Annotated in this window: 56 protein-coding genes and 2 pseudogenes (1 of these 58 running past the window's edge); 3 read left to right on the forward strand and 55 right to left on the reverse strand. The window is 48.3% G+C overall.

Going from position 1 to position 57,671, the window contains the following annotated elements; genetic code table 11:
• Positions 1–205 precede the first annotated feature (205 nt).
• The 20 genes and pseudogenes from FD01_RS00825 to FD01_RS00910 all read right to left on the reverse strand — a co-directional run bounded on the left by FD01_RS00825 (position 206) and on the right by FD01_RS00910 (position 17,935).
• Complete coding sequence (locus tag FD01_RS00825; protein WP_056962287.1) at positions 206–949, reverse strand: amino acid ABC transporter ATP-binding protein; 744 nt, start codon at positions 947–949, stop codon at positions 206–208.
• Positions 942–2,399 (reverse strand): ABC transporter substrate-binding protein/permease, encoded by a 1,458-nt coding sequence (locus tag FD01_RS00830; protein WP_152164716.1) that lies wholly within the window; start codon positions 2,397–2,399, stop codon positions 942–944. Before FD01_RS00830 ends, FD01_RS00825 begins: the two co-directional genes overlap by 8 nt.
• 118 nt (positions 2,400–2,517) lie before the next feature.
• Positions 2,518–2,934, reverse strand: a complete 417-nt coding sequence (locus FD01_RS00835; protein WP_054713722.1) for a DUF805 domain-containing protein — start codon at positions 2,932–2,934, stop codon at positions 2,518–2,520.
• A gap of 97 nt (positions 2,935–3,031) precedes the next feature.
• Positions 3,032–4,815, reverse strand: a pseudogene (locus FD01_RS00840) (ABC transporter ATP-binding protein).
• Positions 4,808–6,562: an ABC transporter ATP-binding protein gene (locus FD01_RS00845; RefSeq protein ID WP_056962288.1), complete on the reverse strand. Its 1,755-nt coding sequence runs from the start codon at positions 6,560–6,562 to the stop codon at positions 4,808–4,810. Before FD01_RS00845 ends, FD01_RS00840 begins: the two are co-directional and overlap by 8 nt.
• A 402-nt stretch (positions 6,563–6,964) precedes the next feature.
• Positions 6,965–7,183, reverse strand: coding sequence for a YneF family protein (locus FD01_RS00850; RefSeq protein WP_054713724.1), 219 nt, complete (start codon positions 7,181–7,183; stop codon positions 6,965–6,967).
• Positions 7,184–7,267: 84 nt separating this feature from the next.
• The gene (locus tag FD01_RS00855) at positions 7,268–7,510 is read right to left on the reverse strand and encodes a DUF896 domain-containing protein (protein ID WP_054713727.1); all 243 of its coding nucleotides are present in this window, start codon (positions 7,508–7,510) and stop codon (positions 7,268–7,270) included.
• Between the two features lie 11 nt (positions 7,511–7,521).
• Positions 7,522–7,695 (reverse strand): hypothetical protein, encoded by a 174-nt coding sequence (locus FD01_RS16355; protein ID WP_164480459.1) that lies wholly within the window; start codon positions 7,693–7,695, stop codon positions 7,522–7,524.
• Between the two features lie 53 nt (positions 7,696–7,748).
• Positions 7,749–8,105, reverse strand: coding sequence for a 50S ribosomal protein L19 (gene rplS / locus FD01_RS00860; RefSeq protein WP_054713729.1), 357 nt, complete (start codon positions 8,103–8,105; stop codon positions 7,749–7,751).
• Positions 8,106–8,252: 147 nt separating this feature from the next.
• Positions 8,253–8,660 carry a hypothetical protein gene (locus FD01_RS00865; protein ID WP_056962289.1) on the reverse strand — a complete coding sequence of 136 codons (408 nt, stop codon included), beginning with the start codon at positions 8,658–8,660 and terminating at the stop codon, positions 8,253–8,255.
• 32 nt (positions 8,661–8,692) lie between these two features.
• Entirely contained in the window at positions 8,693–10,036 is a 1,344-nt protein-coding gene (locus FD01_RS00870; protein ID WP_225436243.1) for an ABC transporter permease, read from the reverse strand.
• A 6-nt stretch (positions 10,037–10,042) separates the two neighbouring features.
• Positions 10,043–10,546: a hypothetical protein gene (locus FD01_RS16470; protein WP_225436242.1), complete on the reverse strand. Its 504-nt coding sequence runs from the start codon at positions 10,544–10,546 to the stop codon at positions 10,043–10,045.
• A 4-nt stretch (positions 10,547–10,550) separates the two neighbouring features.
• Entirely contained in the window at positions 10,551–12,542 is a 1,992-nt protein-coding gene (locus FD01_RS00875; RefSeq protein WP_225436241.1) for a glycosyltransferase family 2 protein, read from the reverse strand.
• Positions 12,526–13,587, reverse strand: coding sequence for a bifunctional glycosyltransferase family 2/GtrA family protein (locus FD01_RS00880; protein ID WP_225436240.1), 1,062 nt, complete (start codon positions 13,585–13,587; stop codon positions 12,526–12,528). Before FD01_RS00880 ends, FD01_RS00875 begins: the two co-directional genes overlap by 17 nt.
• Before the next feature lie 250 nt (positions 13,588–13,837).
• Positions 13,838–14,617 (reverse strand): tRNA (guanosine(37)-N1)-methyltransferase TrmD, encoded by a 780-nt coding sequence (gene trmD, locus FD01_RS00885; protein ID WP_056962291.1) that lies wholly within the window; start codon positions 14,615–14,617, stop codon positions 13,838–13,840.
• Entirely contained in the window at positions 14,607–15,125 is a 519-nt protein-coding gene (rimM, locus tag FD01_RS00890) for a ribosome maturation factor RimM (RefSeq protein ID WP_054713733.1), read from the reverse strand. The genes trmD and rimM overlap by 11 nt, the downstream gene beginning before the upstream one ends.
• 53 nt (positions 15,126–15,178) lie before the next feature.
• The gene (locus FD01_RS00895; protein ID WP_056962292.1) at positions 15,179–15,433 is read right to left on the reverse strand and encodes a KH domain-containing protein; all 255 of its coding nucleotides are present in this window, start codon (positions 15,431–15,433) and stop codon (positions 15,179–15,181) included.
• A gap of 8 nt (positions 15,434–15,441) precedes the next feature.
• Positions 15,442–15,717, reverse strand: a complete 276-nt coding sequence (rpsP, locus tag FD01_RS00900) for a 30S ribosomal protein S16 (RefSeq protein WP_054713737.1) — start codon at positions 15,715–15,717, stop codon at positions 15,442–15,444.
• A 101-nt stretch (positions 15,718–15,818) separates the two neighbouring features.
• On the reverse strand, positions 15,819–17,255 hold the full coding sequence (ffh, locus tag FD01_RS00905) for a signal recognition particle protein (RefSeq protein ID WP_056962293.1): 1,437 nt from the start codon (positions 17,253–17,255) through the stop codon (positions 15,819–15,821).
• 338 nt (positions 17,256–17,593) lie between these two features.
• Positions 17,594–17,935, reverse strand: coding sequence for a putative DNA-binding protein (locus tag FD01_RS00910; RefSeq protein ID WP_054713739.1), 342 nt, complete (start codon positions 17,933–17,935; stop codon positions 17,594–17,596).
• Positions 17,936–18,082: 147 nt separating this feature from the next.
• Between FD01_RS00910 and FD01_RS00915 the strand changes: the two genes are divergently transcribed.
• Complete coding sequence (locus FD01_RS00915) at positions 18,083–18,400, forward strand: hypothetical protein (RefSeq protein WP_054713741.1); 318 nt, start codon at positions 18,083–18,085, stop codon at positions 18,398–18,400.
• A 215-nt stretch (positions 18,401–18,615) separates the two neighbouring features.
• Here the strand turns inward: FD01_RS00915 and ftsY are convergent, their stop codons facing one another.
• The 8 genes from ftsY to FD01_RS00955 all read right to left on the reverse strand — a co-directional run bounded on the left by ftsY (position 18,616) and on the right by FD01_RS00955 (position 30,269).
• Complete coding sequence (gene ftsY, locus FD01_RS00920; RefSeq protein ID WP_056962294.1) at positions 18,616–19,611, reverse strand: signal recognition particle-docking protein FtsY; 996 nt, start codon at positions 19,609–19,611, stop codon at positions 18,616–18,618.
• Positions 19,612–19,620: 9 nt separating this feature from the next.
• Positions 19,621–23,163: a chromosome segregation protein SMC gene (gene smc, locus FD01_RS00925; RefSeq protein WP_056962295.1), complete on the reverse strand. Its 3,543-nt coding sequence runs from the start codon at positions 23,161–23,163 to the stop codon at positions 19,621–19,623.
• A gap of 11 nt (positions 23,164–23,174) precedes the next feature.
• Positions 23,175–23,879 (reverse strand): ribonuclease III, encoded by a 705-nt coding sequence (gene rnc, locus FD01_RS00930; protein ID WP_054713743.1) that lies wholly within the window; start codon positions 23,877–23,879, stop codon positions 23,175–23,177.
• 862 nt (positions 23,880–24,741) lie between these two features.
• Positions 24,742–24,987, reverse strand: a complete 246-nt coding sequence (acpP, locus tag FD01_RS00935) for an acyl carrier protein (RefSeq protein WP_054713745.1) — start codon at positions 24,985–24,987, stop codon at positions 24,742–24,744.
• A 56-nt stretch (positions 24,988–25,043) separates the two neighbouring features.
• Complete coding sequence (gene plsX, locus FD01_RS00940) at positions 25,044–26,048, reverse strand: phosphate acyltransferase PlsX (RefSeq protein ID WP_054713747.1); 1,005 nt, start codon at positions 26,046–26,048, stop codon at positions 25,044–25,046.
• Positions 26,049–26,060: 12 nt separating this feature from the next.
• Entirely contained in the window at positions 26,061–28,100 is a 2,040-nt protein-coding gene (gene recG / locus FD01_RS00945) for an ATP-dependent DNA helicase RecG (RefSeq protein ID WP_056962296.1), read from the reverse strand.
• Positions 28,101–28,177: 77 nt separating this feature from the next.
• Positions 28,178–29,854, reverse strand: coding sequence for a DAK2 domain-containing protein (locus tag FD01_RS00950; RefSeq protein ID WP_056962297.1), 1,677 nt, complete (start codon positions 29,852–29,854; stop codon positions 28,178–28,180).
• A gap of 52 nt (positions 29,855–29,906) precedes the next feature.
• The gene (locus FD01_RS00955) at positions 29,907–30,269 is read right to left on the reverse strand and encodes an Asp23/Gls24 family envelope stress response protein (RefSeq protein ID WP_054713749.1); all 363 of its coding nucleotides are present in this window, start codon (positions 30,267–30,269) and stop codon (positions 29,907–29,909) included.
• 228 nt (positions 30,270–30,497) lie between these two features.
• Here FD01_RS00955 and rpmB point away from each other — a divergent pair, with 228 nt between their 5' ends.
• Entirely contained in the window at positions 30,498–30,683 is a 186-nt protein-coding gene (gene rpmB, locus FD01_RS00960) for a 50S ribosomal protein L28 (protein ID WP_054713751.1), read from the forward strand.
• Between the two features lie 353 nt (positions 30,684–31,036).
• On the opposite strand, the gene FD01_RS00965 is transcribed toward rpmB, so the two are convergent.
• The 13 genes and pseudogenes from FD01_RS00965 to FD01_RS01025 form a co-directional block, all read right to left on the reverse strand.
• Positions 31,037–32,854 carry a UvrD-helicase domain-containing protein gene (locus FD01_RS00965; RefSeq protein WP_056962298.1) on the reverse strand — a complete coding sequence of 606 codons (1,818 nt, stop codon included), beginning with the start codon at positions 32,852–32,854 and terminating at the stop codon, positions 31,037–31,039.
• Positions 32,855–33,022: 168 nt separating this feature from the next.
• Entirely contained in the window at positions 33,023–33,688 is a 666-nt protein-coding gene (locus FD01_RS00970) for a thiamine diphosphokinase (protein WP_056962299.1), read from the reverse strand.
• Positions 33,685–34,329 carry a ribulose-phosphate 3-epimerase gene (gene rpe, locus FD01_RS00975; RefSeq protein WP_054713756.1) on the reverse strand — a complete coding sequence of 215 codons (645 nt, stop codon included), beginning with the start codon at positions 34,327–34,329 and terminating at the stop codon, positions 33,685–33,687. The genes FD01_RS00970 and rpe overlap by 4 nt, the downstream gene beginning before the upstream one ends.
• A 9-nt stretch (positions 34,330–34,338) precedes the next feature.
• Positions 34,339–35,244, reverse strand: a complete 906-nt coding sequence (gene rsgA, locus FD01_RS00980) for a ribosome small subunit-dependent GTPase A (RefSeq protein ID WP_054713757.1) — start codon at positions 35,242–35,244, stop codon at positions 34,339–34,341.
• An 11-nt stretch (positions 35,245–35,255) separates the two neighbouring features.
• Positions 35,256–37,100, reverse strand: a pseudogene (gene pknB, locus FD01_RS00985) (Stk1 family PASTA domain-containing Ser/Thr kinase); the annotation flags it as partial.
• Positions 37,097–37,840 (reverse strand): Stp1/IreP family PP2C-type Ser/Thr phosphatase, encoded by a 744-nt coding sequence (locus FD01_RS00990; protein ID WP_056962301.1) that lies wholly within the window; start codon positions 37,838–37,840, stop codon positions 37,097–37,099. The gene FD01_RS00990 and the pseudogene pknB, both read right to left, overlap by 4 nt.
• A 2-nt stretch (positions 37,841–37,842) precedes the next feature.
• Positions 37,843–39,186 (reverse strand): 16S rRNA (cytosine(967)-C(5))-methyltransferase RsmB, encoded by a 1,344-nt coding sequence (gene rsmB / locus FD01_RS00995; RefSeq protein ID WP_152164715.1) that lies wholly within the window; start codon positions 39,184–39,186, stop codon positions 37,843–37,845.
• Positions 39,173–40,120 carry a methionyl-tRNA formyltransferase gene (fmt, locus tag FD01_RS01000; RefSeq protein WP_056962303.1) on the reverse strand — a complete coding sequence of 316 codons (948 nt, stop codon included), beginning with the start codon at positions 40,118–40,120 and terminating at the stop codon, positions 39,173–39,175. Before fmt ends, rsmB begins: the two co-directional genes overlap by 14 nt.
• Before the next feature lie 54 nt (positions 40,121–40,174).
• Complete coding sequence (priA, locus tag FD01_RS01005) at positions 40,175–42,532, reverse strand: primosomal protein N' (RefSeq protein ID WP_056962350.1); 2,358 nt, start codon at positions 42,530–42,532, stop codon at positions 40,175–40,177.
• 40 nt (positions 42,533–42,572) lie between these two features.
• Positions 42,573–43,760 (reverse strand): bifunctional phosphopantothenoylcysteine decarboxylase/phosphopantothenate--cysteine ligase CoaBC, encoded by a 1,188-nt coding sequence (gene coaBC, locus FD01_RS01010; RefSeq protein ID WP_056962304.1) that lies wholly within the window; start codon positions 43,758–43,760, stop codon positions 42,573–42,575.
• A 103-nt stretch (positions 43,761–43,863) separates the two neighbouring features.
• Positions 43,864–44,103 (reverse strand): DNA-directed RNA polymerase subunit omega, encoded by a 240-nt coding sequence (rpoZ, locus tag FD01_RS01015; RefSeq protein ID WP_054713760.1) that lies wholly within the window; start codon positions 44,101–44,103, stop codon positions 43,864–43,866.
• Between the two features lie 11 nt (positions 44,104–44,114).
• Entirely contained in the window at positions 44,115–44,747 is a 633-nt protein-coding gene (gmk, locus tag FD01_RS01020) for a guanylate kinase (RefSeq protein WP_054713762.1), read from the reverse strand.
• Positions 44,748–44,825: 78 nt separating this feature from the next.
• Positions 44,826–45,503: a patatin-like phospholipase family protein gene (locus FD01_RS01025; RefSeq protein WP_056962305.1), complete on the reverse strand. Its 678-nt coding sequence runs from the start codon at positions 45,501–45,503 to the stop codon at positions 44,826–44,828.
• Positions 45,504–45,601: 98 nt separating this feature from the next.
• Here FD01_RS01025 and FD01_RS01030 point away from each other — a divergent pair, with 98 nt between their 5' ends.
• Positions 45,602–45,901, forward strand: a complete 300-nt coding sequence (locus tag FD01_RS01030) for a hypothetical protein (protein ID WP_054713765.1) — start codon at positions 45,602–45,604, stop codon at positions 45,899–45,901.
• 235 nt (positions 45,902–46,136) lie between these two features.
• On the opposite strand, the gene FD01_RS01035 is transcribed toward FD01_RS01030, so the two are convergent.
• The 14 genes from FD01_RS01035 to FD01_RS01105 all read right to left on the reverse strand — a co-directional run.
• Positions 46,137–47,339, reverse strand: coding sequence for an IS110 family RNA-guided transposase (locus FD01_RS01035; protein WP_056962306.1), 1,203 nt, complete (start codon positions 47,337–47,339; stop codon positions 46,137–46,139).
• Between the two features lie 299 nt (positions 47,340–47,638).
• Complete coding sequence (recN, locus tag FD01_RS01040; RefSeq protein ID WP_056962307.1) at positions 47,639–49,342, reverse strand: DNA repair protein RecN; 1,704 nt, start codon at positions 49,340–49,342, stop codon at positions 47,639–47,641.
• A gap of 4 nt (positions 49,343–49,346) precedes the next feature.
• The gene (locus FD01_RS01045; RefSeq protein ID WP_054713767.1) at positions 49,347–49,799 is read right to left on the reverse strand and encodes an arginine repressor; all 453 of its coding nucleotides are present in this window, start codon (positions 49,797–49,799) and stop codon (positions 49,347–49,349) included.
• A 53-nt stretch (positions 49,800–49,852) separates the two neighbouring features.
• Positions 49,853–50,677: a TlyA family RNA methyltransferase gene (locus FD01_RS01050; RefSeq protein WP_054713769.1), complete on the reverse strand. Its 825-nt coding sequence runs from the start codon at positions 50,675–50,677 to the stop codon at positions 49,853–49,855.
• A gap of 12 nt (positions 50,678–50,689) precedes the next feature.
• Positions 50,690–51,583, reverse strand: a complete 894-nt coding sequence (locus tag FD01_RS01055; RefSeq protein ID WP_225436238.1) for a polyprenyl synthetase family protein — start codon at positions 51,581–51,583, stop codon at positions 50,690–50,692.
• Positions 51,543–51,764 carry an exodeoxyribonuclease VII small subunit gene (locus tag FD01_RS01060; protein WP_056962308.1) on the reverse strand — a complete coding sequence of 74 codons (222 nt, stop codon included), beginning with the start codon at positions 51,762–51,764 and terminating at the stop codon, positions 51,543–51,545. The genes FD01_RS01055 and FD01_RS01060 overlap by 41 nt, the downstream gene beginning before the upstream one ends.
• On the reverse strand, positions 51,757–53,109 hold the full coding sequence (gene xseA, locus FD01_RS01065; protein ID WP_056962309.1) for an exodeoxyribonuclease VII large subunit: 1,353 nt from the start codon (positions 53,107–53,109) through the stop codon (positions 51,757–51,759). Before xseA ends, FD01_RS01060 begins: the two co-directional genes overlap by 8 nt.
• Positions 53,096–53,953 (reverse strand): bifunctional methylenetetrahydrofolate dehydrogenase/methenyltetrahydrofolate cyclohydrolase FolD, encoded by an 858-nt coding sequence (gene folD, locus FD01_RS01070; protein WP_056962310.1) that lies wholly within the window; start codon positions 53,951–53,953, stop codon positions 53,096–53,098. Before folD ends, xseA begins: the two co-directional genes overlap by 14 nt.
• Before the next feature lie 555 nt (positions 53,954–54,508).
• Positions 54,509–54,910, reverse strand: coding sequence for a transcription antitermination factor NusB (gene nusB / locus FD01_RS01080; RefSeq protein WP_054713771.1), 402 nt, complete (start codon positions 54,908–54,910; stop codon positions 54,509–54,511).
• Position 54,911: 1 nt separating this feature from the next.
• Positions 54,912–55,346, reverse strand: a complete 435-nt coding sequence (locus tag FD01_RS01085; RefSeq protein ID WP_054713773.1) for an Asp23/Gls24 family envelope stress response protein — start codon at positions 55,344–55,346, stop codon at positions 54,912–54,914.
• Positions 55,347–55,377: 31 nt separating this feature from the next.
• Positions 55,378–55,935, reverse strand: coding sequence for an elongation factor P (gene efp / locus FD01_RS01090; protein ID WP_056962312.1), 558 nt, complete (start codon positions 55,933–55,935; stop codon positions 55,378–55,380).
• A 63-nt stretch (positions 55,936–55,998) separates the two neighbouring features.
• Positions 55,999–57,054, reverse strand: a complete 1,056-nt coding sequence (locus tag FD01_RS01095; RefSeq protein WP_056962313.1) for a M24 family metallopeptidase — start codon at positions 57,052–57,054, stop codon at positions 55,999–56,001.
• A gap of 58 nt (positions 57,055–57,112) precedes the next feature.
• Positions 57,113–57,403 carry a 50S ribosomal protein L27 gene (rpmA, locus tag FD01_RS01100; RefSeq protein WP_054713775.1) on the reverse strand — a complete coding sequence of 97 codons (291 nt, stop codon included), beginning with the start codon at positions 57,401–57,403 and terminating at the stop codon, positions 57,113–57,115.
• Between the two features lie 24 nt (positions 57,404–57,427).
• Positions 57,428–57,671, reverse strand: the 3' portion of a protein-coding gene (locus FD01_RS01105) for a ribosomal-processing cysteine protease Prp (RefSeq protein WP_054713777.1). Its footprint extends 101 nt past the window's final position; 244 of the gene's 345 nt are visible here — the last part of the coding sequence; the start codon falls outside the window, past its right edge; it ends in the stop codon at positions 57,428–57,430.

The following is a 57,671-nucleotide window of genomic DNA, read 5'->3' on the forward strand; positions in this document are numbered from 1 at the left end:
TTCGCCTCACGGTGTCGTGCCACGGAGTGGCTAACTTGTTCTTGCAATTTGCGGGTGAAAAACGACAACGACAAAATCGCGATTTTTTTCATGCGGGCCTCCTTGCCCTGCTCCCCCAAACGCATTTCAAGTGTACGCGCAGATCGTGATTTTGCCGAATTTCAAGCACAGAAAAACCGCCGAATCTCTCCGACGGTTCTCATGATTATTGCGCCAGCACTTTAGACAAGAAGTCTTTGGTGCGGTCATGTTTTGGTGCGGTAAAGATCTGTTCTGGTTCGCCTTTTTCAGCGATCACGCCTTGGTCCATGAACCAAACTTGATCCGCCGCTTCACGGGCAAAGCCCATTTCATGGGTCACGATCACCATGGTCATCCCAGATTTGGCAAGGTCTTGCATAACTTTCAACACTTCGCCGACCATTTCTGGATCAAGCGCAGAAGTTGGTTCGTCAAACAACATCACGTCTGGTTCCATCGCCAAAGCGCGAGCGATGGCAACACGTTGCATTTGACCACCAGACAAGCTCGTTGGATAAGCATCTGCTTTGTCATCCAAGCCGACTTGCGTCAACAGTTCATGGGCTTTCTTAGTGGCAGCAGCATCATCTTGGTTTTTGACCTTCATTGGGGCTAACTTGATATTTTCAAGCACCGTCATGTTTGGGAACAAGTTGAATTGCTGGAACACCATGCCCATTTTTTCGCGGACTTTATCGAGTTCTTTTTCGGATAAGCCGACCAAGTTGGTGCCTTCAAATTCGATTTCGCCGCTCGTCGGTTGGTTCAGTAAGTTCAAGCTCCGCAAGAACGTGGACTTACCACCACCAGAAGCCCCGATGACAACGATCACGTCGCCTTGGTTGATGGTTTCCGTGATGTCATTTAACACCACGTTGTCCCCGAATTTCTTGACCAAATGGTTGATTTGAATTAATGGTTTAGTCATGTTGCATCTTCCTTTCAAAATGCCCCAAGATCTTCGATAAGGTGAAGGTCAGGACGAAGTAAATCACCATAGCGACAAAGATCGGTGCGACCCCTTTATAAGTAGCGGTTTGAACGACCTTCAATTGATAGATCAAATCTGTGACCCCGATAATGGAAACAATCGATGATTCCTTGATCAAGGAAATAAATTCATTCCCTAATGCTGGCCAAATGTTGCGAATTGCTTGTGGCAAAACCACGCTGGTCATGGTTTGACGCGTGGATAAGCCAAGTGAGCGAGCCGCTTCAGTTTGCCCAGTCGGAATCGAATCGATCCCGGAGCGAATGATTTCAGCCACATAAGCGGCGGAGTTCAAGGACACTGCGATGATCCCAGCGGTTAAGGCTGGCACATCGACGAACAACCCGATCCCAAAGTAGACAAACATCACTTGGATCATCAATGGCGTGCCACGGACAAATTCGATATAAGCCACCGCGATGGTATGCAAGATTTTGTTTTTGCCTAAACGCATCAACGCCATCAATGTCCCGATCAATACCCCAAACACTACAGATACTGCGGTGATCAATAAGGTGTATTCGACCCCTTTGGCAAAGAACTTCCAGTAATGGAACATCGAAGTATTGGCGGTGTTTTTGGTCATGTAATCGCAAGCAGTCTTAGTGTAAGACTTGATCAAGCCTTGCTTTTTGATTTCATTGATCGACTTGTTGGCAGCGGCGACCAAAGTATCTGAACCTTTGGCAAAACCGATGGCCTGGCCGTTTGATTCCGGATCCAAGGTCCAGCCGGATTTCACAATGGCCAATTGCTTGTCATGATCGACATAAGCTTGGGCCACTGGATGTTCGGCAACGACCCCTTCGACTTTGTGGGACTTCAAGGCCAAAATCAAATCGGTGACTTTAGTCAAACCCAACAGCTTGGAGTCGGTCATTTTTTGTTTGACCAAGTCCGCTTGCATGGAACCGGTTTGGGCCCCAACTTTCTTGCCGACAAAGCTTTCTGCATTTTTGTACAGCTTGGCATCAGCTTTGTTGACAATGATGTCTTGGCTGGCCGTGTAGTAGATCTGTGAAAAATCAACACTTTGCTTCCGCGCAGAGGTTGGTGTCATCGCGGATAACACCATATCAACTTTGTGGGTTTCCAAGCCGACGAGCAAAGAGTCAAAATCCATTTGCTTAACGACCAACTTCACGCCTAAGTCAGACGCGATTTTCTTGGCAATTTCCACGTCGATACCGACAACTTGGTTCTTGCCGTTTTTGTTCACCAGGAACTCATAAGGGGCGTAGTCTGGGCTGGTACCCATCACTAAGGTACCCTTGGCCTTGATCTTTGCCAAACTGTCATCTGTGGCGTGTACCGGTTGAGCGGCGACCCCCACAAACGCAACCATGGCAACGGCTAAAGCCATCAGCCAACGCAATAACTTTTTCAAAACTGAATTCCTCCCCAAATTTCTATAAGCCACACTATACACTAGTTTTGATTTTTATTCAACGAATATTCATACTTCTCGCAAAAAAAATCGCCGAGCACCCACTCGACGACATTGATTACGGCTGCACCTGACTCGGCAAACTGCAAATGACCCAATTGACAACAATCACCAATAACATCACGCCGGCTATTATCAAGGTCATTGGTTCACTTTGCAGACGATATAACCAAACCCGCTGAAGCAGTGCCAGTGGCCACCACACCCCGGCATCACGATAACGCCGCACCGTTAAACTCAACATCGGCAGCGTCCATAGCCAAGCCAACCACCCTAAGGAAAGATCAAACACCGACAGACTGAGATTCATGCACAATCCCGCTAATTGCACCCACCAATATTCACAGCGCGTACTACAGCCATTGAAATTGAAGCCATTCAACCACAATGCCACCACGGCCTCACCTTCACGAACCCCATAATACCAATTATGAGTCCGCTTGAAGGTCGCCGGCGCGGCAATTTCCAAATGCATCCCCATCACCTCCAGCAACAGCTTAACAAGTTTCCCCATTCCGTCAATTTTGACGCAAAAAAACGTGCCACCCCTTCGGCAGCACGTTTTCTCAACCTTAATCGCTCATTCCAGTTTGTAAGCGATACATATCATAATAACGCCCATGTTTGGCTAACAGTTCATCATGCGTCCCGCGTTCCACGATATGCCCAGCATCCAGCACTAAAATCAAATTCGCATCTTTAATGGTGGACAAGCGATGCGCGATCGCAATGGTCGTACGGCCTTGGCGAATGCGCTTGAGGCCTTCTTGGATCACGGCTTCAGTTTCGGTATCGATGTTCGCGGTGGCTTCATCCAATACCAGAATTTTCGGATTGGTCACCACGGTGCGGGCAAAGCTGATCAATTGCCGTTCGCCACTGGAAAACTGCGCGCCACCTTCGATCACTTTCGCGTCGTATTGGCCAGGGAGTTGTTCGATGAAGCGATCCGCTTGGACAAATTCTGCGGCTTTTTTGATTTGATCATCAGAGATCTGCTCATTAAACAAGCGAATATTTGACGCCACAGTCCCGTAAAACATGAACGAGTCCTGCAAAACCAAACCTAACTTTGCGCGTAACTCCGCCATCGGGTACTCGCGAATGTCGACATCATCAATCAAGATCTCGCCTTGACCAAATTCATAAAAGCGCATCATCACATTGATGATCGAGGACTTCCCAGAACCGGTATGGCCAACTAACGCGACGGTTTCCCCAGGATTGGCGACAAAAGAGATATCATGTAAAATCTCATGTTTGCCATCATAAGCAAACGACACATGGCGAAATTCAATTTTCCCATGGGTCAAAGTGGCACTGGCACCAGGATTAGCGGCAGGCGCAAACTCTTGATTATCCAAAATCCGAAAAATCCGGGAACCGGCAACCACCCCATCTTGAAAGTTCGACAACGAATCCATCATGTTGGTCATGGGATTGAAGAAATTCGACACATACGTCGTGAACGCGTAAACCACCCCAGCAGCCACAAAAGCATGCATGGACATGATCCCAAACGCTGCCAGAACTGCGACTAACGCAAAACTGTACAACAAGTTGATGATCGGGCTGAGTAACAACGAGTTCACCCGGATCATCGCCGTCCGCGTCCGCAAGTACTCTTGATTGGTGGTTTCAAATTCTTGCGCGATCCGATTTTCTTGGCGGAATTGTTGAATGATCCCGATGCCTTCAATGGATTCATTCAACTTGGTATTGAGTTCTGACAGTTTTTCGCGCATATGGCGATAGACTTTACTGGAGTAATGGCTGTAATACCAAATCGCAAACAATAATAATGGAAGAAACGCGAGCACCATTAACGCGATTTTGGCATTGACCACGTACATCGTCACAAAACTCGACACCACCGAAAACAACCCGACCAAAACGGATAACAGCACATTCCAGAAATCAGATAGCGTCGCCGTATCATTGGTCACTCGCGACACGATCGACCCAGCCGGCGTTTGATCAAAGTAGCGCATCCCTAATTTGTGCAACTGCGCAAACAAATCGCGCCGCACATCTTCGAGCCCGCGTTCGGACCCCATCGCAAATAAAAACGATTGAAAGAATTGAAACAAGGCTTTTAAAATCGTACCAAACGCATACAAGCCAGCAAAGCCTAACACGATTTGCGTGGTCGCCGTTTGATGGGTCAAATACCGATCCATGAATTCTTGCAGTAGCCATGGTAAGGCCACGTTGACCGAAGCCAGTAAAGCCGCCGCCACAATGGCCCACCGAATTGACGCTTGTAAGGTTTGGTGTAGCGCATCAAACGACCCACAATGTGCCATTGTTCCTTCATGGGAATACTGCGCGCCCAAGCAGATTCATATTTAGGCATTGGCTTCACCTCCAAGCTTGGCTTCTAGTTCTTGTTTGGCCCACATTTGCGCATACCAGCCATCATTGGCCAGCAACTGATCATGTGTCCCGCGTTCTAAGACATGCCCATCTTCTAACACCAGAATTTCATCGGCATGCATCACTGACGACAAGCGATGGGCGGCAATGATCGTGGTTTTATCAGCCCGTTGGTCATGTAAGTTATGCAAAATTGCCGCTTCGGTTTTGGCATCAACGGCAGACAACGCATCATCCAAAATCAACAATTCGGGGCTTGTGATCACCGCACGGGCAATCGCTAAGCGCTGCTTTTGCCCACCAGACAACGACACCCCACGTTCGCCGACCATGGTTTGATACCCAGCCGTGAATTTCAAAATGTCATCATGCACAGCTGATTCAGAGGCTGCGGCCTCAACGGCTTGCGCATCCTTCTCAAAACTGGCAAAACGAATATTATCTGCCACGGTCGTCGAGAACAAGAAGTTATCTTGTGGAACGTAACCGATCGCATCTAACAAGGCATCCAAACTGTAGTCGCGAATATTGATGCCACCGAATTCAATTTCGCCATCATAGCGATCGAACTCACGCAACAACAATTTGAAAATCGTACTTTTCCCGGCACCGACACGTCCAACGATCCCTAACGTCTTCCCGGCTGGTAAAGTGAAATGAACATTCACTAACGCGGCGCTGTCGGCATCAGGATAGGAGAACTGATTGATTTTAAAGCGAATGTCCCCATGCGCCGGCGTTTGAATCGCTTGAGGGGCGATTTGAATACTGCTGGTTTCGGCCAACAGTTTGTCGATACGATCATATGACGCATTTCCACGCTCCAACACGTTGAACAGCCGCCCGATAGCAAACATCGGCCACACCAAAGCCGCGACATACGCGATAAAGGAAACCAATTGCCCGATCGTGATTTGGCTAGTCATCACCAAATGCGACCCGTAAATGATCGTGATCACATACACCAAGCCCATGATCAAGCTAGTGGTGGGATCAAATAACCCATCAAAGAAGTTCACACGCTTGTTGATGGCCACCGTCTTGTCGACGAGCTGATTGAAATCAGCGGTATCTTCTTTGCTTTGGCCGAAGGTTTTGATCACTTTAATGCCGGAAACAGATTCTTGGGTTTTATCATTCAACCGCGAAAACGCTGCTTGGGCTTTACCAAACGCGTGATGCAGACGCATCCCCAATTGCCGCGCCATCACCGCAAGCAATGGCATAGGCAGGATTGCTAACACCGTCAAACGCCAATCCACAAAGAAAATCATCGCAATGATCGTGGTGCCACCAGTGATCACGGAATCAAACAAGGTTAAGATCCCAGCACCTGCCACGTTTTGGATCGCATTTAAGTCATTCGTGGCATGCGCCATCAAGTCCCCAGTGCGATGTTTTTGATAAAAAGTGGCATCCATTTTCATAAAATGCCAAAACAAACGAGTCCGCAAGGTTTTTTCAAGCTTGGCCGCCCCACCCCAAATGGCATTGCGCCAACCATAACGGAACAAGTACTGGCCGATGCCAGCAAATAACAGCGCCACTAAAAACAGCAACAAGCGATCCATTGTCAAGTTGCGCTTGGCCATAGTATCAACCAAGGCCCCGATCACTTTTGGTGGAATCAAGTTGACTAATGCCACCAACAACAAACACAATACCCCAATGGCATAGCGTTTAAATTCTTGGCGGAAGTACCACCCCAATTTTTTAAAAATTCCCACAAGTTCACCTCGTTTACAGTTCGTTCTATTGAAAGATGATAAATTCAAATTTCAGTGACGGCCATTGTATCGCCTAAGTCAACGCAATACTTTCGCTGAATATGACGATCTAGAAAAGCTCTGCGTGGAAGGTCAATCGACGGAGGCTGGATAGGCATCAGCCATCGAACCGTTGTTAGAGGTTTACCTCTTACAACGGCGCAGAAGAAAAGATCCACTCGCGGTTTTTGCGAGTTAGCTTTTCTTCTGCGGATTGCGTTCCATGCTCATCCAGCCGGAGTCGATTGGCCTGGAGCCCTTAACTTTTCGTCCCGCCAGCATCAGAGTATAACTATATTCATAATATTTGAAGGCAAAACAAAGACCCGGTGAAAGCTCACCGGGTCGCTTACGCGTAAAGGCTTATTTGGTCTTCTTTTGCGCTTGCTTCATTTGCGCCATCATTTGATTGAGCTTCTTAGCACTTGGCTTTTGGCCCATTTGCATCATCATGGTGCGCAACATGTCTTCGTTGATCGGTGGGTTATCTTGGAAATACTTTTTCATGTAATAACGGGCACCGAAGAAACCGCCGATAACGCCCAGCGCGGCCCCGATTACAAATACGAGTACATATGTCATAGCGAAAACTGCCTCCTCTTATTAGACAATAACCATTGTACAAAACGTCGACCAGCATTGAAAGCCCGATCGTTAAAAATTCCTTTAGTCTTGCCGCCAGCCGTTGTCGCGTTGGACCTTTTTGATCTTATTCGGCGTGATTTCATTACCCTTTTTATCAAAATATTGGGTCGTTTCCAGCCGTTGTTTGAACCCAGCGCGGAAATCAGCAATATACGCTTTGCGCAGTTCTGCGCGTTCTTTGATTTCCTCGTCAGTTAACCCTTCCGCTTTCGCTTTGTGGGCTAATTCATTGATCCGATCCAGTCTTGCTTGTGGTTGTGACATGTTTGATCTCCTTAGTTCAAGTGAATGCTAGCATATGTGTAGCCGTTGGGGTCTTCTCCCGGAAACGGCGCATTCATCAACATCCCCACATATTCTTTGGTGCGGGTCAGCGAGCGGAACGCCTTGATGATGCGCACCGGTGTATCGGCATGCGCGTAGTACACAATATAAATTAAATCATCCATTCAACAAAACTCCTTGCATAAAAAAAGGCCGCAATTGCGACCTTTTCAGTGGATTAACGGCGCTTTTCTTTGATACGCGCAGCCTTACCACGTAATGCCCGCAAGTAGTACAACTTAGCACGGCGTACTTGACCATGACGGGTAACTTCGATCTTTTCAACACGTGGGGTGTGTAATGGGAAAGTCCGTTCAACACCAACGCCGCTGGAGATCTTACGAACGGTGTAAGTCGCAGAAACACCAGTACCGTGGCGCTTGATCACAACGCCTTCGAATAACTGGATACGTTCGCGTTCGCCTTCGACGATTTTAGCGTAAACTTTCACGCTGTCGCCAGGGCGGAAATCTGGAATATCGTCACGCAATTGTGACTTGGTGATTTCTTCAATCAATGGGTTTTGCTTGGTCATAATAAAACTTCTCCTTATACCGACATTCATTCACCCACCTTGAGCCAGCGGAACATCGTTGTTATGTGACTAATCACAATAGTGTAGTATAGCAGAGAAATGATTAGTAGACAACCACTAATGTGTTTTTTGAAACGAAAACTATGCTCACGATTTCGGTTTTGCAATCAACAACAGCCCGACTGCCAACAATGGTGAAAGTAATTGAACGAGCACACTCAAGCCAAAGTGAACCACGCCTTGGAAAATTTGATCCATCGACCCAGATTCAAACCATAAACTGGATCCTGAACCAAACCCATTCACGAAATCTTGGTAGAGCTTACTGTTATGGGCGACTTGTTGATACAAATTACGCCGCGCTTTGACGGTTTGCTCAGATTCGGCTTTGAGCTGTGTCAACAAGGCAACACACATTGGTGCAAACACGAGCCATGTTAAAAGCAGATACAAATCAAACCAGTGCCACGACCAGTCAAAACCGTGCGTTTGCGCAAGATGCGTGAACAACCACAAAATTAAAGTACTCGGTAGAAACGCTAATCGAGTTTTCATATTCATCACCTTGACTGGAGTATACCACACCATTACCAGCTAGTCTGGGATGACTTCACGCGCACTAACCCAGCCTTGGTGACTTTAAATACACCTGTTTTGATCGACTGCCCCCAAACCTGCTTGACCATCGCCGAAAACGTCCGGTGCCACTCAGGGATCGCCACATAATCAAAGGCTAAGACGGCTTTTTTGAATTGCGCTCGCGACATGTTCCAGTTTTCTTGGCCGACGACTTGATCTGAGAAGAAATAATATCGTCCCACGTAACCAGCATAATAGTTTGCCACGTCGTCAGCGTGCGGGTCGACGATCGCGACTTTATCATGATTCAGCTTGGTCCGCTGGGTCATGATGCGATTCAATTGTTCTGGCAAGGCATTTTTATTTTGACGATTGGCATATGCCGTCCCATTGGACTCAGAAAACATCATAATAATGGAGAAAATCATCAACACCAAAGTCATCACTTGATAGGCATTCTTGGTAAAAATCGAATGAAACGTCCGCAAACTACGCTTTTCATAGCGCTGCTCGGCCATACTTTCATCCATCACCACCACTGCGACCATCGCGGCTATGAACAAGCCAAAGATTACGATACTGGACATATAGCGTTCATAGCCGTCCAGCAACTTCGCTTCGCTATAAGGCATCGCCAAAACATACATGCCAAACAAGCTGATCACATAAAGCACAAACATCACGTCTAACCACATCGCAGTCTTGAGCAGCGCATTGCGACGCTTGCTCCAAATGCGAATGATCAACCAGCCGACAATCAACGCAACATTCAACAACAAGATGCCATTTGCCGATAAGGACTGTCCAGAAAATAAAGTTTGGATCATTTTCTTGCCGATCCCCAGGATCTGAGTTGTGGTTTCATGCGCTAATTGACTTTTATAGGCGGTGGCTGAGATTTCATGTTTGGACAAGCTGAAGGTGTGCTTGACATGCCAATTCCACCAAGCAAACGGGGCATAAGCCATACCCCCGGCCGCGATCATCGTGCCCAGCGTCCGGATAGTTTTTTGCCACCAATGACCTCGAGCAATATGTGCCACTTGATAACCTAGGTAAATCACCATCACGACCACGTAAAAGGTCCCAGAATTCTTCACCAGCAAAATGCTGGCACCGATCAAGCCGACTGTGCCTAACTGCCACCAAGGATGTTTGCGATACACATAAACCGCCGCCACGCCTGCGACTGCCATCACCGGCAAAATATAATCCACCAGCAGATTATTCATGCGAATGGCGATGTTAAAGACATTGGAGATCGCGATGATGAAGCAGAGCAATAGTGAAAACAAACCGCGCGACTTATCTTTGACCACGCCAAATATCGCGTATAAACTCGCCCAAATCAAGACAAACTACGCGACCAGCATATTGCCCGCACTAAAACCCATCAACTTGACCACTCGGGTGATGAATAATGCCGTTGCTGGCGGATACGAGGTATAAGTGATCAACGTGTCATGCGCGCCAGGCAAGCGATCAGCGTATGTCATGAATTTGACGATCAAGGCCCAATGCGTGTAATTGTCATAATGGATCAACGGGCTGTTGTAAAGCACCACCCCCATGAAGATGCCCATGGCAATCATCCATAGATCAAATAAATGCGTCCCAGCAAACGGAAAGTTGAGCTTCCCCAATAACACGCCTAAAACGACGCCCGCAAACAAACTGCATCCTAAGACATTGACGACCAGCATCCCCATGGCCAACTGACCACACATCGCAAACCCATACATGATCAAAATCTGAACCAACATGCTAGTGATCCAGGCCAAATGCACTTCGGCGCCTACCACACGCAACGCAAAATCAAATCCAAATAATGAAAGGATTAAAATCAAAACACCTAATAGCACTGCATTACTCCTTAAAATTTGGCCGTTGGCTGCGATTGAGTTTCAACATCAAGGCATCGATGCGTTTAAAGCGCATCACAAAATTCATGTATAACTCATCAAACGGCGTAATCCAACGATCTTGTTCGTCAGGCAATAATTCATTTTCACCATCATAAATCAGTTGTAAATAGTGATTGCGGTCAGCCGCCGTGGACAAAGCGGTCATCGCTGCCCCATAGCCAGGCACATCATCAGTGGTTTTGCGCATGATCTCGCCAGTGACTTTGATATGATAGCCATCATGATTCAACCAACCCGTAAATTGATCCCCACGAGCAAGTTGCGGGCCGGCTTGTTTGAAGCGAAACGAGAAGCCACCATCAGAAATATCTTCAGTTTCGATTTGGGCGTCAACCCCATCGATCAGCATTGCCCCGTGCACATGGCGTTCAAAGCGTTCCGAATGCCGCACGATCCCACGCCCTAAGCAGATAAACACGCAAAATGACAAGTTGATAAAGTGCATCACTAACCAAAAAGTGATCACTGAGCCGACTAAGATTTCAGAGCCCCATTTGCCATAGTTGAAATACACGATCGCAATTAACGTCAACGCCCACATGATCAAATACGGTAAGATGTACAGCTTGTCTTTGAAGGTTGAGCGTGCCTTTTTATTGGTGACTTTAAATTTCTTTTCCTTGATCCCCAAAGTTTCAAGCAATACTGGTAGGAATAAGTACGGCGCAAAGAAGGTTTCTTGCACTTCGCCCCAGCGCTCATCTCGGATCTTACTGGAGGCATCCCCCAAAACAAAATGCAAAAGGAAGTACCCTGGTGCCCATACCACCATCAAGACCCAAAAATTCGCATTGACGACTTGAATTTTGAATAAGGCGTATAGCAGTGGCGCCGCAATATAAATCAATCGTCGCGCAAACGACCACCAATACAAATACGAGTTGATCAAAATAATGCGATTCAAAAACGGAATTTTCGGATTGATAAAAATATGCAAGTTCCGACAGCTTTGCATCACCCCGCGCGCCCAGCGTGTGCGCTGCTTGATCACGCCTTTGACATCGACTGGCGTGGTGCCGCTGGATTCAGGGTGTTCAGTCGCTAAGCTGGTATAGCCTTCGAAATTGATCTTAGCGCCTAGCTCAAAGTCTTCTGTCAAGGTATCCGTTGGAAAACCGCCGACATCATCAACGGCTTGGCGTAAAAAAACCGCGTTTGAGCCGGTGAATAAGGCCATTTGATTGGCACCATTTAAAATATTGACGTCTCGAGAGAAGAAATCTTGTTCATTGGCAACGATTTTTTCAGAATATAAATTGAATTGAAAAATATCCGCGTTATAGAAGCTTTGCGGCGTTTGAACAAATCCCAGCGGTTTGGTGTGATCCGGATCAACGACTTGTTGTTCCCAATTCTGAGTAAAGAATGGTACCGAATGCATCAAAAAAGTCGAAAATGGGATCATATCCGCATCTAAGATCACAAATAATGGCGCATGAAGCTGTTTCAATGCGTGATTGATGTTTCCTGATTTGGCTTGCTTGTTGTCCGTCATGCCGATATAGCGAATATGATATTCTTTGGCTAAAGCGGCTGCTTCTGGCCGGTTGCCGTCATCACACAACACGATCGTCACTTTGCGTCGGTCAGGATATTTAATGAAGGTCGCGGCATTGATGGTTTTGCGTAGTAAGTCGACATCTTCATTATGCGTGCAGATCAAAATATCCACTGCTGGTAAATCAATTGCCGGCGCAAAGTCAGGTACTTTAAGCCGTTGCTGTTGTTTGTTGAAATTCAACATCCGCAGCGCGATCAAGATAAACGCGGTGAAATTGGAAAACAGTTCACTGGTCACCAGCAACAAGGCAAAGATCAACACAAAAAGATGGGCGTGCCATGGAATAGTGAAAAATACCCGCCAAAGCAAATAAATCACGGATAAAACCAGCGCTAAGATGTAAACAAACCGTTTTTTATTCGACATGCCCATGGGGATGCGCCTCCACAAATATCAACCGTTTCTGCACTTGGTAGCTGACCAAGAACAATAAGAAGTCGATCATCATTTTGATCAAGGTCAAACCCAAAGTTTGATGACCCACTAAGTCAACGGCAGAAGCCATCAATGACGTGAACAAGCCCAACAACCCCATTTGCACCACCATGATGGCGATGTACTTCACCAAGGTTTGCTCGCCTTTGCCATCAAAGACCACGTGATGGTTCAATAAGTAATTGGCCACGGCAGATAATAAACGCGCCGCAACCGTAGCTGTCATGACCTGACCGAAAGCAGTGGAACGTGAAAAGTGAATGAACAACGCAAATAAGCTGATATCGATCACAAACGATACCAACCCACTCATCGCAAATTTGATGAAGCGGAGATAAATCGCTACAGAATCGCGAATCACGCGAAAATGCGAGCTGGCATTGCCATTTAAATAAATCGTGGCGATCGGCTGTTCGATGATCGCCACGTGATTGGCTTTAGCTTGCAGCAACATAGTAAATTCAAACTCAAAACGCTCGCCTGCAAAATTCAACGCGGTTTGCGCATACGCAGTTGGGATCACGCGCAAGCCTGTTTGCGTATCGCTGATATGTAAGCCGGTCAATAAGCGCACCAAGTGATCGGTCAAGATATTTCCAAACCGACTGCGAAACGGAATGTCATTGGAAAAATTCCGACAGCCTAAGACTAAGGCGTCAGGTTGTTGCAAAAACTTGCGCATACAAGTCGATAAATCTTTGAAAGTATGTTGGCCATCCGAATCAAGCGTCGCGATGCCTAATAACTGTGATTGATGTTTTGCATAATAAGCAAAGCCAGTTTTTAACGCCGCCCCTTTACCTAAGTTATGGGGATGATGGCGCACCACCACCCGCTGGCTGAATTCGGTTTGAATCCGGTTGAAAATCGTTTGATCTGCTGTACCATCGTCCACCACTAAAATCGGTCCGGCGAAGTGCGCCGCAAGGATATCTTGCAGTAAAGCAATCAGCCGCTGATCCGGTTCCAATGCTGGAATCAATAATCCAATTTGTTGAAAATCATTAATGAAGATCGTCTCCCAATTGTTTCCAAGCTTATACTAAGTCACTCTTTTTGGTATCAGGTCTAGTCCACAATTCAGGTATAACACAGTTTTGCGTCAAAAATGTGCCCGACTTGTGATTTATTGGTCAATGCTTTGATTTGTTTTCTATTAACCGTTTTCAACTGTTATTGACGATCGCATCGATTCCATGAAAAAACGCCTGATCAAAATCAGACGTTTTACATTAATCATTTTCAGATGACTTAGCAGCTAACTTGGCTTCCAAGGCTTTAGTGTGTTCCTCAGTTTTCACTTCACGTAACAACTTTTGCGCGTCTTTGTCCAAATCCATGGACTCCAACAAATCAGGCCGACGCTGATATGTCCGGCGCAAGGATTCTTTCAACCGCCACTTGGCAATCAGTTGATGATTCCCGCTTTGCAACACGGCTGGCACATCCATCCCGCGATAAGTTGCTGGCCGGGTATATTCTGGATAGTTCAACAAGCCATTTTCAAAGCTATCCGTGGCTGCAGATTCAGCATTGCCTAATACGCCTGGCACAAAACGCACCGTGGCATCGATCATCATCATCGCTGGCAACTCTCCACCAGTCAACACGAAGTCGCCTAAGGAGAACTCATCGGTGACCAAACTGCGAATGCGTTCGTCATAACCTTCATAATGGCCGCAGATAAACACCAAATGCTCTTCTTGCGCAAGTTCCTTCGCTGCCACATGGTCAAATTTGCGCCCTGCAGGGTCTAAGAGAATCACCCGCTTCGGTCCTGGGGTTTGCGCGTTCAAGTCGTCCATGGCCTCAAATAGCGGCTCAGGCTTGAGTAACATGCCCGCCCCGCCACCATAAGGCGTGTCATCGACATGATTGTGCTTGTCATGTGAATACTGGCGAAAGTCCACGGCATTGAATTCAACCGTGCCTTTATCCAAGGCTTTGCCGATCATGCTTTGCGTCATCGGTGCAAACATATCAGGAAAAAGCGTCAACACATCAATCTTCATCGTCGATCAACCCTTCTGGCACGTCGACATGTGCGATCTTTGAAGCGACATCAATCGACAGTACCACACTTTTAATGAAAGGCAACAACACGTCGGATTTGCCAGGACGCGGGATCACCCACACGTCGTTAGCACCAGGACTCAAAATTTCAGACACCACCCCGAGCTTTTGATCGTGTTGGTCGATCACCGTCAAGCCGATGATATCGCGATAATAATATTCACCGTCGTCAAGGGCTTGTTGTTCGGCTTTCGTCACATTTAAACTGTGGCCTTTGAAGTGTTCGACGTCATTGATATTGTCCATGCCCACAAACTTAACTAAAGTGAATCCTTTGTGTTTGCGACTGGATTCAACCGTGACATTGGTTTGTGGCGTGGTGTCGATCACGAGCTTGGCGTCTTTGGCAAAGCGCTCTTCCGGAAAATCAGTCGTGGCGATCACGCGCACTTCTCCGCGAATGCCATGGGTATTGACGATATTGCCGACATGATAAAGTTCTGGCAAGGTGGTTCCTCCTTTGTGATAAAAAAAGGACCGACATCAGCCGGCCCCAATTTTTATTTACTTGGTTGTTTGGCATCCAAGATATTTAACCGTACTCGTTTAGAGTATGGCGACTTAACGGCGTAAACGATAGTGCGCACAGCTTGCGCCACGCGACCTTGTTTCCCGATGACCCGGCCGACATCGTCCGGCGCCACGGTTAAGTCGAAGGCCATGTATTCTTCCGTCTCATGAGGACGGATCTCAATAGCCTCTGGGTGAGCAACTAAGGGTGTCACAATGGCCCGAATGAGCCCCGCGATATCCATGCTGTCCCCTATTTCTTAGCGAAGCGCGCTTCGTGATACTTTTGCATCAAACCTTTGCTTGAAAGCAAGGTCCGTACAGTATCGGAAGGTTGTGCGCCTTTTTGGAGCCAATCAAGAATTGAATCTTCATCCAGCTTTAAGTCAACTGGTTCGGTTAATGGGTTGTAGTAACCGACGGATTCGATAAACCGGCCGTCACGTGGGGAGCGAGAATCAGCAACCACGACACGGTAGAAAGGCTTACGCTTGGAACCCATCCGCTTTAAACGAATTTTAACTGCCATTAAGTCCACCTCCTGTAAATTTCTCAACTTCAAAATAATAGCAAATATTCAGCGGCGTGTAAAGAGTTTTTTCTTTACAACAGCATTTTTGCCGAAAATGCCTAGGATTTAAAGTTTTTCGCGTGTTTCAGACGCTTTTTCTTGTTCTTTTTTTGCTTTTTGATCATGGAGTTCATTGCCATTTTGCCTAAACGACCTTTGACGCCACCACCCATCAAACCTTCCATGCCTTGGAAATTGCCTTTGTACATTTGGCTCATCATTTTCTTTGAGGCATTGAATTGTTTGATCATGCGGTTGACTTCAACAATTGGCCGCCCTGACCCGGCTGCCAAACGCCGACGCCGAGATGGGTTCAACAAATCTGGTTGTTCACGCTCTGCAGGGGTCATCGAATAAACGATGGCTTTCATGTGCGCGATGTCTTTTGGATCCATTTTGAAGTTCTTCAAAGCCGGGTTGTTGGCCATGCCTGGGATCATCTTCATGATGTCTTCCATCGGGCCCATGTTTTGCACTTGGGCCATTTGATCTAAGAAATCATTGAAGTCAAAGGTGTTTTCTTTGATCTTGTCAGCCATTTCAGTGGCTTGTTTTTCATCAAAGTTCTGTTGGGCCTTGTCGATCAAGGTCAACATATCGCCCATGCCTAAGATCCGGTTGGCCATGCGATCTGGATAAAAGACATCCAGCGAATCCATTTTTTCACCTTGCCCGATGAACTTAATCGGCTTGCCAGTGACTTTGCGAATGGACAGTGCGGCCCCACCACGGGTATCGCCATCCAACTTGGTCAACACGACCCCGGTGATGTCTAAGCGCTCGTCAAAGCCCTTGGCGACATCAGTGGCGGCTTGCCCAGTCATGGAATCGACCACCAGCAAAATTTCGTTAGGGTGAGCGATTTCTTTGATGTCGGCCAGTTCAGTCATCAACTTTTCGTCGATTTGCAAACGGCCGGCAGTATCGATGATCACATAATCGTTATGTTGTAAGGCAGCTTGGGCTAACCCTTGGCGCACGATTTCACGCGGATCGGTGTCTGTGCCCATTTCAAAGACTGGCACGCCAACAGACTTGCCGACCACTTGCAACTGATCGATGGCAGCAGGCCGGTAAACGTCGGCTGCGATCAATAATGGCCGCGCTTTTTCTTGTTGGATCAAGCGCTTGGATAATTTCCCAACAGTGGTGGTTTTACCAGCCCCTTGCAACCCGACCATCATGATAATGGTTGGGATATGTGGGGACTTGTTCAACGGCACTGCCGCTTCCCCCATCGTTGCCGTCAATTCATCATTGACGATTTTGATAATTTGTTGCGCTGGGGATAAGGATTCTAAAACTTCTGCGCCGACCGCTTTTTCACGGACGTTTTTGACAAATTCTTTGACCACACCGAAGTTAACATCGGCTTCCAATAACGCTAAACGGATCTCGCGCATGGAATCGCGGACGTCTGATTCGGTCACTTTGCCTTTACGGCGCAGGCCGGAGAACGCTTTTTGTAAACGTTCGGATAAACCTTCAAATGCCATTATTTTCTCCTATCATAAATAAATTTCAATTGATTCGATTAATGCCTTTCGGGCCGAAAATCCATGGGCTCCGATAAAAAGTGCGACGGCGGGCTGGACATGGAACGCAATGTCGCTCGTCGGAGCTAACTTTTGTGATTCGCTTTGCTCATGACAAAAGTGGATCTCCTACTCGCTGGATTTTAAGCGGTAAACCGCTAAGAATCCCACGGCTGATGTCCAGCCCACCTCTGCACTTTTTATCTCCACCCATCGATTTTCTCAGTGATTAGCTCGCCCGTATTCATTAAACGGGGACAATATCACAAAATTCGAGATGTCAAAAAAAGTGATAATCATTAACGAGCCGCTTGATCGGCAACCCGCGTCAATAATTCGCTGAGCTGTTCGTCATCTGGGTAATGCTCGCGAACATAGCGCACTAAACCGTCAACGCTTTGGTTTTGGGCTTGGTAGTTGGCCAGTAAATGCAACTTGCTTTCATATTCTTCAAGTGATGCTTCCGTGCGGCGAATGTTGTCATAAACCGCTTGGCGGGACACATCAAATTCAGTGGCGATTTCTCCTAAAGAGTAGTCATCCCCATAATACAGCTCCAAATAGCTGTGTTGTTTATCCGTTAAAAGCGCGCCGTAAAATTCAAACAGCGAGTTCATGCGGTTGTTTTTTTCGATTTCCATTTAATTTACCTCGTACACTCTATACAGGATACCGATATGACGGCGTTTCGTCAATCTTTTCAGACTCACGTTAGATTTTTCACAAAATCAGCGTATTGCGCTTTCATTCGTGGTAAAATAAAGCGAAATGAATTGGAGGGAATTATTATGGTCGCAACCATTCTTTATTGGGGCGTTGTCGCTGCCTTATGCGGCTGGTGGGCTTGGACCGCGATTTTCAGCGCGATTTATGTTTCCAACCACGAAAATGGCAACTTGTGGTTCTTCGCCATTTTGAACACACTCGGCCTGATCGCGACTGGCATTTTCTATTGGATCATGTCGAACACCGCTTGGCAAAAATACTGGTTCACTGACACGGTCAAAACCGGCAACTGGTTGCTTTACGTCATCATCGCTTATGTGGTGTTGATCGTCTTGCAAGTTATCCTTGGCCGCACGCCAAAGGAACAAGCCACAGCATAAACAACTTTTCCCGTTTGCGCCTCAGTCGCAAGCGGGATTTTTTTGTACCCAGAGTTTTGAAAAGCGCACTTAGTCGATCAGGTAGCCTAGCATACGGATTTGAGGCGCACTTTCCTCGAAGTCGTATGCGTAGCTAGCTGTATCGACGTTGCTTTTCAAAACTTGACGATGATCACTAAAAAAAGCCGCCTATGACAGGCGACTTCCTCAACGCATTATTTTTCAGGATCATCGATCAACCCTTTGAACAACCCATAAGCAAATTTAGTCGGATCAAACACTTGTAAGTCGTCCATACCTTCACCAAGACCTGCAAGCTTCACTGGGACGTGCAATTCATTGCGAATCGCCAACACGATCCCACCTTTACCAGTACCGTCGAGCTTGGTCAACACGATCCCAGAAATATCAGTGGTTTCGTTGAACTGTTTGGCTTGACTCAACGCATTTTGCCCAGTAGTGGCATCTAAGACCAAGAGCACTTCTTGAGGTGCTTCAGGCAATTCGCGCACGATCACGCGCTTGATCTTGTCGAGTTCTTTCATTAAGTTGACTTTGTTTTGCAAACGCCCCGCCGTATCGACTAATAAGACATCGACGTTATCGGCTTTAGCTTGCTTCACCGCGTCAAAAACGACACTCGCAGGATCAGACCCGGCTTCTTTGGCCACTACTGGCACACCATCGCGGCGACCCCATTCTTGAAGCTGTTCGATGGCGCCGGCCCGGAACGTGTCACAAGCGGCTAATAAGACGGATTTGCCTTCATCTTTAAGTTGATGGGCAAGTTTACCAACTGTAGTGGTTTTGCCGGCACCGTTGACGCCGACGAATAAGAACACCGTCGGCCCTTCTTCTGCATAATGCAAAGTGTTGTCTTCGTGCTCGCCGGCTTCACCGTAGAGATCGACTAATTTTTGGACGGTCACTTGGGCGACTTCTTGTGGCTTTTTAACGTTTTTAAGCTTTACTTCTTCCCGCAATGAATCGGTCAGATCCACTGCCGTTTGAAAGCCAACATCGGCTTCGATCAACATTTCTTCAAGGTCATCAAAGAAATCTTCATCGACAGTGCGGAAATTGGCAAATAAAGCATTCAACCGTTCAGAAAATGTGGTCCGAGACTTTTCCAAGCCGGCATCATATTTTTCAGTTTCTGGCGTTTCTGGTTCCCCAGTAAACGCCTTTTTAATGCGATCAAATAATCCCATGAGGGCCTCCTAATCTGCTTGTGCTTGGTCCAATGATACTGCCATCATGCGGCTGACGCCAGACTCTTGCATGGTCACGCCGTACAACACGTCTGCGGCCAACATCGTGCCGCGGCGGTGGGTGATCACAATAAACTGCGTGTCAGAGGAATAATGTCGCAAGAATTCCCCGAAGCGATTGACATTGACATCATCTAGCGCCGCTTCCACTTCATCCAAAATGCTAAAGGGTACCGGACGCACTTGTAAAATGGCAAACAACAAGACAATGGCAGTCAACGCCCGCTCCCCACCAGACAATAGTGACATATGGGAGAGCTTTTTGCCAGGCGGCTGCGCCTCAATTTCAAGGCCTGTGTTCAACAAATCATCAGGATCCGTTAAGCTCAAATGCGCATGCCCACCGCCAAACATCTTCGGGAAAATTTCTTGGAAAGCAGCATCTGTCGCATCAAACATGGCTTTAAAGCGCGTTTTGACTTCTTCATCGAGCTCATTCATGGTTTCCAACAAATCCGCTTTGGCTGCTAACAAGTCGCCTTGTTGCTTGGTCAAAAATTCATAACGGGTTTTAATGTTGTCATATTCGGCAATGGCGTTGGGGTTGACTGGCCCTAAATCATCCAAGCCGCGCTTCAACAACTTCACCCGGCTTTTCAGCATTGGTAAAGCCGAATCGTCTTCTTGCACGTCTTCGATTGCCGCTTCATAAGTCATTTGATAATCTTCAGACAACGTATTCAAACGACTGTCCAAGTTCAACTTGATGCGATTCAAGGACACGGCTTGTTGAGAGGCTTGCGCTTGGGCATCATCACGCTGGCGATTGGCCGTGGTGATTTCAGCAGACACCAAACTCAAGGCATGGCGATTTTCCGCTTTATCCGCTGATAGTTGAGCTTGTTGCTTTTTGAGTTTGGCCACCGAAGTTTTCAATTGCTTGATTTGCGCCTGGCGATCAGTACTTGAAGCAGAATCAGCTTTAGCTGAGGCTTCAATGTTTTTGATCCGCGTTTGCAAAGCATGTTGCCGGTCGATCCCAGTATCGCGGCTTTGTTGCCATTGGGTAAGCTGGTTGGCCGTGGTTTGTTGGGCGCTTTTAAGCACCGCCACTTGGGCTTTGAGTTCGCTGATATGGGCTTGTTGATCGGCTTGCGCGGTAGTGGCAGAATTCAATGCTGCTTTGGTGGTATCGATTTGCGCTTGCGCATCGACCAGTTGGGTCTTCAATGCTTCCGCTTGACCTTGGAGTTTTTCGATCAAGGCATGGTAATCGGTGGTCGCTTGCGCATCCAAACCTAATGCCTGCAATTGCCGAGACAACGCCGTCAAGCGCTCTTGCTGTGGCGTCAGTTGGGCTTGTAAAGCTTTGAGGTCGGCGGCTTGTTGGTTGACAGCCGCTTGGGCCTTGACTTTCGCTTCATTGGCGCCATTCAACTGATCAGAGATTCCTTGGATTTCGTCGTGCTTGTTTTGCAAAGCACTGGTCATGGTTTTCAAGTTAGCCGCTAGGGTTTGCACTTCTTGGGTGCGCGCTAGCGGTGAACTGCCTTTGGCCCGGACTTGCCCACCAGACATGGACCCGCCGACATTGAGCAAATCGCCGTCTAGCGTGACAATGCGATACCGGTGGCCGGTGGCATTGGCCATCGCGATCCCATGATCCAAGTTATCAGCGACCACTAATAAGCCAGCTAAGTTGGCCATGATGTCAGCGACTTTTGGCGCATAGCGGATCAAGTCGACCCCAACGCCGAGAAATCCAGGTTGTTGTTGTAAGGTGTTTAAGACATTAGCCGGGATCCGGCGCGGTTTGATCACCGAAATCGGCAAAAACGTCGCCCGCCCAGCGCGGGTTTGTTTCAAATAGCTGATCGCTGACTTGGCTGCTTGTTCATCATCCGTGACGATGGACTGTAAACTCCCACCTAAGGCAATGTCAAAGGCTTGTTGGTATTGTTGCGGTACGGTGATCAATTCGGCAACTGCGCCGACCACGCCGTTAAGTTGCGCTTTATGTTGCAACACCGCTTTGACGCCAGCGAAGAAGCCATTGTAGTCTTCTTTGAGTTCTTTTAAGGTCTCAAAGCGCGATTTCGTCGCCTGAAAAATGCCCAGCGCTTTTTGATAAGCGGCAGTCAATTGATCATGTTGGACTTTGAGTTGTGCGGCAGTTTCAGCAGTTTCACCGAGTTTTGTTTCCGCTTGTGCTAAATCAGCTTTAGCCTGATCGACTTGTTTGGCCAAATCGTCGCAAGTCGCCTGTTGCTCGCGGACTTGTTTGGTCAGCTCATGACTGCGTGTCGATTGCGCTGCAGTTTGACTGGCTTGGACTTGTTGATCTTTTTTTGCAGCGGCTAATTGGTTATTACAGTCAGCTTGTTGTTGCAATAAGCGAATATAAGCGGCTTGATCATCGTCTAACTGGCGGTTCAACGCTTGCGGGTCGCTGGCTGCACTTTGCGCTGCAGCATACTCTGCTTCCGCTTGGGTCAGCTGTTTGGCTTGGGCCACTTGTTTTTCGTTGAGCACTTGCAACTGCTTTTCGGCTTCGGCAGCTTGCAAAGTCGCATCATCCAATTGGGCTTGTAAGTCAGCCAACGTCGCTTGGGCATTCGTCGCGCGTTCAGACGATACCCGCGTTTCCCCGGTTAAATTCTCCAAGCGCATGGATTCGGCCAACAAGGTGTCATTGGTATGTGCCACTTGTTGATCAAAGTCGACATCTTTAGCGGTCAAAGTTTCCGAGCGTGCTTCTAAGCTCGCGAGTTTTTCTTTCAAGCCCGCCAGCAACTTGGTGGTGACGCTGGCTTGAGTAGCCGTCGCCGTTTGTTCAGCCGCAAGCTGTTTGATTTCTAACGCCAGTACAGCCTTGTGTGCTTTTTGATAATCGGCCATTTGCCGTTCATAATCGCGGGCGATCGAAGCTTGTTCTTCCAACGGCTCCAATTGGTGATGGAGTTCATGGATGATATCGTTGACGCGATCCAAGTTATCATCGGATTCGGCGAGTTGTTTATTGGCTTTGGCTTTTTGTTGTTTGTACTTCAAAACCCCGGCGGCTTCTTCAAGAATGCCGCGCCGGTCTTCTGGTTTGCTATTGAAAATGGCTTCGACGCGGCCTTGGGAAATAAAGGAGAAACTTTCTTTCCCTAAGCCGGAATCCATAAATAAATCAATAATATCTTTGAGCCGCACCGCTTGGTTATTGATCAAAAAGTCTGATTCGCCATCACGATAAAGCCGGCGACACACACTAACTGTCGCCGGCTGATTGGCCAAATACCCATCAGAATTATCAAACGTCAACACCACTTCCGCCCGATTCAACGGCGGACGGCTAGCGGTTCCGGCAAAAATAATGTCACCCATTTTTTCGCCACGCAGGCTTTTGGCACTTTGCTCACCTAACGCCCAGCGGATCGCTTCAGTAATATTACTTTTTCCAGAGCCATTGGGACCCACGATCCCAGTGAGCCCTGGCACGAACTCGATTTGCGTCTTGTCAGCAAAAGACTTAAAGCCATTGATCGTTAATGCTTTTAACTGCATGCGTCCACGTCCTACTTGTCACTGTCGTCGAACTTCTCCAGTGCGGCTAGCGCAGCTGCTTGCTCGGCGGCTTTCTTGTTTTTGCCGACCCCAGTGCCTAACACTGTGCCTGCAGCCGTCACATCCACTTCAAACTGACGGGCATGAGCGGGACCGGATTCAGACAACAAATGATAAGCGATTTCCACTTCGCCGTCTTTTTGCAAATATTCTTGCAAAGCGGTTTTGTGATCTCGGTTGGCGTCAAATTGGCCTGCCGCAATTTTAGGGAAAATCATTTTCTCACAAAATTCGATCACAGATTGGCGCCCTTGATCCAGATACAAGGCCCCGTTGAAGGCTTCAAATAAATCTTCCAACAAAGTCTTGCGCTTGCGAGCGCCAGCATTTTCTTCCCCTTTGCCCAAGCGGATGTATTGGTCAAAGTGCGCTTCTTTAGAAAACGCTGAAAAACTGCGGGTTTGCACGATCGCCGCGCGCATCCGCGTCAGCTTACCTTCTGGAAGGTCTGGATAGTGCCGGTATAAATAATCACTCACCGTCAGCTCTAACACCGCATCGCCTAAAAATTCGAGACGTTCGTTGTCTTTGAGTCCGAGCTCTTGATGCTCGTTGACGTAGGAAGAATGCGTGAATGCTTCATCGAGGATGGAAAGGTCATGAAACTCGATTCCATAGCGATTCCTTAGTTCCGATACAAATTCTGAAGCGACCATATGCCATACTCCTCCTTATATTCTCTAGTCTATTATACAAGAGCCACACCAAAATAACACCTGCACTTGTGCCTGATTTCAATGAATATTGCATGACCGACGATGTCTCTGGCAACTTAAGTGTATCTTTAATCTTCCTGTTAGCTATACCGATTGAGGCCCGAAAATCTGTGAGCTCCAGCGGCTTGGCGCCACTGCGGAAAACTGGACAAGTTGCCGGTGCGGCCGGCTGCAGAAATCGGCCAAACCCCGGCCGATGTTCTTCCGCCTAGAATTTGAACCGAAGAAAACCACTTCGTTTCAAATTCTGCCGGTAAAATCTGCGCGAACCGCCACAAACCGGCGTTTCACTTGATTTCACTACCACGGGCAATTGTCCAGTTTTCCTCCGTTCTGCCAAGCCGCTTCCGCTCACAAATTTTCTTCGATGATATCACTAGCTTACAAACTAAAAACGCTTATGTTGCAACATCGCTGATCATGCTGAATGTCGTATCCGCGTAGTCAGAGTAGGTTCTTAGCCATCTGGTGCCAGTGGTCTAACGTAGTGGAGATAATTTGAGTGTGGTGCCGTGAAAGTGATATGGCCGCGAGACACTGGGCTTGTGGCTCGCGAGCAATATCACCGGTAAATTTTGAGACAAGTGGTTTTCTTGGCTCAAAATTTAGGTGTAAGAGCATCAGCGGTTTGTGCTGATCTCTGGAACCGGCCGCACGGCACCACCCTCAAATTATCGAAACGGAGTTGGACCACTGGCGCCAGATGGCGGCATGAAATGTGATCAATGCCGCACAACGACTGAATCAGGCCAAATAAAAACCGGGACATTGGTAGGATGTCCCGGCAACTAACTTACACTGTTTACTTGGTTTGATGGGCCATGACGTAACTCACAGCGTCGCCAACAGTCACAATGTTTTCCGCATCTTCATCTGGGATCTCGGCGCCGAAAGTATCTTCAAGTTCCAAAACGAACTCAACGATATCGATCGAATCAGCATCCAAATCCTTTTTGAAGTTCAGGTCATTGGTGATCTTGTCTTCCGGGGTTTGGAAGTGGTCTTGGATCAGGCCTGAAATTTTTGCGAATACTTCTTGCTCAGTCATGACGGTCCTCCGTTTCTTAACACGCAATCTAATATAGCCGACTTTAACGTGCTTGTCTATGCCAAGTCGTCATCTTGTCGTGCGAAATACGATTGCACCTTGCCAACCGTATCATTTTGTACCATTTCATGAATTTGCTTGATCGTGTAATAGACGGCATCCGCATCCGCGCCACCATGGGCTTTGACCACTGGGGCTTTCAAGCCGAGCAGCACCGCGCCACCATAACTGGACACATCAAAGGTGCTGGCAATGCCTTTGATCCCGTCTTTCAACAACAAACCACCGAGCTTGCCTTTGATGCCAGTGTCATAAATCGCACCTTTGACTAATTTCAAAATGGTTTTGGCCGTGCCTTCGATCGCTTTCAACGCGGCATTACCAGTAAAGCCATCGGTGACCACGACATCAGCGACGCCTTTTAACAATTGGTCAGCTTCGATATTGCCGATGAAGTTGATGCTATCAAGATTTTCCAACAGCTGATAAGTTTCTTGATGTAAGGTATCCCCTTTATGCGGTTCACTCCCGTTGTTCAACAACGCCACGCGAGGATTCTTTAAACCGCGCAAGTCCCGGGCGTAAAAATCGCCCATCACCGCGTAGTTGAGGAGCTGTTGGGCCTTGCCTTCTGCATTGGCACCAACATCTAACATGATAAAGCCTTTGCCATCAACTGTAGGTAATGTCGGCATTAAACCAGGACGATCGATACCTTTGATCCGCCCGACAATAAATAAGCCAGCCGCCAGCAATGCCCCAGTAGAACCTAAAGAAAATACCGCATCTGCTTCACCATTTTTGACGGCTTGGGCAGACAGCACCATCGACGCTTGTTTCTTGCGGCGGACCGCTTTGACTGGTTCATCGTTCCCGTCGATTTGTTCATTAGTATGCACCAAGGTAATGCGCGTATCGTCTGAAATCAACGGTTTGACCTGCGCCTCATCCCCGTAAACAATAAATTCCAAATCTGGATATTCATCGCGTGCCCGCAATAATCCGTCGATCACCACTTTCGGGGCGTGGTCGCCACCCATGGCATCTACTGCAATTTTCATGAAAAAGCCTCCTCAATCAAGTGTGCCGACTAACTGTTGTTGTCGGGCTAAGTACGCGCGCAGTGGCGCAAATTCTGGTGCAGATAAACTTGGGTCGGTTTTAAACAAGCTGGCGGCGACTTGCTGGGCCGCAGATAAGGTGGCAAAGTCCGCCACAGGATCTGCGACGCGAAATTCTGGCAACCCACTTTGCTTATCGCCAAAAATATCACCTGAACCGCGCAATTCCAAATCTTTTTCCGCCAACTTGAAGCCATCTGTCGTCGTGACCATGGTTTGCATGCGTTCAACGCCCATGTCATTTTTCGGATCAGCGACTAAAATGCAATATGCCGCCGATTTGCCTCGACCAACCCGCCCGCGCAATTGATGCAATTGGGCTAAGCCGAAGCGATCCGCATCCATGATCAACATCACGGTGGCATTCGGCACATCGACGCCGACTTCAACGACGGTCGTGGATACCAGCAAATCGATTTCCCCGTCAGAAAACGCCCGCATGATCGCATCTTTTTCGTCAGCTTTCATTTGGCCATGAAGTAAGGCCACTTTCGCGGCTTTGCCGAAAACTTTTTGCATATCGGCATATAACTGCTCCGCATTTTGTAAATCAATTTTTTCCGATTCTGCGATCAATGGCGTAATGGCAAAAATCTGGTGATGCGCATTGAGTTCTTGTTGCATGCGCTGTAAGGCTTCACGCATTTGGTTGTGCCGCACCCATGTAGTGGTGATCGGCTGCCGCCCAGCTGGCAATTCATCGATGGTAGACACATCCATTTCACCATAAGTAGTAATGGCTAAGGTCCGGGGAATCGGTGTGGCCGTCATTGCCAGCAAATCAGGCTTTAACCCTTTATCCTGTAAGATTTGCCGCTGTTTGACCCCAAAGCGATGTTGTTCGTCGATGATCGCTAAGCCTAAGTTGGCATAATCGACCGCTTTTTGAATCAAGGCATGCGTCCCGATCACGATGTCGATGTCGCCTGAAGCTAAACCTTCAAGGGTTGCTTTGCGCTGTTTACCTTTCGTCGTCCCGGTTAACAAGGCTAATTTTACCGGAAAATCAGCAAACAGTTTCGTCAACTTGGCAAAATGTTGTTCCGCTAGGACTTCTGTTGGCACCATCAAGGCTGCTTGAAAGCGCGCCGTCACAGCCGCATACAATGCGATGGCAGCGACAATCGTTTTCCCGGAACCCACATCCCCTTGCAATAAGCGATTCATGTGCTTGGGACTGCGCATGTCGGCACAGATCTCATTGACGACGCGTTTTTGTGCTGTCGTCAGAGCAAACGGTAAGGTTTTGATCAAGCCACGTACTTGCTGATTATCAAATGGGATCGCCAAGCCATTGGCTGCCAGTTGACTATCTTCACGCAAGGATTGAATTTGGCATTCAAACAAGAAGAACTCCCGAAAAATCGCAGTACGGCGCGCGGCTTTGGCTTCAGCAGGTGTTTTGGGCCAATGCATGCCTTGAATCAGTTGCTCATCGCTGTGTAAGCGCAACTTTTCGCGGATCACTTGCGGAATGATGTCGGGAATGTGCCCTTGCTCTTTGGCAAACGCCGCTTTGGCGAGTTCTGCCAAAGTGCTTTGACGAATATTTTTATTCGCGGGATAAATAGCGGCCATTGACGGGGCATCTTCAGTTTGCGTGGCTAGGACTTTCATCCCAGTCATCGAATGACGTTTGGCGTCCCATTTGCCATAAATTGCCGCTTCCATGCCTTGCGTGAATTTATCTTTGAGCCAAGGCTGGTTGAAAAACGTCACCATCACCACGGCGCGGTCAACTTGCACCCGGACATTCAAGCGATTCTTCCGCGGACCAAAGCGGGATACCACCGGATCTGCCACCACGATGCCTTTGATCGTGATTTTTTCTTGATCGGCAGCTTCATCTAAGGATTTCACTTGTAGATCATCATAGCGAAACGGAAAGTAAAACAGCACATCGCCAACGGTATGAATATCTAAGCTTGCTAAGGCTTCTGCGCGCTTAGGGCCAACGCCTGGCAAGGTAGATGCTGGATCAGTTAATCCCACAAGTGTCCTCCTTTCAAAAAGTCACGTTGAAACAACGAAGAGGTCAGCCCAATGATGGTCTGGCCTCTCAGCAATTTTTATTCGACAGATACCAAGTATGGGTAAACCGGTTGGTCGCCTTGATGAATTTCAACTTCAAGATCATCATCCAAAGCTTCAACCGCGGTTTGGATCTGTTCAGCTTCGGCAGTAGTGCCATCAGCGCCAACGATCAACGTGATGATTTCGGAGTCTTCATCCAACATCGCTTTGATCATGTCAACAGTGGCTTGAACGCGGTCAACATTGGTGATTTTAATGGCCCCGTCGATGATCCCCATCCAATCATCCGTATGAATTGCTAAACCATCGATAGTGGTATCGCGAATCGCGCGGGTAACCGAACCAGAAACCACATTGGCGAGTTCGCCGGTCATCATGTTTTGGTTATCATCCAAACTAGCTTCTGGGTTATACCCTAACATCGCCGTCAAACCTTGGTTGATCGTCTTGGTTTTGACAATGGCCACATCCACATCACTAGCTTTAGCGGCTTCTTGTGCCGCCATGAAAATGTTGGAGTTGTTTGGCAATACCAGCACTTTTTTGGCATGAGCAGCTTTGATGGCTTCTAAGATGTCGTTAGTCGATGGGTTCATGGTTTGCCCACCATTTAAGACGTAAGCCACACCCAAGCTTTCAAACAATTCGCCAAGTCCGGCACCAGCGGCAATCGCCACCACGCCTGATTCAGCTAATGGTTGCGGCTTTTGTTCTGCGGCAATGGCATCTTCGCGTTCAATGATCGATTCATGTTGCAAGCGCATGTTATCGACTTTGATCTTGGCTAAAGCGCCAAATTGTTGGCCGTATTTGAAAATAGTCCCAGGATGTTCAGTATGCACATGGACTTTAACCACTTCGTCATCGGCAACCACTAAAGTGGAATCGCCGAGTTCGTTCAAGTAGTTCCGGAATGGTTCGTAATCGAATGGCTTCTTTGGCCCATCGCCAACGCCTAGTTCGACCATCATTTCGGTACAGTAACCATAAACGATGTCATCTGGGTTCAGCTTAGTTTGCGCACCTTGATGATGGGTCGCGTTGACCATTTCGTTCATTTCCGCTTCGTCAGGCACGAAATCATCATCAGAAGCTTCCCCGGCTAGGCCTTCACGGAAGCCTTCATAAATGAAGCACAACCCTTGGCCGCCAGAATCGACCACGCCGACTTCTTTTAACACCGGCAACAAATCAGGCGTTTTGGCTAAAGCGCGCTTGGCGGCTTTGACCACAGCAGACATCACGACCACTGTATCCGTGCTTTGTTGCGCGGCTTTCAAGCCAGCTTTTGCGCCTTCGCGAGCCACCGTCAAAATCGTGCCTTCAACTGGCTTCATGACGGCTTTGTACGCCGTTTCCACGCCGCCAGCAAAAGCATCAGCCAGATCTTGAGCATTTAAGGTTTCTTTGGCTTCAACGCTTTTAGCAAAGCCACGGAACAATTGCGAGCTGATGACCCCAGAGTTCCCGCGGGCACCCATTAATAAGCCTTTGCCTAATTTCTTCGCCAATTGGCCGACATGTTGATCGTCAGCTTCCAATACGGCTTTGGCGCCGGTTGCAAACGTTAAATTCATGTTGGTCCCGGTGTCACCATCAGGGACTGGGAAAACATTCAAAGAGTTGACGAATTCCGCATTTTTCGCTAAGCGATGTGCCGCTACACGAATCATTTCTTGGAATTTCGCCGCATTAATTTCAGATACTTCCACTACTGATCCTCCAAACAAGGACTATGCCTATCGTTAATTGCTTGCCGCTCGGTTAATCCCCGAGGACCCGCACACCTTGCACGATCACGTTCACTGCACTGGCAGTAACGCCTAACATCGATTCAAGATTATACTTTACTTTATCTTGGACGTTGCGGCACACTTCTGAGATCTTGGTGCCGTAGCCGACCACAATGTTGACTTCAACTGCCACGCCGTTGTCGAGTTGTCGCACGACGACGCCGCGAGCATAATTTTCACGATTTAAAATATCGTTGAGATTATCGCGGATCTGATTACGACTGGCCATGCCGACGATGCCGTAAATATCTGTTGCCGCGCCGCCAACCACTGTCGCAATGACGTTGTTGGAAATATCAATGGTCCCATATTTGGTCTTGATTTTGACCGCCATGTTATAACCTCCTAAAATGCGCAATCAACTACCCCAGGGTAGTATTTCCCAATAAGTTTAGCATAGGGCATGTCATTTGTCACCAAAGCGAGTTTTCGCAAATCGATTCGAAAAAAAGTGCTGTCAAGTAATTTTCCTTTGCAAAAAATCTTGCACACGGCGCGAGATTATGATAAGTTAGTCTAGTGAAAAATTCGCAGATGGCGAATAAGCAAGGAGGTCAGCATTTTGGCAAAAGACGTAATCACCGGGCGCCACACCGTATTTGGTAACAAGCGTTCCCACGCTTTGAACTCCAGCCGGCGCGCTTGGAAAGCAAATCTCCAAAAGGTTCGCATTTTAGTTGATGGTAAGCCAAAGCGCGTTTGGGTTTCCGCTCGCGCACTGAAATCAGGTAAAGTGACCCGGGTCTAATCCGGAGAGTAAAAAAAGCTTCAGCCAATTGGCTGAGGCTTTTTTTGTCCAGAGTTTTGAAAAACGGGCTTAGCCGACCAGGTAGCCTAGCGTCAGGCTTTGGACTTGGGCTTTAGTCCGAAGTCTGATGCGTAGCTAGCCGTGTCGGCGTTGTTTTACAAAACTCGACGCCCAGTCATTCTCGAAGCGAACTTAAGCAATCGGATGGGCGCAGCCAGTCGTGTTGCCATTGCTTCAAAAACCACGACGTTGTGCTCGCAGCTTGTTCAAGCAGGCTAGCTGTGTCGGCGTTGTTTTTTAAAGCTCGCCATCCAGGAATTTGTGAAGTGAGCTTAGGCAATCGGCTGGGTTAGCTATTTTCCTGCTGGCCCTTCGACAAACACCAATTGCTTGGTCCCACGCGATGCAGCGACATACCGCCGTTTATCACCGAATTCAGGATCTTGATAATAGTCACTTTGCCAATGCCAAACGATCACAAAATCAAATTCAAGTCCTTTGGCTAAGGTTAACGGTAAAATATTGATGCCTGGCTTGACTGTTTTTTGACTAATTGCAGTCAATAGTTGGCCGTCAATGGTTTGCGAGAGCTGTTCAGCTTCAGTCGCATCTGGCGTGATGATCGCAATGCTTTGCGTCGACGAGGCTTTAAAATCAGCTAGTGTTTCGGCGAGTTGATTTGGTTCAATCGTCATTGGCGCCATTCCTTGTGCTTGCACCGCCTTGATTTGCCCTGCCCAGTGAGGTCCCGCATATTGCGCAAAGGTGGCCGTAATTGCGCCAGTCGCCCGATAGCTGGTAGTCAGTTGCCGATTGACGATCCGGCGATCAGCAAAATAATCAGCAATGGGGACTGAGGCACCGAACAGTTTCTGACTGGGATCGCCAACAATCGTCAATTCAGTTCTGGCAAAAATGCTTCGGATCACACGCCACATCGCATCTGGATAATCTTGAGCTTCATCGATAAATACTGACTTGAGTTCGTTTTGTTGATAAGCGGTGAGCTTCAAAAGCAGATACAAGCGATCCAAATGACTGAGCTTGCGTAAATCAAATTGTTGCGCAAAATCATCAAAATCAAGCCATGCTTCTAAATCTTCCGGAATTTGATCCGTCGCCTTCAACCAACGCCATACCCGCTGCATGCGCAATAAGAAGCTTTGGCTGGCATCACTTTGATCCCAAGCAAGTTGTCCGACCTGGCCAATAAACGCTTTTCCCGGTTGCGCTAAAGCGGCATCAATGGCCGCAAGTTGTTCGTCATCAGGATACATGTCTTCAAGTCCAAAGCGACTGGCGAATTGATTGAGCAAGCGCGGATAGGTCACCGTCATGGCTTCAGCTTCGCCTAAGCTTGGCAACACGCCTTTGATATATTGACCAAAGGCTGGATTGAGGGTGATGATCAGAATTTGATCGGCTGACCAATCGCCGCGATGTTGGAACAATTGATAAGCGACGCGCTGAAGCATCACTGAGGTTTTACCAGAACCGGCGACTCCGTCAACGAGCACAACTGGCGCTTGGGATTCGCGAATGATAGCATTTTGCTCTTGTTGAATGGTTGCCGTGATTTCTTGCAACCCACCGGTGCGATCTTGCGCTAACACCGCCAATAACAATGGATCACCGACTGCATTGCGGCTGTCAATGGCATGGATCAAGCGCGCATGATCGATCACAAATTGCGTGCGTCCCACCACTTCAACCGGAATCTCTCGGCCATTTGCCGCATACGTCGTGGCGCCAGTGCGATTGGCACAATAGGCATCCGCCATCGGGGCGCGCCAATCATAAACCAGATCATGGGCATCGACATCCGCATAACCAACTTTACCCAAATAAAAAGCTTCTGGTCCATCCCCGTAATCCAAGCTCATTTTGGCAAAATAGGCTTGCGGCACTAACAGCTGCGCATGCGCCAAGCGCACCACTGCGGCATCATAGCGACTATTTAAGGTGTCGATCAAGCGATTATTGGCTTCAATGCTGGCAAAGGTATCTAACGTTTCCGTCATTGAACCCAGGTCTAAATGCCCTTCAGTCGCTAATTGCTGCTTCATCGCCCGGCCTTCCACTTGCAAGTCAGCGAGCTTTTGCGTCAAGTCTTGCACATCAGTGGTCAACTGCTGATAAATCTCAGCCAAGTGTTGGATTTCATCCATCATGTCATCACCTCGGCTTACTAGTGTACGCGCAAATCAACAAAGAACTAGTCTGTTTTTGACTGGACAAGCCATGGTATAATATTAGTGGAAAAGTGGTGGCCAAACATGGTCGGCACTATTTTTTTGCAAAAAAACGAACCGGCTCGTCAAGGTGTCGGTTCGTTTGCGTCAATTATCAAGTTGTTGGCCGCGTAGATCTCGGCTTTGAATCACCGCGACCACCCCAGTCGTCCAGCTGACTTGTGTGGGTTGTCCAGGAATAAATTCGTTAGACGCCCAAGAAAATGGCATCGCACTGGACCAATCATGCAGTGGATATTTGGCGCCTTGAATCTCTAAATGCGTCACCGCGGTTAGCGGCACAATGCCTAAATAGCGATAATCAGGCAGCGCCGTGAGCTGATAATGACCAGGCTGGTAAAACTGGATGAAGTTCTCCGCGTCGATCATGGTGATGTGATTGGTGTAAGTGGCAAAGCGCGGTTGTGTTGGCATGAAGAGATTCGACAAGAAATGATCGATGCGCCCGCCAGTGGCCCCAACCAAACAAATTTCAGTAGCCTGATGCTCAACGAACGCAAGGCGCACCGCCATATCGGTATCCGTTTCATCCATATCGGCTTTGGCATGAATTTCTGCGACTTGGTTGACCACAAGTTGATGTTCAGGCGTAGTCAAGGAATCAAAATCCCCCACTGCAAATAATGGGGTGATCCCAGCTTCAAGCAAATGCAAAGTCCCACGATCGACACCGACCCATGCGCCTGGCAGCTTTTTCCAATCAGATGGATATTGACTTTGAGGCCCGCCAACCAACAAATTTAAGCGCGTCATCGCAAAGCCTGCAAAGTCGCTAGTTGCGTTGCTGGATCGCCATTATAAACGTACGAGCCAGCAACTGCGATATCCGCCCCAGCATCTAAGACGATTTTCCCAGTTTTTGCATTGATCCCACCATCCACTTCAATGGCAAAATGCAAGCCTAATGCCTCGCGGGCTTTAGCTAAACGCGCAACTTTATCTGCCATGGCTGGCAAAAATTGTTGCCCACCAAAGCCTGGGTTAACAGTCATGATCAACACTTGATCAAGCATTGGCAATAATTCTTCTAAAGCACTTAATGGGGTTCCAGGATTGAGCACTACGCCAGCTTTGACCCCATGCGCATGCATCTGCTGAATCGCGCGCATGATGTGCGGCGTTGCTTCAACATGCACTAACAAGGTGTCTGCGCCAGCTTGGGCAAACAACGGAATCCAAAATTCTGGATCCGACACCATTAAATGCACATCCAGCGGGAGATTGGTGATCGGACGTAACGCCGATACGATTCCTGGGCCAAACGATAAATTCGGCACGAAATGCCCATCCATAATGTCGACATGTAATAAGTCGGCACCAGCGTTTTCCACCAGTTGGACATCGCGTTGTAAATTGGCAAAATCAGCACTTAAAATCGATGGTGCAATTTTCATATGAGCCTCCTATTTCCGATACGTCGGGCGCTGGCCCGCTAATTCGGTGTGAAATTGAACATAATCCTCATAACGACTCGCCATGATCGCGCCCTCATCAAGTGCAGCTTTCACCGCACACTTGGGTTCGTTGAGATGCTGACACCCACGAAACTTGCAGTCGCCAGCCAATGCCACGAACTCAGGAAAACGATCCCGCAGATCATCCAAGGTCACATCCAGCAACCCTAACGATGAAAACCCTGGGGTATCTGCCACCAATCCACCATCAGTGGCAAACAACTCGGTCGTACGGGTGGTATGCTTCCCACGATTCAAGGCTTTAGAGATCTCCCCGGTGGCCAAACTCAAGCCTGGCACCAAATGGTTGATCAAAGTCGATTTCCCCGCCCCAGTTTGGCCGGTAAAAATTGTCAACCGATCCGCAAACGTCGCTTTAACCTTGGCTAACAAGGTTGCATCAAATGGTGGATTGGAGGCAAACACGCGATAGCCGATCGCTTCATAACCAGCCAAAGTGGTTTGGATCTCAACTAAGCGCTTCGGTGACACCAAATCGGTTTTCGTTAAATAGATTTCGGCGTGTATGGATTTACCTTCCAAATAAACCAAGAAGCGATCCAATAAATTTTCCGAAAAGTCTGGCTCCGCTGCCGCCACCACTAAAATGGCCTGATCGATATTGGCCACTGGTGGCCGCACCAACGCATTCAGCCGCGGTTTGACTTTCAACAAATAACCGCCAGCTTCTGGGGTGTCGCCAGGCGTGAACTCAGCAAAGTCCCCAACTAACGGCGTAATTTTTTGTTGACGCATTTTGCCGCGACCACGCGTGCGGTAGACGGTATCGCCAACTTGAATATCATAAAAGCCACTGATCTGTCTGATCACACGGCCGACTAGGTTTTCTGGCATATTTACTCCTGTGAGGAACTGCTACTTGAGACGCTACTGCTGGATTCAGAAGCCGCAGGACCAGTTGACACCACGATGGTGACAGAATCTCCGTGGTTTGCGGAACTGCCAGCTGCTGGACTTTGAGAAATCACTTGACCTTTAGCAACTGAGTCTGAGGCTTGTTGTTGCGAGGACACGCCTAAGCCAGCTGCTTGCAAGGCGGCACTAGCGGCAGCCTCATCTTGACCGGTAACGGCAGGTACCGATAAGCCACTGGAAGTTTCTTCATCGACTTGACTGCTTGAGGTTTCGCTGGAGCTGGTTTCAGGTTGTGATTGGCTAGAAGATTCTGGATCTGGTGGCGTCGATGGTGTGTTATTAGCGCTTGAATCACCTTTGGACACGGTGAAAATGATCGTCGTGTTAGATGGGACCACCTTTTTGCCGGCGTCGACATCCTGATCTAAGATCTCGCCTTTAGCCACTGAAGTGCTGGATTCTTTGACTTGATGGACGGTAAAGCCTTTTTTGCGTAAATCTTTGGCGACATCCGAGTAAGTTTCGCCGGTATAATCATCCAAGGTAAAACGCTTAGGCCCACTGGACAACACGATATCAACCGTACTATCGCTAGCCACTTCCGCCTTTTGCGTCGGGTCGCTTGAAATGATACGGTTTTTGTCGACGCTTGAGGAATGGGCTTTGGTGACGTCACCAAGTTTTAAATTGGCACTTTCCAACGCGGACTGGGCTTGGGCTTGGGACATGCCCCGCAAATCTGGCACAGTGACATCATGATTACCGCCTGACAGCGCCACCACCACCCCGATCACGATCAACGCCACTGCAACTGCTGCGGCAATAAACGGCCAGCGCGTTTTCAACCAACCAAAACGGGATTTCTTCTTGGGGGTCGGCTTTTCAGGTTCAGCCTTGGCTTCAGTTTTCGTTTCTGGCGCTTTGGCTTTGGCTTGATTGATCACGGGCAAGACTTTGGTTTCGTCCAGATCATCTTCAGCATTGGGCACAAACTTTTCTTCATGTGCGCGCGCTGGCGACAGGGCAGTTTTCAAGTCAGCGCTCATCGCATCTGCAGAGGAATACCGATTGTTAGGGTCTTTGGCCGTGGCTTTTAACACCACATTCTCCAAAGCTTGCGGGATCCGCGGATCGAACTGACGCACGGAAGGCATCGCTTCTTGGAAGTGTTTCAGCGCGATTGAAACCGCCGAATCGCCTTCAAACGGCACTGTGCCCGTCAACATTTCAAATAAAATGATCCCTAACGCATAAATATCACTTTGACGCGTCGGCATGCCGCCACGGGCTTGTTCCGGCGATAAATAATGCACTGAGCCTAAGAGCGAGTTGGTTTGGGTCATCGAATTATCAGACAACGCCACTGCGATCCCAAAATCAGAAATCTTGGCATTCCCGTCGCGATCGATCAAAATATTTTGCGGCTTTAAGTCGCGGTGAATGATGTGGTGATCATGCGCCACTTCGACTGCCGATAAAATTTGCCCCATGATTTCGATCACGCGCTGATAAGGAATCGGAAAATGTTCGACGATATATTTCTTGAGATCTGAACCTGGGACATATTCCATCACCAAGTATTGTTGACCATGGGCTTCGCCAACATCATAAATCGAGACAATATTAGGGTGCACCAATTCACTAGTCGCCATGGCTTCACGTTGGAAGCGGCGCGCGGCATCCGGGTCATTTTGCAAATCTAAGCGCAATACCTTCACGGCAACGTCACGATCTAAGATCAAGTCGTGGGCGAGATACACATTGGCCATCCCACCTTCGCCAAGGGTTTGCTTCAATTGATAGCGCTCATTTAAAGTGTAGCCTGGCTCGATCATTGCGCTTTCCTCCAATCTTGGTGGATGATCAAGGCGGTGATATTATCTGGTCCGCCTGCAGCATTGGCTTGATCGATCATCATTTGGGCTTTGACGCCTAACGGTACCGACTGCGCCAAAATTTTGGCGAGGTCAGCATCTGGCACTTGATTGGTCAACCCATCAGAACACAACAGCAAGTAATCATCGTATTCCATATCATAAATGGTGACATCCGCATCGACATCATCAGAGACACCAAGCGAACGGGTGATCACATTGCGTTGTGGAAAGCGTAAGGCCTCTTCTTCAGTCAGCTCACCATTTTTCACCAGTTCGTTGACTAACGAGTGGTCTTCAGTGATTTGAACCAAGTGATTGTGGCGATATAAATACCCACGCGAGTCCCCGATGTTGGCGACCACAAATCGAGAGCCGGAAATGATCACCGCCACTAAGGTCGTGCCCATGCCAGAAAGATCAGTATATTTTTGCGCTTTTTCTAAAATCAGGCTGTTTTCTTGCTGCAACTCAAAGACAAGCCAGCGCACAATGGTTTCGATATCCGTGTCGCCAGTTTTTTCAAATGCGTAACCGATATGAGAAACTGCCATTTCACTGGCGACATCCCCACCGAGATGGCCACCCATCCCGTCGGCCACGATCGCTAAAGTGACGGCTTGCTGGTTGGCAAACACGCCGACGTAATCTTCATTATTCGGACGCCTGCGCCCGATATCTGTACGATATGCGTATTCCATGCTTACTCTCCGATACGTTCTAACGTCGCAATGAAAAAGCCATCGGTCCCATAATCATCTGGGAACAATTGCAACGCTGGGGCACTGTGCGCTTTGTCTAAGCGCTCCAGGCCTGGCGTTGGGATTTGATGATAGTCTGGATGGGCCGCTAAGAAAGCAGCGACCACGTTTTGATTTTCTGCCTTGGCCATGGTGCAAGTGCTATAAGTCAAGCGGCCGCCGACTTTTACCAACCCAGCGACACTATTTAAAATCGCCCCTTGAATTTCAGGCAAATGTTGCAGGTCTTCAGGCTTTTTTTCATATTTGATTTCGGGTTTACGCCGGATCAAGCCCAGCCCTGAACATGGCGCATCGACTAACACGCGATCAAAGCTTGCTGGAGCAAAGGTATCTTGAGCCTCACGCGCATCCATGGCCCAAGCATCGACACGATCAGCTAAGCCTAAGCGTGCCGCATTTTTGGCGATCAACTTCACTTTGTGGGGATGAAGATCCAACGCCACCACTTTGCCGCCAGCGGCTTCGTCTAAGTATTCGGCGATATGCGTAGTTTTGCCACCAGGCGCGGCACAAGCATCGAGGACTTCAAAGTTTGGCTTCAAGGTCATCGATGGTGCCACCAACATTGAAGATTCATCTTGCATGGTGAACATGCCGTACTCAAACTCAGGTGCCCCGGCTAAATGGCCACCTGGTGAAACTAAACCGGCTGGGGCCACTTTTGACGGTACGATTTCTGGGAAACGGTCAACGAGTTGTTCCTGCAATTGCGCCACGGTATGTTTTTGCGTGTTGACGCGAATCGACGCGCTGGCAGGCTGGTTGATCACACTTAAAATACTTTGCGTTTTTTCTAAGCCTTGTTCGTTGATCAACATGTCCACCAACCAACGCGGCGTTGAGGATTCAATGCTCAAACGGTCAATCGGATCTTTAATGGTATCAAGGCTAGGCACGCCTTGGCGTTGAAGATTGCGCAAAATGGCGGTCACAAACTTGGCCACCCCGAGTTTACCCCGGCGCTTGGCAATTTCAGTGGCATCGTAAAAAATCGCGCGTTCTGGCACTTTGTCCAAGTAAACCATTTGGTAAACAGCGCCTTCTAACAACACGCGCACCCAGGCGTCGAGTTTGCGATTTTTGACAAACGGCGCCAAATAAAAATCAAGCGTCAAACGATGTTGAATCACGCCATAAACGATGTTGGTCAACAAATGCGCATCGCGAGGATCAAGCGTGTATTTTTTTAACGTGGCATCCAGCGTTAAGTTGGAATAACTCCCTTGTTTCTCGACTTTTTCTAATACAGTCACCGCAAGATTGCGGGGATTAGGCTTCACCAATGATTTGATCTCCTTGTGTAATCTGTTTACCAGCACCATTTAAATAGGCAGCGATTGGTTGGATCGCTTTGCCTGCTGGTTGCAGTTGATTAACAGCAAATACGGTACCATTGCCCGCTGCAACATGTAATTGTTTCTTTTCACGCAACACCACACTGCCAGCCGGTTGCGTGGTAGTTTCAGTCAGCGGCGTGATCGCCCATAACTTGGTGCGCACCCCATTGAGCATCACCCAGCCACCAACTGCAGGCCGCAAGCCACGCACCCAATTGTCGAGTTGATCCGCCGGTAAGTTGATGTCCAAATGCTCTTGGGCTTTGGTTAACGTTGGTGAAAACGTCACGCGGTCTGGATCTTGTGGCGTTTTAGTCTCGGTGCCAGCGATAATGTCAGGCAACGTCGCCATCAACAGATCCCGACCCATGGTGCTAAGTTTTTCAAATACAGTGCCAGTATCATCATCACGCGTCAATGGTAAGCGACTTTGCGCATACATGTCGCCAGCGTCCATGGCTTTGACCATTTCCATAATGGTCACCCCGGTTTCAGCATCCCCATTGATCACAGAATATTGAATCGGCGCGCCGCCGCGATACTTTGGCAGCAGTGACCCATGCACATTCAACGCCGCGATCTTGGCGGCATTTAAAAACTTAGTTGGCAAAAACTGCCCGTAAGCCGCCGTGATCAACAAATCTGGCTGCAACGCGATCGCTTGGTCCAATTCTGGACTACCAGAAAGTTTCTCTGGCTGTAAAACCGGTAAGTTCAAGCGTTCAGCCGCTTGTTTGACTGGACTTTGATGCAGCACTTGTTTGCGTCCGACTTTGCGATCAGGTTGGGTAATCACTAGTTTGACGTCATATTCAGTATTTAACGCGTCTAAAATCGGCACCGCAAATTCGGGTGTCCCTAAGAAAATAACAGATGTCATAAATTCCTCCAAGTTAAGTATACAATTTTTTCCGCAGACATGCCGCGATTGCTTTTACATGAATGATTGCGGTTCAGGATCGATAGCAACTTGAAACCCATTTTTAACGCTGGCTTGAGTTTCGTCCAAAATTTTGGCTAAGGCGGCATTTAATTGCGGTTCGCGTTTGTATTTGATCACCATTTGATAGTAGTAACGCTTTTTCAACCGGGCGATGGCTCCAGGCGTTGGGCCTAACACCCGCGCACTATCGGATAAAACGGCGTTCAGTTGCGCGGCTAAGCTGTAAATGGCTTTGGCCGCTTGGGCTTCATCAGGATGGCTGACGGTCAACTTCATGGTAAAGAAATACGGCGGATAATCTCCGCGATGGCGAATCGCCATTTCCGCATAGAAAAAGCCTTCGTAATCTTGTTTCGTCGCATATTGAATCGCATAGTGCTCTGGGTTGAAGGTTTGAATGAACACTTCCCCTGGCTTATCGGCGCGACCGGCACGGCCAGAGACTTGCGTCAACAGCTGAAACGTTCGCTCACCAGCGCGAAAGTCTGGCAAACCCAGTGCCGTGTCGGCATTGATCACGCCAACCAAGGTGACATCTGGAAAGTCTAAGCCTTTGGCGATCATTTGCGTGCCCAATAAAATATCGGCCTCGTGATTGCCGAATTGTTTCAACAACCGTGCGTGACTGCCTTTTTTCCGGGTGGTATCCACATCCATGCGCAACACGCGGGCTTGAGGGAGCAATTGATTCAAACTCGCCGCGACTTTTTCCGTGCCAGTGCCATAATAGCGAATTTTTTTTGACCCACAGTTAGGGCAAGTTGTTGGGATTGGTTCTTCGTGGCCGCAGTAATGGCATTTCAAGCTGTGTGAATCCATATGCAAGGTCAGTGAAATATCACAGTTTGGACATTGCACTTTATACCCGCATTCACGACACATCACAAAACTGGAGAACCCGCGTTTATTTAACAACAACACACTTTGTTCATGACGATCAAGACGCTGTTGAAGCGCGTCTAATAAAGGCTTGGAAAAACCATCTCGGCCACCTGCTTGATACGCTTGGCGCATGTCGATCAAATGAACTGGTGGCATTGGTTGTTGGTTGATCCGTTTTGGTAAGACTAATTTGGTGTAAACCCCTTTTTCAGCCCGGGCCCGAGATTCAAGACTTGGCGTCGCGGAACCTAATACCACCGGCGCATGCATGGTTTGCGCCCGATGCAATACCACATCGCGGGCATGATAACGCGGGGCATCTGCTTGTTTATAACTGGATTCATGTTCTTCATCGATAATAAACACGCCGATATTGGTCAAGGGCGCAAACACCGCCGACCGAGCACCAACGACGACTTGAGCTTCGTGGCGTTCGATGCGGCGCCATTCATCAAATTTTTCCCCACTGGATAAACCTGAGTGCAACACGGCGACACGTTCACCAAAGCGGCCGCGCACGCGCTTGACCATTTGCGGAGTCAAGGCGATTTCAGGCACTAACATCAAAGCCGTTTGCCCTTGTTGCAAGGCTTGGGCGATGATTTGCAAATAGACTTCAGTTTTACCCGATCCGGTCACCCCTTCCAATAAAAAGGTTTGCGGATCATGGTCATCGACTGCCTGCGTCACTTGATCGACGACTTGTTGTTGATCAACGGTCAAGGCCAGCGGCTTAGTCAATGCTTGGCCTTGCATTTGCGGATAAGGGTCGCGATACACTTCTTGTTCGACAAGATGCAGCCAGCCTTTTTTCACTGCCGCGGTAATTTGTGCCCGCGGGATCTCATTTTTCACGTCTGGGATCGCCGGGGTCAGGTTTTGATGGTGCCACTGCGTCAACAAATCCAATAAGTGCGCCTGTTGTTTGGCGTTGCCATTCAACGTTTGTTTGATTTCAGCATATTCGGCTTCGGTTTTATCTGGCACAATATGCGCGACAGTTTTGACTTTGGCGCGATCATGCAGGCGATATTTAACTTCTAGATCCCCATGTTGCACCGCTTTTAGCACTGGCGCCAAAGCAGCTTCTGGTAAATCATCCAAAGCTTGCGCTGATGGAATCAAGGCATGTCCAGCTGGGGTCAAGGGATGCACCCATTTATCTGCAGCTGCTTTGAGTTGCGCTGGCAACATCGTTTGGACACAGGTGATCCAAAAGGCAAAAGTCGTGTCTGCCAACCACTTGGACAGCTTTAATAATTCAGGATCAAGCACTGGCGCCGCATCTAAAATCGCTAAAATCGGTTTGAGTTCACCGTCAAATTCAGCATGATCGGCTAACCCGATCACCATCCCCATTAATTTGCGGGAGCCTTTGCCGAAGCCGACCCACACCCGCATCCCGGGTTGAATCGTGTCCTCTAAGGCTTCAGGGATCAAATAATCAAACGGCCGGTCCGTTTGCATCGTGGGGACATCAACGATCACTTTTGCAATTTGCAATCACTCACCCCCTGATTTGTTGAATCGTGTTTAAAATGGTTTCGGCAATTTCAAGTTTTGATGCTTCTGGCACTTGGATCGGTTCAGTGTTTGGTTGCATCAACCACACAGCATTGGTGTCTTGGTTAAAGCCGAGACCACCGCCGACAAAATTGGCAATTAATAAATCGGCATGTTTTTTCGCCAATTTTGTTTGGGCGTGCTGCAACAAGTCATCAGTTTCTGCCGCAAAGCCAACAACTAACTGATGCGTTTTGGTTTCGCCTAAGGTTTTTAAAATATCTGGATTTTGTTCGAGTTGGAGCGTCAAGCCTGATTGTTCCGAGGTTTTCTTGAGTTTGTGATCACTTGGCGCAAGGACATGATAATCGGCGACGGCTGCCGCCATGATCACCACATCGCTAGCTTGAAAATGCGCCATCACAGCTTGTTGCATGTCTGCAACCGATTGAACATCAGTCACATGCACCTCTGGCAAAGTTGGCAAATTGGCTGTTGTGATCAACTCAACTTCAGCCCCCAAGGCACTGGCCACATTGGCTAAAGCGGTCCCCATTTTACCTGAGGAATCATTGCCGATATAACGCACGGGATCGATTCGTTCTTTAGTGCCACCTGCTGTGATGACAAAGCGCTTGCCTGCAAGTGTTTGCTCGGCTTGGTAGGTTTGCACAAATAACGTGATCACCGCTTCGTCTGGCATGCGTCCAACTGCTTGATAGCCTTCCGCTAAAAAGCCAGTCGCCGGTGGCAAAACGCGCATCCCTAAGGTTTTCAAATGCGCGATATTAGCGTGCGTTTGAACATTCAACCACATTTGGTCATTCATGGCTGGCACGATCAGCTTTGGGCCATTAAATGCCAATAGTGTGGTGGTGACCACATTATCTGCCATGCCATTGGTAAGTTTAGCGATCGTATTGGCAGTGGCTGGCACGATCAACGCGAGGTCCAGCCAGTGGGCTAACGCAACATGCGCCACATGTGAAGGATCAGCGAATTCATTTTGATCCGTTAATACTGGATGTTTGGATACTGTCGCGAGAGTTTGTGGGGTGACGAACGCAGCGGCTGCTGGCGTCATGGCGACTTGCACCTCATGTCCAGCTTTGATCAACATGCGAATCAAGTTTGGGACTTTATAAGCTGCGATCCCACCAGTAATAAAAATACCAATATGCTTATGCAACATGTTCGCCACTTCCTTTCTCAAGTATTATACCAAACGCGGCAAATGGTTTTGGCTGAAAAATAAAAAAGCCAAGACGCGAGGCCTCGGCAAGAAAAAATTATATTTATTCGTGATCCAGCTTTTCAGCGTCACGTTCTTTAAGCTTGGAAGCAGGGTCGATGATCACATCGCCAGCCGCCACTTCTTCAAGGGCTTGGCCGACAGTTTTCAAAGACTTGTAACTTGGCAAGGTTTTGATGCCATTGCTTTCAAGTTCGTGGGCGCGCTTAGCCGCAAGCACAGCCAAGCTGTAGCGAGAAGGCACTTTGTCTAACAACTTATCAATAGAAGGATAGATAATCATGATTGGACTCCTTATTTGGACTGAGAAATGGGATCGGCATCAAGCATCGATTTGTAGCGATCGATCACGCGAGGGACGCGCAAGTGTTCACTTTCAATGATGCGTTCGATGCGTTTCACCGCTAAGTCTACTTTATCATTAACGACCGCATAATCATAGTTGGCCATCATGGCAATTTCATCAGCGGCTTGCGTGATCCGTTTTTCGATCACTTCAGCTGAATCTGTGCCACGACCGGTCAAGCGGTGTTTCAATTCAGAAAGATCTGGTGGCGTTAAGAAAATGAACACGCCATCTGGACATTTTTCGCGCACTTGCATGGCGCCTTTAACTTCGATTTCCAACAGCACATCGCGGCCAGAATCTAAGGTTTGGTTCACATACTTTAACGGTGTCCCGTAATAGTTGCCGACATACTGCGCATACTCAAGCATCCCACCAGTGGCGATTTCGTGTTCAAATTGTTCCTTGGTGCGGAAATAGTAATCAACGCCGTCAACTTCGCCTGGGCGCATATTGCGCGTGGTCATCGAGATCGAATATTGGAAGTCGCGATAATCCCCTGCCAGCATCGCTTGGCGAACTGTCCCTTTGCCGACCCCGCTTGGGCCAGACAACACGATCAGCATTCCCCGTTCTTGCATGCTTTAACCTCTTTCATCCTATAGTGTTATTTTCCATTTTGCACTTTTTACCATTATTTGTAAAGGTATTTGTAAAGGTTAATAGCTTGACGCAAGAAACGATTGCGCATCACGACTTTGCAACCAAGCCTGTCCTGCTTGATGGCCTGCTTGCAATAAAATTTGCCGATGTTTCAACGAAAAATCAAACATCGCCCCAGTATGTTTAGGTGGATACAAGACGGGCACATCACCAATCGCTGGCGTCGGCCCTAATCCTAATGCCGAAACTGCTAAAATTTTCGTCGCGCCAAGATCGCGGGCAATGGCCACTGGTAAGTCATTGGCCACGCCACCATCAACAAATAAGTGATGATCGATTCTTTGCGGTGAAAACCAACCTGGCATGGCGGCACTTGCCAAAAGCCAAGCTGCTGCGTTGGTTTCCGTCAACGTGACCACATGTGAACGGCGTGCCCGCAACCGCGTTGCCACCGCCAAAGCGGGCCAAGGCTTGGCAGCTGGTTGCGCTGAAATGGCTGAAATCAGTTGGCGTAGGGGCTGGGTTTGGCGCGGCCATAAGTGATTTGGCACGCGGTGTTCCCACCAATCGGCTAATGCTGTCGGCGTTAATCGGATCGTCGCCCAAGCGTTGATGGCCCCGATCGAGCTGCCGATGACAAAATCTGGCTGCAAATATGAACCGATTTCCGCCCAGACACCGGCTTGAAATGCGCCGCGCACGCCACCTCCGCCAAAGACGATCGCTAAACTCATTTGCTCATCTCCAAAATATTTTTTTGCAGAAGCCTTGCTTTTTAGAACGAGTGTTCGTATAATGAAATCATCAAGAACAAACGTTCGGAGGAGTCATCATGGAAAACAAAGCCCAAACTTTTCAAACAGTACGTCACAATCTCATGGCGTCATATCGGCAATTTTTTGCCTTAGAAGCGCCAAAGTTGACCATGCCTGCTGCTCAACTCCAGCATAACACGGCGCAAAGCTTAGCGCGGCATTATCGCGTGGCCGTATTTTTCAAAGATGACTCCCCGGCATTGGTTGGTCACTTCACGCGGCAGTTAGATGAACATCGCTTCATCTTGCAAGCTTATCAAAGCAACTTGGTGCGCGTGGTATCTGAAGCTGAAATCAGCTTCATCAAACGCGTTTAACGAAGCACTCAGCCGTCTTGAACCCTTCGAGTTCAAGGCGGCTTTTTTCTACCACTAGTCAAGAGAAAGTTGCTATATTAGGCTTTCTCTTTTTGTTTAGCTAGTTTTTTCGTCATCATCTTTGTAGAGACTCTGCTTGGTATGTTATTTACCAGTTTTTGCGTACATTAAACACGCCCACCCCAAATCCTGAATTTTGAGATGCTATAATAGACTTAAATGATCTTCGACTTTACTATCCGGCCAAGGACTTTTTCGGGTCGAAGTAATCATTGTTTATGACTAGGTGGTAAAGGGTCCTGATAAGGCGGCTCATTGCCCCAATGGTGATCATCTTCGTCCGTTTGGTCGAAGATGATCGCTTTTTATTTTGGTAATAGTTGCTAATATTGGATGGATTGTACCTTGCGGTGCTGACAATGTTCATGATTGTGCGGTACAGGATCTTCCGTGCGTAGGCATTACCGCGCTTACTGATGCCACTTTTCATCACGTGATCACCTGATTCATACCGAATCAAGTCGATGCCGATATATCGGTTGATCGCATTAGCACTATGGAATCGACGGATATCGCCTAGCTCACCAATCAAGCACATCACAGTCTTAATCCCAATCCCGGGAAACGAAAGAAGATACTTCACTTCATCTAGGCCTTGTGATAGCTGTGTCATTTCATCAATGATTTCGTTCTTTAGGCCATCGAGACGCTCAGCTTCTTGTGCTAAATACACGACAGCCCTGACGGCATGCGCATTTGATGATACTGATGCCGCACATCGCTCTGCTAAATTTAGGAGTTTATCAGCGATTTTTAAAGCGCGCTGAACACCCATATTCTTAGGCGTCGCATCAAGAATTTGATCTGCTAACTCACTGACACCGTATTCCAAGACGAAGTCTGGATGGGCAAAACGCTGCACAAGGTGCCAATACAGACCACCATCTTGCTTGCTGAGGACATGCTCCAGCTCTGGAAAGGTGAGTTGGAGTGCTTTGTGGAGCCGATTCTTAGCGCGGACAACGTCATCGTTATAATCTTGATATGTCCTTTCCAGGTCGTGAAGTTCGCTATAAACCGGCGCTTGTTGATATGTCGGTTTGTAGTGATGCTTCTTCATCGCTAACGCTAACCCACGCGCATCAAGTGCATCAGTTTTATCATGTCGAAAGCTCGCCATATCGATCTTTGATCGAAGTGGATTAATCTCCGTGTACTGCCAGTTACTCCGCTGTAAATAAGCGCGCAGGCTTCTTGAATAGATCCCCGTTGATTCAAAGATAATTTGAGGCTCTGTGAAGCTGTTCAGCTCATCTTCAAGTGTTTGATATCCTGGCACATCACTTGTGATCTTGAACTCCTTGATAAACGTTTCGTCCACTAACACCGCTACGTTGGCGGTTGCTTTGCTGACATCAATTCCAAAAATACATTCCATTCTGAACACCACCTAAATTGAAGTTGCTCCATCAATTCACTCAGCTCAATTTTCAATACACGGCGTCAAGCGCCAACAGTCTTCGAACGAGTTCCTTGGTGAATCTGCGAAGTTGCCAGTTTGCGTTCCGACGTCAAAGCGTCATAAAAAGCCCTACGACATGTCAACTTCGACACCACTTTATCAGAGAAACAAAAAGTGGTGAACCACGATTCCGTCGAATCATGATTCACCACTAAGGTTAGACTGTTTGCGTGCACCAAACAAAAAAGATCAGCGGATTTGCTGACCTCTCAAGGTTATTGCCGTAATTGTTCGCGCGTCGTCGCTGCCATTTTCAATAACTCACTGGCATGTTCCAGCGCTAATTCCGTCACGGTATCCCCAGCTAACATCCGCGCGATTTCATCGACGCGTTGGGTTTGGGTCAATGGCGTGACGGTGGTTTTAGTCCGACCATCCGCCACCGCTTTTTGAATCAAGTACTCATGATCACTCATGGCAGCCACTTGAGGCAAATGTGTGATGCACAAGACCTGCGACTGGGTGGCGATGGTTGAGATCTTATTGGCAATGGCCTGCGCCACGCGCCCAGAAACCCCAGTGTCCACTTCATCAAAGATAATGCTGGTGACGCCATCAGATTTGGCAAAAATCGTCTTCAACGCCAACATGATCCGGGATAATTCCCCACCACTGGCAATTTTGGCCAAAGGCTTCGCCGCTTCACCAGGGTTAGTTTGAATATAAAATTCCACCACGTCTAACCCATCTGGGCGCTCTGCGTTGTGCGCTACTGGCGTAAACTGAACGGAAAAAATGGTTTTGGCCATGTACAGCGCCGCCAGTTGTTGATGGATGGCATCCACTAAGGCTTTGGCTGTGGTTTTCCGCGCTTTGGTGAGCTTGGCGCCAACCGCTAACAACTGCTCATGTTGTTTTTCGACTTGGGCTTCGAGATCCGAGGCATCCGCATCAAAAGCTTCCATGTTGGCTAATTCTTCAGCGGCTTTTTGCCCATAGGCGATCACTTTTGGCAGGGAATCGCCATATTTGCGTTCCAACTGTAAGAATAATTCCAAGCGCTTTTCAATGTCATCTAAGCGCCCTTCATCAAACGTTTGATCATCGACTTGCCGCGCCAGGTCGCTTTGCACATCTTGCAAGGTGTAATACGCGGATTCCAACTCGCTGGCGATACTAGCAAACGCCGGATCTAAATCCGCGATTTCTTGCATATTGCGCATGGCTTCAGCGATTTGGTCTAAAGGATTGACGTCATCTTCATCTGACAACACCGCGGCCGAAGCATTCAACGCGGTGGAAATCCGCTGGAAATTAGCCAGACGATCACGTTCAGCGGTCAAAGTCGTTTCTTCGTCAGCATGCAAATTGGCACTTTGAATTTCTTGAACTTGAAATTGCAACATATCCAAACGCTGCGCCCATTCTTGCTCGTTGGCTTGTTTTTTGCGCAAAGCCGATGCGGTGTGTTGATACTGGGCATAAAGGGTTTGATATTCAGATAATAATTCTTGCAAATGGTCATCGCCGAATTGATCGAGCAAGCCAAGATGCGACTCTGGATGCACCAGCTGTTGGTGTTCGTTTTGCCCGTGGATATCGACTAAGGTTTCACCAACTGCCCGCAATGTCGAGGTATTGACCAAATGACCATTCACCCGACAAATATTGCGCCCTGAGGCATAAATGTCGCGTTGCAACAACACACTGGCATCATCAGTATCCAAATCAAATTGCTTGAGCACGGCGACGGTTTTGGGATTGCTAGTTGCATCAAACAAGCCTTGCAGTTCCGCTTTGGCCGCCCCAGTGCGCACAAAATCCGTGCGCCCGCGACTGCCAGCTAACAAACTGACGGCATCGATAATGATCGACTTGCCGGCACCGGTTTCCCCAGTCAACGCGGTCATGCCAGTTTCAAAACTCAATTCCAAATGGTCGATAATCGCAAAATCATGGATCACTAATTCTTGTAACATCGCGTCACCCAACCATCGCGTCGATCATTTCAAGCACTTCTTTGGCTTGAGCAGTCCCGCGACATACGATCAAAATCGCAGCATCGCCTGCGATCGTGGCAAAAATGCGCTGATCATGTAATTGATCGATCAAATTGCCAACGGCTGGCGCGGTACCGGGATTCATCACCAAATGGACGAATTGATCCATGCGATCCCCATGGCGATACGCTGCGGCTAACGTGCGGCGCAGTTTATCTAACGGCGACAATTGCTTTTCCAAAGGCAGTGAATAGCGATAGCGCCCGCCAGTCGTCGGCACTTTTACCAATTGCATGTCTTTGATGTCGCGCGAGATCGTGGCTTGCGTCACTGGCACGCCATCAGCTTCAAGTGCCGTCACAAAATCACTTTGCCGCTCGATGACTTGATCTTTGATCAATTGTTTGAGGTATGCTTGTCGTTCATTTTTTTGCATCTAAAGGCCACCTTTACTGAAATCGTTATCACTAGCTTAACGCAAAGCCATGATTAATGAAACTTCGGCTTTAATTCCGCATAAGCTGACGCCAAAGTGTCATCGACACTGACAGAATCGGCTTTAACGCCGGTGACATCCCCATTTTGTAAATGGATCAAAAATTCAATATTGCCTTCCCCACCTTTGATCGGTGAGAAATCCAACCCCAGCACATTAAATCCAGCGCCTAAAGCAAAGTCCACGATCATGTTCAACACCATGCGATGCACTTCCGGATCGCGCACAATGCCTTTTTTGCCGACATTGGCTGGACCGGCTTCAAACTGCGGCTTGATCAACGCCACGGCATGACCACCAGGTTGTAAAATCGACTTCAATGGTGGCAAGATCAGCTTCAAGGAAATAAAGGACACATCGGTCATGGCAAACTCAACTGGGCCATCAGTGAAGTCTTCTGGCTTGGAATACCGGAAGTTCACCCGCTCCATCACATTCACTCGCGGATCTTCGCGCAATTTCCAAGCCAATTGGTTGTAGCCCACATCTAAGGCGTAAGACATTTTTGCCCCGGCTTGCAAGGCAACATCCGTAAAGCCACCAGTGGACGCACCGATGTCTAACACCGTCAAGCCCGTTAAGTCGATGCCAAACACGTCCAACGCTTTGGACAACTTCAAGCCGCCACGCGACACATAAGGCATGGTTTTGCCTTTGACGTGCAAAATGCTGTCAGCGGCGATTTTGACCCCTGGCTTATCCAAGCGTTCATTGTTTTGATCATAAACTTCGCCAGCCATCACGGCACGCTTAGCTTGTTCGCGGGACAAAAACAACCCTTGTTCTACTAATAAGACATCGATGCGTTCTTTACTCATGAATTCCTCTTCTTATGCGTCAAAATACGTTAAAAATGCAGCTAGTTCTGGTACCGGTTTGGACAGTTGCGCCAACGCATCCTGTGCTTGTTGGACTTGTTCAGCTAAGGCCGCGCGCGCCCCATCCAATCCTAAAAGGGCTGGATAAGTGTTCTTAGCTTCAGCGATATCTTTGTTTGCCGTTTTGCCAAGGGCTTGGGTGGATTTGGTACGGTCATTGATATCATCTTGGATCTGAAAAGCTAACCCAAAACTGGCGGCAAACTGATGCAAGGCTTGCGCATCCGCTGACGACACTTGGGCTAACACCGCCCCCATATCCACCGCAGTCGCGAGCAAGGCCCCAGTTTTTAAAGCGTGCAAGTGCTTGAGCTCAGCTAAGCTTAAATGGTGATGTTCGCCTTCAATATCCAACACTTGCCCGCCGACCATGCCATTGGCGCCAACAGCTTGCGCAAATAGTTGCAAACACTTGGCCAACTGGGCGGGACTGGTTTTGGTTTGGCTCAGCAATTCAAATGCCGATGATTGCAAGCCATCTCCAGCTAAAATCGCTAGCGCTTCACCAAATTTTTTATGACTCGTCGGATTGCCGCGGCGCAAATCATCATTGTCCATGGCGGGCAGATCATCATGGATCAACGAATAAGTGTGCAAACACTCTAACCCAGCCGCTGCTAGCATCGCGTCTGCGACTGAACTATCAAAGCTGGCCACTGTCGCGAGCAACAATAATGGGCGTAGCCGTTTACCACCAGCGAACAATGAATACCGCATGGCGTCTTGCAACGATTTGGTGGTGATGGTATTTAAATGGGCGTCAAGGGTCGCCATCACTAAGGGTTTGTACGCCTCAGTCTCTGGCTTAAGCATGATCTGGATCAAACGCTTTGACAGCACCGTCATCAGTGACTTCTTTGGTGACCGCTTGTTCCGCGTCTTTCAGGGTGGTTTCGAGTTTTTGGGACAATTGGACACCGGTTTTAAATTGGGCCAAGGCTTGTTCCAAAGGCACATCCCCTTGTTCCAATTGCGCGACGATTTTTTCCAGTTGCGCTAAGTTGTCTTCAAATGTTGGTTCAGCCATTTGCGTTGTTCTCCTTTGCATTTAACACCCGCGCGGTAACTTCACCATCTTGGGTGTGAATGGTCACTGCCGAGTCGACTTGATAATCAGCCGTTGCTTTTAACATTTTACCATTTTCATCGGTGACATAGGTGTATCCTCGGCCTAAGATCTTCAACGGACTCAAATGATCCAAGCCAGCCACCGCTGATTGCATCGCTTGACGTTTATTCGTTAATTCCACTGCCGTTGCTTGATTTAAGCGCTGGCGCAGTTGTTGCACCACTTGGGCTTGCGTATTTAAGCGCAATTGTAAGTTTCGCGGCGCCAAGGCTGTGCGACACAAGGACACCCGATGGGCCAAAACGTCTAATTGACTTTGCATCACTTGATTTAAGCGGGTGCGCAGTTGATCCACTTGTTGCACATATTGATCATATAAACGATTCGGTTGGGTCAAAACCACACTTTTTTGACTGCGGGCCAGGCGCTCTTGCAATGCCGTTAAGCGATTTTGCATGGCGGCAGTAATGCGACTGCGGTATTGCGCAATGCCATTGAGCGCATCCACCAAAGTCACTGGCGTCACCAACTCAGCGGCAGCAGTTGGCGTTGCGGCGCGATGATCAGCCACAAAATCCACAATAGTCGTGTCGGTTTCATGCCCAACTGACGACACGACCGGCATCGGCATTTCAAGCACGGCCTGCGCCACCGTTTCATCATTAAACGGCCACAAGTCTTCGATCGAACCCCCACCACGGCCGATGATCACCGCATCATAATCGCCATTTTCAGCGACGCGATGCAATTGCCGCACCAAGTCTTTAGCCGAGCCATCCCCTTGCACCACAGCAGGGTAAAGAGTTAATTGCAATCCAGGGTAGCGTCGGGCAACGGTGGTGCGAATATCTTGGATCACCGCACCACTGGGACTCGTGATCACAGCCACCTTAGTCGGAAATTGCCGCAAAGGGCGCTGATTTTGGGCAAAGGCCCCCGCTTTTTCAAGCTTGGCTTTAAGTTGCTCATAGGCTTGATAAAAAGCCCCGACGCCATCTGGTTCCATGTGTTCGATGACGATTTGATATTGGCCACTGGCTGCATACATCGTCACACGCCCAACTACTAACACTTTCATCCCAGATTCTGGGGTGAATTTGAGTTTACTGAAAGCAGACTTAAACATCACTGCCGAAATTTTGGCATGATCATCTTTTAAGGAAAAATACTGATGCCCAGGCCGCAAACGAAAATTCGATAATTCGCCAGTTAAATAAACCCGGCCCAAGTACGGATCTTGATCAAATTTGCGTTGTAAATACGCTGATAGCGTGGTGACACTGAGATATTCATGCGTCGGCATGCACTCGCCTCTTTGCTAATTCGACTGTTTGTAACATTAAACTCGCGATGGTCATCGGGCCAACACCACCTGGCACTGGGGTGATTGCACTGGCGATCGGGGCCACTTGGGCATAATTTACATCCCCAACTAACTTACCTTCCGCATTGCGATCCATGCCAACATCGATCACAATGGCGCCAGGTTTCACCATGTCTGCCGTGATCATTTCGGCGCGTCCGGTAGCGACCACCAACAAATCGGCTTGTGCACAAACTTTAGCCAAGTCTTTGGTTTTAGAATGTGCAATGGTGACCGTTGCGGAATGATTCAACAACAACGCCGCCATCGGCCGACCCACAATGTTGGAACGCCCGACGATCACGGCATTCATCCCAGTGACATCGATATGGTAATGATCTAATAGCGTCATGATCCCGTAAGGTGTCGAGGCGACAACTTGCGGCATATTGGTCCAAAGCTTCCCAACATTCATCGGGTGGAAGCCGTCGACGTCTTTATTCGGATCGATAGCTTCGATCACCTTTTGTTCATCGATGTCTGCAGGTAATGGTAATTGCACCAAAATGCCATCGATGGTTGGATCTTCATTGAGTTCCTCAATTTTGTTTAACAACTCAGTTTCTGTCGTGGTTTTTGGCATGCTGATCTGCAGGGAACGAATGCCCAAGCCATCAGCTCGGCGATGCTTGTTGCGCACGTAAATCGCGCTGGCTGGATCTTCACCCACTAAGATCACCGCTAAGCCTGGCGTAACGCCTTTGGTTTTTAATTCATCAACTGTTTGCTTTAATGCGATCATTAAGTCGTTGGCAGTTTGTTTGCCGTCAAGTACTGTCGTCACGATTGTGCCCTCCTAGGGTTTACCCATACCATTAATATTATACATTGTGATTGCATATTCAGTCCAACGCTTATGCGTGAACTGTCAGCGACCCACCTCCTGAGCCGCTGAATGCGTCCTTCGATCCCGCTTACAAGCTACACCTGAATCAAATTGTGCCAATTGCACGACAATCACTAATTGTGAATGACGATCACGTTCAAGTCATCGATTCTTGATCAGTCACTTCCGCAGATGGCAAAACATCGCGGAGGTGAACTGGACCATTGCCTGTGGCAGTGAAATCAAACATGACGCCGCTTTTTTTGGCGGCATGTGCAGATTTCACCGGCAAAAAATGAAACGAAGTGCCTTTCTTCGGTTCATTTTTTAGGCGTAAGCGCCTCGAACGGTTTTGGTTCGAGCGCTGCAGCCGGCCGCACGGCAACTGGTCCAGTTCACCGTAGTGATGCTTGGCCATCGGCATTACAAGTCAGTCAATACTCGTGCATTGAAAAAATATTATCCGCCTAAAAATACGAAAAGCCGGGAATGCTGTCGCATCCCGGCCAACGATCATTTCTGATCTGGTTTAACAAAGTGAGCCAAAATGCCGTTGACAAACTTCGCGGCTTTGTCATCACTGTATTTCTTCGCTAACTCAATGGCTTCATCGATCGCCACTTTGTCAGGAATCGGTTCGTATTGGATCTCATACAAGCCCAAGCGTAGCGTGATCAAATCTGGTTTGGTCAAGCGGTCGATCCGCCAACCGGCTTTTAAGCGCGTGGTGATGGCAGCATCGAGTTCTGCTTGATGGGCCAAAACGCCATCAACTAACTCAGTCATGTAGCTAGGCGTTTCCTCTCCAGCTGGTAATGCATCGACGTTGACCGTTTCCCGATCAGCGTCTGGATTTGCGTTTAAGGCGAACAAAGCTTTGAATGCAGCTTCGCGCGCGTCGTGTCTGCCTAACATGTTAATCGTCTTCCTCGTTTTCATCAGTGTCTTTGAACAGATCTTCTGGATCGATCTTAGGTGCTTTTTCAGGCACCACGCCGACCACGTGGACATTGACTTCAGCCAAGGTCAAATCAGTCATGTAAAGCAGTTGTTCGCGCAAAGATTCTTGCATCACCATGGCCACTTTAGGGACAGCCACGCCATAATCCAAGTAAACGTAAACGTCTGCGATCAACGTGTCGTTATCAACTGTGAGTTCGACGCCTTTGCCATGATTAGCGCGACCAAACCACGCATTGATGGTGCTGGCGAGGCTGCCACGCATTTGGTAGACCCCATCCACTTGTTGTGCGGCGATCCCTAAAATCACTTCTAGTACTTCTGGCACAATTTCGATGGACCCGTCTGCATCCGTGCGATTTGCCAGGATGATATTTGTATCTTCAGCCATAAGGCAGCCTCCTTGAGCGTTTTAAAAATGATTAAGCACGTGAAATGTACGTACCGTCTTGCGTGTTAATGGTCAACATATCACCTTCGTTAACGAAAAATGGCACTTGAACCACTAAGCCAGTTTCCATGGTAGCAGGCTTGGAACCACCTGAAGAAGTATTCCCACGAATACCAGGTTCAGTGGCTTTAACCTCGAGGTCCACCGTGTTAGGCACTTCAACGCCAAGCGTTTGGGCACCGTGCATGATGATCTTCACTTCCATGTTTTCTTTCATATACTTCAGTTGTTCTTGGATCTCGTCACCTGGCAAACTCAATTGTTCGTAGGTTTCCATATCCATGAAGACGTACGAGTCGCCGTCAGCATATAAATATTGCATGGTCTTGGTGTCGATTTGGGCCTTTTCAACTTTGGCAGTGGAGCGGAAAGTCATTTCCTGAACCGCGCCAGTTTCAAGGCTTTTCAACGTGGAACGAACAAACGCAGAACCTTTACCAGGCTTAACGTGTTGAAATTCCACAACCCGCCATAAGGCCCCATCGACTTCGATGGTCAAGCCATTTTTAAAATCGTTAACAGAAATCATGTGTTTCCTCCATTATTGTCTCGTACTAGATTAACTATAGCAAGCAGGTGTCACGCACGCAAGTCAAACCGGCACGACCACTAGGGTCGGCGGGGCTTGTGACGTGAGCACGATCGGATCATCAGCTGTGATCAAAATATCGTCTTCGATACGCACACCTCCAACACATGGTACATAAATACCAGGCTCGACTGTTTCAACATTACCAACAGCTTGTGGGACTTCACGATAAGGGCCCCAAGCGCCTGGGCCTTCATGAATCGACATGCCGATACCATGTCCGGTACCATGGCCAAAATATTCGCCGTAGCCTTCATCATCAATAAAATGATGAGCAAATTCATTGATCGTTTTGCCTAAGACACCAGCGCGCATTTGTTTGGTGGTGGCCAAGTTTGCTTCATAAACCACGTGGTAGATTTTTTCTAGTTCAGGGGTGGCATGGCCCATGACAAACGTGCGGGTAATATCAGACACATACCCATGATACACCGCACCCCAGTCCAACGTCACCATATCGCCAGCTTCAATGACCTTATCGCTGGCCATCCCATGCGGCATCGCAGAGCGCAAGCCGCTGGCGACAATGGTTTCAAAGCTAGTCCCTGAAGCGCCTAAGCTTTTCATAAACTGATCTAAGTCATTGGCGACTTGGATCTCCGTCATGCCAGGGCGGATAGTGTCAAGCACATGCTTGTAGCCCGCTTCGGCAATCGTGATGGCTTGTTTGATGTTCGCAAGTTCCGCATCATCTTTGACTTCACGCAACCCAGAAACCAAATCTGTGGTTGGCTGCCATTTCGCTGGCCCTTGCAACTTCATGAAATCAGCGTAAGTCATATACTCAGCTTCAAACCCAACTGTCCCGGTTGCATGTTCTGAAGCCGCGCTCAACAAGTGGTCTTGATGCAACACCAAGTGACTGTTGTGGACTTGTTGGTGAAATTGGGTGGTGAAGCGCGAATCGGTGATAAACAAGCTGTCGTCTGCCGTTACCAAAAGCGCTGATTCATCGCCAGTAAAGCCAGTCAAATAACTGACGTTGACTGGATCAGACACCAACAAGCCATCCAAATGTTTTGCTACGAGTAAGTCGCGCAATCGCGATAATCGACTCATATGCCGCCTCCGTAAACTAGAAACCAAAAAAACGCCCCGTCGCCGGAGCGTTCCGTGATTATTCAGCTTGTGCTGCTGGATAAACGGATACTTGCTTTTTGTCGCGGCCAAGACGTTCGAATTTAACGACGCCATCAGCTTTAGCAAAAAGGGTATCATCGCCGCCGATACCGACGTTCAGACCCGGATGGATCTTCGTGCCGCGTTGACGGTACAAGATGTTCCCTGCCAAAACGGTTTGGCCGTCAGCACGCTTAGCGCCCAGACGACGACCAGCGGAGTTACGGCCGTTGGAAGTCGAGCCGCCCCCTTTATGGTGAGAGAAGAATTGCAAGTTCATCTTTAACATGTGGATACACCTCCGAATGTAGAATTAGGATTGATTAGAAGTTTCGATCTGAACATAATCGCCATACGATTCAGCGATGCTCTGCATGGATAACTCAAGGTTTTCCAGCAGGATCTGCGTGATATGCATTTGTTCGCCGGTCAATTCTTGGTCGATCACCAATTGTAAGTGACCGCCGTTGACTTCATCAGCATCGACAGAAGGCGTGAAACCCGCTAAGGCTTCGACCCCATTGACGGCGCCGATCGACACCGCTGATACAGCAGCA

The organism is Lacticaseibacillus manihotivorans DSM 13343 = JCM 12514 (assembly GCF_001435035.1).
In the GTDB taxonomy this organism is placed as follows: domain Bacteria; phylum Bacillota; class Bacilli; order Lactobacillales; family Lactobacillaceae; genus Lacticaseibacillus; species Lacticaseibacillus manihotivorans.

Excerpts from the sequence above, each read along its gene's own strand:
- efp (WP_056962312.1), bottom strand. The coding sequence starts at position 55,935 with ATGATTTCTGTTAACGATTTTAAAAATGGCTTGACCATCGAAGTCGAT.
- FD01_RS00850 (WP_054713724.1), bottom strand. The coding sequence starts at position 7,183 with ATGACATATGTACTCGTATTTGTAATCGGGGCCGCGCTGGGCGTTATC.
- ffh (WP_056962293.1), bottom strand. The coding sequence starts at position 17,255 with ATGGCATTTGAAGGTTTATCCGAACGTTTACAAAAAGCGTTCTCCGGC.
- FD01_RS00910 (WP_054713739.1), bottom strand. The coding sequence starts at position 17,935 with ATGGAAATCGAAAAAAACAACCGCATGAACTCGCTGTTTGAATTTTAC.
- acpP (WP_054713745.1), bottom strand. The coding sequence starts at position 24,987 with ATGACTGAGCAAGAAGTATTCGCAAAAATTTCAGGCCTGATCCAAGAC.
- FD01_RS00865 (WP_056962289.1), bottom strand. The coding sequence starts at position 8,660 with ATGAAAACTCGATTAGCGTTTCTACCGAGTACTTTAATTTTGTGGTTG.
- FD01_RS00955 (WP_054713749.1), bottom strand. The coding sequence starts at position 30,269 with ATGGCGGTCAAAATCAAGACCAAATATGGGACCATTGATATTTCCAAC.
- FD01_RS01085 (WP_054713773.1), bottom strand. The coding sequence starts at position 55,346 with ATGGCTGAAGATACAAATATCATCCTGGCAAATCGCACGGATGCAGAC.
- FD01_RS01030 (WP_054713765.1), top strand. The coding sequence starts at position 45,602 with ATGGAAAACAAAGCCCAAACTTTTCAAACAGTACGTCACAATCTCATG.
- FD01_RS01045 (WP_054713767.1), bottom strand. The coding sequence starts at position 49,799 with ATGCAAAAAAATGAACGACAAGCATACCTCAAACAATTGATCAAAGAT.
- FD01_RS00915 (WP_054713741.1), top strand. The coding sequence starts at position 18,083 with ATGGTCGCAACCATTCTTTATTGGGGCGTTGTCGCTGCCTTATGCGGC.
- rpoZ (WP_054713760.1), bottom strand. The coding sequence starts at position 44,103 with ATGATTATCTATCCTTCTATTGATAAGTTGTTAGACAAAGTGCCTTCT.
- FD01_RS01050 (WP_054713769.1), bottom strand. The coding sequence starts at position 50,677 with ATGAGTAAAGAACGCATCGATGTCTTATTAGTAGAACAAGGGTTGTTT.
- priA (WP_056962350.1), bottom strand. The coding sequence starts at position 42,532 with ATGCAAACGGACCGGCCGTTTGATTATTTGATCCCTGAAGCCTTAGAG.
- FD01_RS01060 (WP_056962308.1), bottom strand. The coding sequence starts at position 51,764 with ATGGCTGAACCAACATTTGAAGACAACTTAGCGCAACTGGAAAAAATC.
- FD01_RS01035 (WP_056962306.1), bottom strand. The coding sequence starts at position 47,339 with ATGGAATGTATTTTTGGAATTGATGTCAGCAAAGCAACCGCCAACGTA.
- FD01_RS00970 (WP_056962299.1), bottom strand. The coding sequence starts at position 33,688 with ATGACGCGCTTAAATTTGTTGGTTGGCGGGCCTCAAAGTCAATATCCA.
- rpmA (WP_054713775.1), bottom strand. The coding sequence starts at position 57,403 with ATGTTAAAGATGAACTTGCAATTCTTCTCTCACCATAAAGGGGGCGGC.
- rsgA (WP_054713757.1), bottom strand. The coding sequence starts at position 35,244 with ATGCCAGAAAACCTAGTCGGCCGTGTGATCAGACAGATCAGTGGCTTT.
- FD01_RS00835 (WP_054713722.1), bottom strand. The coding sequence starts at position 2,934 with ATGCATTTGGAAATTGCCGCGCCGGCGACCTTCAAGCGGACTCATAAT.
- xseA (WP_056962309.1), bottom strand. The coding sequence starts at position 53,109 with ATGCCGACGCATGAATATCTCAGTGTCACCACGCTATCAGCGTATTTA.
- nusB (WP_054713771.1), bottom strand. The coding sequence starts at position 54,910 with ATGTTAGGCAGACACGACGCGCGCGAAGCTGCATTCAAAGCTTTGTTC.
- smc (WP_056962295.1), bottom strand. The coding sequence starts at position 23,163 with ATGCAGTTAAAAGCATTAACGATCAATGGCTTTAAGTCTTTTGCTGAC.
- recN (WP_056962307.1), bottom strand. The coding sequence starts at position 49,342 with ATGTTACAAGAATTAGTGATCCATGATTTTGCGATTATCGACCATTTG.
- FD01_RS00825 (WP_056962287.1), bottom strand. The coding sequence starts at position 949 with ATGACTAAACCATTAATTCAAATCAACCATTTGGTCAAGAAATTCGGG.
- rplS (WP_054713729.1), bottom strand. The coding sequence starts at position 8,105 with ATGACCAAGCAAAACCCATTGATTGAAGAAATCACCAAGTCACAATTG.
- FD01_RS00965 (WP_056962298.1), bottom strand. The coding sequence starts at position 32,854 with ATGATGGATGAAATCCAACACTTGGCTGAGATTTATCAGCAGTTGACC.
- trmD (WP_056962291.1), bottom strand. The coding sequence starts at position 14,617 with ATGAAGATTGATGTGTTGACGCTTTTTCCTGATATGTTTGCACCGATG.
- rpe (WP_054713756.1), bottom strand. The coding sequence starts at position 34,329 with ATGAAAATTGCACCATCGATTTTAAGTGCTGATTTTGCCAATTTACAA.
- rpsP (WP_054713737.1), bottom strand. The coding sequence starts at position 15,717 with ATGGCAGTTAAAATTCGTTTAAAGCGGATGGGTTCCAAGCGTAAGCCT.
- coaBC (WP_056962304.1), bottom strand. The coding sequence starts at position 43,760 with ATGTTGCATAAGCATATTGGTATTTTTATTACTGGTGGGATCGCAGCT.
- fmt (WP_056962303.1), bottom strand. The coding sequence starts at position 40,120 with ATGACATCTGTTATTTTCTTAGGGACACCCGAATTTGCGGTGCCGATT.
- plsX (WP_054713747.1), bottom strand. The coding sequence starts at position 26,048 with ATGAAAATTGCAGTAGATGCCATGGGTGGCGACCACGCCCCGAAAGTG.
- rnc (WP_054713743.1), bottom strand. The coding sequence starts at position 23,879 with ATGGTCGCTTCAGAATTTGTATCGGAACTAAGGAATCGCTATGGAATC.
- FD01_RS01025 (WP_056962305.1), bottom strand. The coding sequence starts at position 45,503 with ATGAGTTTAGCGATCGTCTTTGGCGGAGGTGGCGTGCGCGGCGCATTT.
- ftsY (WP_056962294.1), bottom strand. The coding sequence starts at position 19,611 with ATGGGATTATTTGATCGCATTAAAAAGGCGTTTACTGGGGAACCAGAA.
- FD01_RS00895 (WP_056962292.1), bottom strand. The coding sequence starts at position 15,433 with ATGGATATCGCGGGGCTCATTCGGGCCATTGTGACACCCTTAGTTGCT.
- FD01_RS00855 (WP_054713727.1), bottom strand. The coding sequence starts at position 7,510 with ATGTCACAACCACAAGCAAGACTGGATCGGATCAATGAATTAGCCCAC.
- FD01_RS01055 (WP_225436238.1), bottom strand. The coding sequence starts at position 51,583 with ATGACGGTGCTGTCAAAGCGTTTGATCCAGATCATGCTTAAGCCAGAG.
- FD01_RS01095 (WP_056962313.1), bottom strand. The coding sequence starts at position 57,054 with ATGAGTCGATTATCGCGATTGCGCGACTTACTCGTAGCAAAACATTTG.
- gmk (WP_054713762.1), bottom strand. The coding sequence starts at position 44,747 with ATGCAAGAACGGGGAATGCTGATCGTGTTGTCTGGCCCAAGCGGGGTC.
- FD01_RS00990 (WP_056962301.1), bottom strand. The coding sequence starts at position 37,840 with ATGGAATACGCATATCGTACAGATATCGGGCGCAGGCGTCCGAATAAT.
- FD01_RS16355 (WP_164480459.1), bottom strand. The coding sequence starts at position 7,695 with ATGGATGATTTAATTTATATTGTGTACTACGCGCATGCCGATACACCG.
- FD01_RS00875 (WP_225436241.1), bottom strand. The coding sequence starts at position 12,542 with ATGGGCATGTCGAATAAAAAACGGTTTGTTTACATCTTAGCGCTGGTT.